The following is a 57,671-nucleotide window of genomic DNA, read 5'->3' on the forward strand; positions in this document are numbered from 1 at the left end:
ATTCGTCGTTACTTGCCATACTTTCCATAATTGCCACCACGACATATCCTTCGTCCTGAACATTCGTCGTTCCTTGCCATACTTTACATAATTGGCATCACGACATCCCCTTCATCCTGAACATAAAAAAGCGACTGATATCAGTCGCTTTTATGTGTTTATTGATTTATATCGCAGCTGCTTTAACGAACAGGCAACTTAATATTTGCAAACATCTCATCTATTTCAGCATTATTTTTCAATAAAACAGCTTTAGTGACTAAATCACGATTTAAATGAGGAGCAAAACGCTCAATAAAATCAAACATGTAACCACGTAAGAAAGTACCGCGTCTAAAGCCTATTTTAGTGGTACTTGAATTAAATAAATGACTGGCATCAATAGCCACTAAATCACTATCAATTCTAGGGTCGATAGCCATAGTAGCAATCACACCAACGCCAACACCTAAACGCACATATGTTTTAATTACATCAGCATCGGTGGCAGTAAAAGCAATTTTAGGCTCTACTCCAAGACTATTAAAAGCAATATCAAGCTCTGAACGTCCAGTAAAACCGAACACATAAGTCACTAATGAATACTTGGCTAAGTCTTCAATAGTAATGCCTTGTTTTTTAGCTAAGGGATGATCGGGTCGCACTATTATACTGCGATTCCAGTGATAACAAGGTAACATCACTAAATCGTTATACAAGTGTAATGATTCCGTCGCAATGGCAAAATCTGCGTCACCTTTGCCTGCGGCATCACTAATTTGCGCTGGCGTTCCCTGAGACATTTGCAAAGAAACTTTTGAATACTTTTTCATAAAGCCTTTGATCACTTCAGGCAATGCATATCGCGCTTGGGTATGCGTGGTTGATATACGTAATTTACCTTCATCGGGTTGAGTATGCTCACGCGCAACCGCTTTAATCGCTTCAACTTTAGAGAGAATTTCTGTGGCAATATTAATAACTTCATTGCCTGGGGCAGTAACATGGGTTAAATGTTTGCCACTGCGGCCGAATATTTGAATACCGAGTTCATCTTCTAGCATGCGAACTTGCTTGCTTATGCCCGGTTGAGAGGTGAATAAACTTTCTGCTGTTGCAGAGACATTTAAATTATTGTTGAGTACTTCAACAATATAGCGCAGTTGTTGCAGTTTCATAATTATACTTCAAAATTTTTGATGCTGATTGCTTATGCAAAAAATATATACTTAAATGAAGACTTATTCCATATTAATTTTCATTATTCTGCTTATATGCGAGATTTAATTTAAAAATGTAGGATTATTACAACAAAAACCACGTAACTAAGTTAAAAATGACTTTTATAGGATAAAATGAAGTTTTTTATTCAAAATAAAAAGTTATATAAATAGCCTTCATTAGTATCAGAGATAAAAGGTTGATATAAGGCTATGCTAATGTGTCCATTTTTTGTAGACTGCATAAAAGATATTTCTATTTTAACAGACGAGTAGTTAACATTATGGGCATTATCATTGCTTTAATTATCGCATTAATCATTATAGTTGTGAGTGTTGGCGCAATTCAACAGCACAAAGAAAAACAAGAAAAAGACAAACGCACAAAAGCGGCTAAGCAAAAAGCAATTATAGATGAAAGTGAAGACCTTATTCTTCATCTTGCTAACCTGCCCAGTAATCCTGGCATCGTCAACATTCTTAATCGACGCAGTTTAACCGCAGCAAAAGCGATGAGATCAATTTTACCTGATTCAAAACAAATTAAAGGTAAAGTGAATGAAATTGAGGCAAGGTTGAAGGCGTCACAAGAACTTGCGGCTTCAACTTCAGGACAAGAGGAACCATTCCTTCTCCCTGATAATGAACAACAACTCGTCAGTATTTTGCAATGTATTAAAAAATTACGAGCTACACTTAAGTCAGAGCAAGTAAAAGGAGCTTTAGACGCACAAACATTTACCCATGAAGATAAAAAGCTTGATGCTATGCAACTACAGATTGGTGTTGAAAGCCTGCTAAAACGTGGCAATATGGCTTACCAAAAAGAAATGTTAGGTTCAGCGCGCCAATATTTTGAGAAAGCTTTGCAAACATTGTCCGCTCATCCTTCGCAAACAGAATATACCGTCAGTAAAAAAGCTGAGGTTGAGATCCAACTTGAAGAAATAACCGATGCACTTAAAAGCACTAATGCTAAAGATGCGGCGAAAAAAGCCAAAGATCAAGAAGATGATTTAGACTTATTATTTCAACCGAAGAAAAAATGGTAATCAACTATTATTAGTAAACTGAAACCAGCATTTTGCTGGTTTTTTTATTCTCTGTTAACGTTACTCGCTCCTTATGAAAACATCGCCGAATCATATACCTGTCATTAATCTGCCCTCATTGCTTAGAAAAGTAATAAAAGCTTATGCGTTAAAAGCAGGAATAAGAGCTAGTGGCTGTGAGCTTTATAGAATTGGCCGTTCACGCAATTGGCAGCTCAAAGCTAGCTTTGAACAACTAGAACACGTTGTCGCTTTTATACAAGACTCAGAAGAGCCGAGTTGGCAGTGGCTAGTTAATTACTTAATGAGTCAAAGGCAGGCACTTAGTCACGATGAACTTATGCGTATTGCTAAATTAAAGTCAGACATTACTGTTAACCAATTGATGGCTCGCACTGATTGCACGATTGCTGAAGCCAGAAAAGTCATTGATGAATTAGAGTGGTTGGTCGAATAAAAGCACTTACCTGCTGTATTCCTTGATGTTATACGAGTATTATAAGCTGAATTAGCATTTCTTACTTTACGGATAATCATGGCACTAAAAGCAACAATAAATAAAGCCAGTATACAACTGTCAGATATGGACAGAAATTACTACGATACCCTCAATTTAACCATCGCCCAACATCCTTCAGAAACAGATATTCGTATGATGGTGCGCTTGTTAGCTTTTATTTTAAATGCAAATGAACATTTGCAGTTTGGTAAGGGTGTAAGTGACGAAGAAGAAGCGGCTCTGTGGCAAATTAATTACTCTGAAGTGATTGAGCTATGGATAGAGCTTGGGCAACTGGATGAAAAACGTCTCAAAAAAGCCTGTAATCGTGCCCAAAAAGTGATTCTTTATGCTTATGGCAGCAGTGCTGAAACCTGGTGGAAACAGTCGCAAAACAAATTACGTCTACTCAATAAACTTTCCATTGAGCTCATTAGCCAAGAAACCTGTGATGCATTAGCAAAACTTGCTGGTCGCTCTATGGACTTTCAGTGCAGTATCCAAGATGGCCAATTATGGTTAACTGCCGGTGATGAAACACTGTTAATTGAGACAACAAAATTACAATAATTAATACCAACATGGATAGGGAAATAATAAGCATGAAAAGTCACCTTACTAAAAGCCGCTTAACTTTAGCTCTTTTTACTGGCATTACACTCCTTTCGGCATGCAGTGAGCCTGAATCACCTAAAGCCAAAATTGCTGAAATGTCATCGGAACAAGTTATTAAAGATATTACTTATCTCGCAAGTGACGATTTAAAAGGCCGAGCCAGCTTCTCTGTTGGTATTGACCAAGCGGGTGATTATATTAGCCAAAGGTTTACCGAAATTGGACTAAGCCCAATGGTAGGCAATAAAGATTTCAAACAAACATTTAATGTAACCAGTATTATGCCAACAGCATTAACGGTGACCTTAAATGGTAAGACTATTGCTGACGCTAACTTAGGCATGGCAAGTACTATGGCCACGCTTTCATGGCAGAGCCTTGAAAATGTTAACACCCATATTATTGCTGAAGCGGATGATATGCGCGCGGCTCTTGGTAAAATGAATAATGACGGTGGCCAGCATCTGGTTATTATCCATAGCGCTCACGCTAAAACCTTTGCCGGTTACCGAGGTTACTTTCAACGAGGCTTAACTAAGCTTAACCTTGAGCACCAAGGGGCTATTGTTATGGTTTTAGCCGATGATAATGAAATTACCACGGTAGACGTTAACGCGAGTACTTCGATAACTGAAAAAACCTTAACCAATATTGTTGCGATACTACCGGGTAAAGATAAAAATCCAGCGACAGCAAAAGAAGTGGTTTTATATTCATCACACTATGATCATTTAGGTGTAACGGCTGATGGTAAAGAGGTTTTTAATGGTGCTGATGACGATGCGTCGGGCACCTCTGCTGTTATTAATCTGGCACAACACTATGCCCATCAAGGTGAGAACAAAAGAACCTTAATGTTTAGTGCTTTTACCGCCGAAGAAATTGGTGGCTTTGGCTCTAAATATTTTTCACAACAATTAGATCCTAACAACGTTGTGGCAATGATAAACATTGAGATGATAGGTAAACCTTCAAAGTTTGGCGCTGGTTCAGTTTGGATGACAGGAATGGAGCGTTCAAATTTAGGTGAATTACTTAACGTCAGCTTAGCGGCTAAAAACAGTGAGATTTACCAAGACCCTTACCCTGAACAGGGTTTGTTTTATCGTTCAGACAATGCAACACTTGCCCGTTTAGGTGTTCCAGCTCACAGTTTTAGTAGTACCCAACTTGATAAAGACCAGCATTATCATAAAACGTCTGATGATATTAGCAGCCTAGACTTAGCGTCGATGTATCAGGTTATTGAGTCGTTATCAGTCGCTACGCAAGGACTAGTTGATGGCAGTATTACCCCAACACGTATTGATGTAAACACCGTTCGAGCGAGTGGTAAAATCTATTAAGTTTGATCGTTCATCCTGAACATCGTCACTCCTTGCCATCCGTGGCATCGTGACATACCGTTCATCCTGAACATCGTCACTCCTTGCCATCCTTGCCATCCGTGGCATCGTGACATACCGTTCATCCTGAACATCGTCACTCCTTGCCATCCATGGCATCGTGACATACCGTTCATCCTGAACATAAGGTCAGTGATTTGTTAATTACTGGCCTTATTTTATTGTAACCAGCACATTTGATACTCAACTTCATTCTGGCCAGTGACAACAAAACCATGGCGTAAATATAAAGAAATAACCGGATTTGCTAACAAAACATTTAATGTTATTGGTAGTTTTAACTCTTTTGCTTTTCTTTTAATTAAGGCTAAAACCTTACCACCAATTCCTTTTCCTTGATGTATAGGTATAATTTGCAGCTGCCTGATGTGTAATTTATCCGCTAAAACTGCTATTTTTATTAAGCCTATCGGGGCATTGTTCATCAAGATAATAGTTGAATCTGCAAAAAATTCATTCACTCGTGCAAGATGTTGCTGATCAGATAAATCCAAACCTGCGGCAATAAGATGTTCGCCCATTGAGGCTTTTCTTAATTGTAATAAATAGCCTATATCACTCTGCTGGGCTTGTCGAAATCCTATGGTTACTTTTTCATCAGTGAGCATATTTATTACGATGGTGTTTAATCACTAAATCGCCCCATTGATAAATAGCTAAACCAGCAATGATAGCTAATGCGCCAACGATTAAATTAATATTAATTGTTTCATTATTTAATAGTAACCCCAGTGAAATGGCAATCACTGGGGTGATCATAGTGATCAATGCCACCGTACTCGCTTTTAGGCGTTGTAATATATAGAAATAAGCAATAAAGCCCACTAAAGAGCCAATAACACCAAGATAAACGACACTTAATATTGATTTGTTACTCCATGTTTGATGCGCAATATTGCCATCGAAAATAAGCCAAACTAAGATAAATAAAGGCAGACTTAATAATAGTGAACCCAGGGTTGTTGCCATAGGGTTTATAGCAACTTCAACACTTTTTACCAATACACCACTTAAACTAAAAAATGAAACAGCAATCAATACCGCGATAATGCCAATATATCCATCATCTTTAAGTGATATTTTATCAAAACATACCGTAGCTAAGCCGCAAATAGCGATCGCCAATGCTATTTTTTTTGCTGGTGATAATGCAGACTCAGCCAAAATGCGCTGACTTAGTACTCCAGATAAAATAGGTGCCAAGCCGAACATTAACGACATCAGCCCAGAAGAAATGTAGCCAGCGGCTAAATACGCAAATAACATCCCACCAAAAATACCTATCGCTGAAAAACTATAAAGTTTAAGCGCACTTTTATGCCAAGGAAGCTCAATACGAAAAGCCTTCAGTATTAACCAGCCAGGTACAACCGCAATCAGCATCCGCAACAAAACCGCTAAGGTTGGATGAATAGTTTCACTGCTCCACACTATCGCTAGTGGTGTTGTTGACCAGATAAGAATAACGGCAAAATAAGCGATGGGGACTGACATTTCATAAATCCTTTATCGGTACTATATTGAAAATTTAACAGGAAGAAAGCTAAAGAAACATAACGAGTATACAAATGAACAATGGCGATATTATCTGACTACGTCAATAACACCAAAAAATAAACTTATCGAATAGTGTGCTTAATAGCCACTAATACCTGCTAAAATAACAGCCAATAAACTTTTTAAGCTTAAGGTAAATCATGGAGTTAAAAGTAATACCCGTTGTGCAGATATTAATAGCCGTGTTATTAATGATGATTTTTTATAAAATATCACCCGATCTCACCTTGAGCTGGCCGGCTCATGTGCCAGTTGCCCTCGCGCTGTTATTTATCGCGATAGTTGTGGGCCTTTGTGCAATAGTCAGTTTTAAAAAACACAAAACAACTGTTAACCCCACTAAACCAGAAACAAGCTCAACCGTGGTAAGTTCTGGTATATATTCATTTTCAAGAAATCCAATGTATTTAGCCATGCTGATTTCACTGATCTCGCTCGCTTATTACTTACAACATTTAGCATCTTTACCTATTATTTTAATATTTATTGGCTACATGACACGTTTTCAAATAATCCCCGAAGAAAAAATGTTAACAAAAATATTTGGTCAACAATACCGTGATTATCAGCTAAAAGTAAGACGTTGGTTATAAACGATATGAGTAAGACAGTAAAACCGCAATGTTGGGGCTTTACTGACTTACTTTGATGCTTTTTTTGACTTTACATAGCTTTTTAAGGCGATTATAAACAGCAAGTTTTGCTTAAGCTTTTTTCAGATACGCCGAGACTAAAACAATACGTGTACCGTTAACTTTTCCTTCAATATGCTCAGGATTATCCGTTAAGGTAATGCCACGCACCATAGTGCCCTGCTTAGCCGTAAAGTTAGCGCCTTTAACTTTTAAATCTTTAATCAAGGTAACATCGTCGCCGTCTTGTAAATCAGTGCCATTACTGTCTCTTGTTGGCCCCTCTCGCTCAGCAGCGGCAATGCCTTGCTCAGCCCAAGTTTTAACATCATCTTCCATGTAAATCATTTCTAAAGCGTCTTGTGCCCAACTCTCTGCTGACAGTTTATGAAGCAAGCGATACGACATAACTTGCACAGCAGGTTCTTGATTCCACATACTGTCGTTCAAACAACGCCAGTGACTTACATCCATTGCAGTGTCACCATTAATTTGTGCTGTGCATGTAGCACATAGATATACACATTGCTGAGCACTTAAGTCGCTAGTTGGTGGCACAGGAAACACCGCTAATTGTTCAGTTGACGTACATAATTCACAGCTAGCATTACTGCGTGCTTTTAAGGCATTTTCGGTAGGCATAATATTAATTCACTAATTTTTGAAGAAGATTTTTCGCTATTATGCTCCTAATTCAGTGATTTAAAAAGTGCTGATTAAAAACGGGGAATAATTGACCTGAGCCATTATTTAAAGGCTGCACTTTACTTTGGCTAAAACGTGACCATATAGCTTAGTTGCTGAATACCAAAGTGGCGGTATAGCTCTGTTGCTGAATATTAAAGTGAAAGTATAGTTTTGTTGAGGGCTATAAAGTGGCAAAAAAGCTATCCCCTGAATTAGCTTCAGGGTCTAAAATCAACCACCTCTATATGAGGTGGTTAACGAAGACTTCATTTATTCTAGATTTTTAGTGATGTGATGCGAAGCGGCTGCGGTGAAAATAACATCGGTAGAGCTATTTAAGGCTGTTTCGGCAGAGTCTTGAATAACACCAATAATAAAACCTATCGCGACTACTTGCATAGCAATATCACTGTCTATACCGAATAAACCACAGGCTAATGGAATAAGTAACAATGAACCACCTGCAACACCAGAGGCACCACAAGCTGATACTGAGGCGATGACACTCAATAAAATAGCGGTTGCAAAGTCAACTTCAATATTTAAAGTATTGGCCGCAGCCAGCGTTAATACCGTAATGGTGATCGCCGCACCAGCCATATTAATGGTGGCACCTAAAGGAATAGAAACCGAATAGGTATCTTCATGTAAATCAAGTTTTTCACACAGTTCCATGTTAACCGGAATATTTGCTGCAGAGCTACGCGTAAAGAAAGCGGTAATGCCGGATTCTTTTAAGCAAGTAAATACTAGCGGATAAGGGTTTTTACGCGTAATAAAATAAACGATCAGCGGATTAACCACCAAGGCAATAATAACCATAGATCCTAAAAGTAATAGTACTAAGTGTCTAAACTCACCTAAGGTATCAAAACCTGTGGTCGCAACCGTATTTGCGACTAAGCCCATAATACCTAAAGGTGCAAAACGAATAACCAATTTAACGACACTTGAAATTGCTTCGGCTAAATCATGAACCATGACCTTCGTTGATTCACTGCCTTTTTTCAACGCGAAACCTAAGCCTAAGCCCCACGCTAAAATGCCAATAAAGTTTCCAGTAACAACCGCATTAAACGGATTATCAACAATTTTAAACGCTAAGGTTGATAAGACTTCACCTAGTCCTTGTGGCGGATTAGCACTTGCGCCAATAATATCTAATGTTAACTGTACCGGGAACGCAAAGCTTAGTGCTACAGCAACCAGCGCAGCACTTATTGTGCCGAGTAAATAAAGCCCAACAATCGGTTTTAAGTTAGCATCGCTATTTTGTTTTTGGTTAGCAATAGATGATGCGACTAAAACTAACACCAAAATAGGAGCAACCGCTTTTAGTGCACTAACAAATAAACTGCCGAGTATTGAAAATGACTGTGCAACTTCAGGTAAAACAAGCGCTAAAACAATACCAACAACAAGTGCAATAATGATTTGATTGACGATGTTAATAGCTTTTAGCTTACCAAAAAGTGATGTTTTTTCTACAGAGGTATTTTGTGTTGTCATAGTTTGTCTTATTTTAGTTATTGTTTTTGTTATTAAGATAACGCATCGATGAAAGATTTTTACCACTTATGCACCGACACTGTCTAGTTTATTCGTTACACGGTACCTTTAAAGAGGCAGTTGACCATGCCATGATAGCGTAAATGCTGAGTCACTGTTCTCGGCTAGATAGCGCTGACAAACAAACTGTCCGACTACCGCAACCAACTCATTATCATAAAAGATAAAAGGTAACCTTTTTCTCTGCCATGTTGGTATAGCAAGCTCTTGTAAGACTTTCTTTAATGGTCTTGAATGCTGTCGATATTGTGGCAAACACCTTGGGTTTTCGTGAGAAAAACTAATCGTCACTTTTTGTTGCTCTGCCGGTTTTTTTATCACCGACTGCCAGTCACTGTTTTCTTGTACTTGTGCTGATAAATTCGAAAAACTTAACCAACCTAATTGATCGGGAAGACAAACATCTAACGGTTTATCATCGGCTAACAGCGCTAATGCTAGATTTTGTTGCCACAGCGACAGGTCCTGATAGATACCCGTTAGATGTAACTCACCTTGATAACGTCTGATGCAACACTCAGCTAATTGCACAACTGGCGACTTATCCGCTTGTGCATTAAGCTGCTGGCATATTTGCATTAATTGCTTTTGGCTTGGCATTAAAAATCCATGGCAAGATAAAAAATAGCGCAATAGATTTTTAAGACGTGCTTCGCTGAGCTTATTTAAATCAACAACACTCAGCTTATTAGCTGAAGACTGGCAAGCAATTAAATCTTGCTGCGCTAATTCATCGAGTAATTGTTGTGCTTCAAAGCAATGTTCAGCACTGCGTGCAATCGTCTTATTGATGCTTGGCCAACGTTGATTTAACTTAGGTAAAATTTGATGGCGGAGAAAGTTTCTGTCGAAACGCTCATCCGTATTCGATTCATCTTCTATCCAAACTAAGCCATACTCTTTCGCATAGGCTTCAATATCGGCTCGTGAAATAGTTAATAACGGTCTGACCAGTAATTGCTGCCCCAACATCATTTCACTTTGCATCGCTGAGAGCCCTTTCAAACCTGCGCCTCTTTTTAGGGCGAGTAGAAAAGTTTCAGCCTGATCGTCACTGTGATGACCAGTAACAATTAAATCACCTGCTTTAGCTACTGATTTTAGTGCTTGATAGCGGGCATCGCGCGCAAGCGCTTCTAAGCTTTTTTGGGCAACAGCTTGCACGTTTACTTCAATAATGTCTAACGGCAGGCCAAATAGTTGGCATTGAGCTTTAGCAAAGGCTTGCCATTTAACGGCATTAACACTCAAGCCATGATTAACATGACAAACACGAATATCGCTATTAATAGCATGTTGTGTTTTTAAAGAACCAAGGCAATGTAACAGCACTTGAGAGTCGATACCGCCACTGTAGGCAATAAGCAGTGATTTTTGAGGGTGGTTGGAAAAAAAATCTATTAAGGTCTGTTTAATCATAAAATACTTGGTTAATTGACACTGAAAACAAAAAAACTGTAGCCTTAACTTAGAGATAGAATCAGTAAGATAAGACTACAACTTCATCAGCAAAGCATTCAATACTACTTTGCTCGTGTCGATTTATAACAACTTAACAATAACCGAAAGACATTAATCTGTCATAACGTTTTTCAATTAATTCTTCTTTTGACAAGCCTTCTAGTTCGGCAAGATTTGATTTTAATTCTTGCTTTAAGTTAGCCGCCATAATATCCATATCACGATGTGCACCACCTAATGGCTCTTCAACGATATTATCGATAAGTTCTAATTCTTTAATACGCGTAGCGGTAATACCCATAGCGGCAGCGGCAGTAGGTGCTTTTTCAGCAGTTTTCCACAAGATTGATGCACAACCTTCAGGAGATATTACCGAGTAAGTAGAATATTTCAGCATGTTGACACGGTCACCAACACCAATCGCTAATGCACCACCAGAACCACCTTCACCAATAACCGTACAAACAATCGGCACGGTTAAACGTGACATAACCTTTAAGTTCATCGCTATCGCTTCACTTTGGCCGCGCTCTTCTGCACCTATACCCGGGTAGGCACCAGGAGTGTCAATAAAGGTAATAATGGGCATATTAAAACGTTCAGCCATTTGCATTAAGCGTAAGGCTTTACGGTAACCTTCTGGACGAGGCATACCAAAGTTACGCTTAACTTTTTCTGCTGTTGAACGCCCTTTTTGATGACCAATAATCATCACAGGTTTACCGTCTAAACGCGCAGTACCACCAACAATGGCTCTATCATCCGCATAGTGTCTATCACCGGCAAGCTCATCGAATTCAGTAAAAATGCGTGGTATGTAATCAAGCGTATAAGGACGCTGTGGATGACGTGCCACACGAGCTGTTTGCCAAGGGTCAAGATTTGCAAAAATCTTTTTGGTTAACTCAGCGTTTTTACCGCGTAATTGAGTAATTTGATCTTCAAGGTCAAGATCTAATTCTTGACCGTTATTGACTAATTGTAGCTCTTCAATTTTGGCATCAAGCTCAGCAATAGGCTGCTCGAAATCTAAAAAATTTAATGACATATGATTATTCTTACCTATGTTCTATGCCGTTTTATAACAACAGCATGATTATTCAAATAGAGTACTTAATAATTTTAATTTGACTATTAAGTTGCTAACAAAGCCGTCATCGACCTTGTTATAAATTTTTTATAATGGTTAACAATAAATAACCCTTTAATGCGCCCTAAATTATTTAAACCTTAAAGTAACGTCGCCATCACCTAATAAGGTTCTTAATTCATGTAATAAAGGGTCTGCAGGCGTAACGCGCCATTGTACGCCTAATTCTAGCATAGCTTTTGCTTCATCTCTTTGATAAAACAACCGAACAGGACACGTACCATCCTTATAAGGTGTTAATACCTCGGTAAATTTATCAATAAAACCTGCGCCTGCCTTGTTTTTATTGACATTAATATCTACTGAAGAGACATAGTTTTCACGAGCATCACCAACCGTCATGATATCTCGAGCGGTCATTGTAATGCCTCCGGAGTATTCATCAAAGCTGACCTGTCCGCTACAGACCAAAATAGCATCACTTACCAGCAATTCAGCAAAATTATCATAGTCATCGGGAAAGAGTCTAATGTCCATGCGAGCGCTTTTATCGTCAAGCGTAACTAAGGCCCATCGTCTGCCGCGCTTATTGACCATGACTCTAACACCTAACACTAAACCAACCGCAACCGTGGTTTTGTCTTTACTGGTCGGTTGCAAGCTTACTAACCGTCCAGTCGCATAATGCTTTATTTCACTTAAGAAACGATTAATGGGATGACCGGTTAAATATAAACCTAACGTTTCTTTCTCTGCATTGAGCCAAACTTCTTCAGCCCACATCGGCACATCTTTAAAGGCTTGTCGCGGCTCTGCTGACGCTTCATTAATTAAGCCAAATAAATCATTCTGTCCAACTGCCTGTGCTTTTGCATATTGGTCTGCAGCCTTTATTGCTTCAGGTAATGTTTCAAATAAAACAGCACGATGTGGTACTTCTTTACCGTTGATAATTTTTTTAGGCCCTAAACTGTCCATGGCCCCAGCTTTAACTAATTTTTCTAAAACACGTTTATTAATTTTTTTAAGATCGAGTCGCGCGCAAAAATCAAAAAGATCGGTAAATTCACCGCCGGCTTCGCGTGCGGCAATAATGGCATCAATAGGACCTTCACCTACACCTTTTACTGCGCCAATACCGTAGACAATTTGATCTTGCTCGTTAACGGTAAATTTATATTGACCGGCATTAACATCAGGAGGCAGTAAATCTATCCCCATATTGCCACATTCATCAACTAGGGTAACAATTTTATCGGTGTTATCTATGTCGGCTGACATTACCGCTGCCATAAATGGCGCAGGGTAATGTGTTTTCATCCATAAGGTTTGATAAGAAACCAAGGCGTAAGCCGCTGAGTGCGATTTATTGAAACCATAACCCGCAAATTTCTCCACCAGATCGAAGATCTTCATCGCAAGTTCGCCGTCAACACCTCGGTTGATCGCGCCTTGCTCAAAGCCATCACGCTGTTTGGCCATTTCTTCAGGTTTTTTCTTACCCATAGCGCGGCGAAGCATATCCGCGCCACCTAACGAGTAACCCGCCAATACTTGCGCAATTTGCATAACCTGTTCTTGATATAAAATAATACCGTAAGTCGGTTCAAGAATAGGCTTTAAGTCAATATGTTGCCAAGTAGCATCCGGATAGCTTACTTCTTCACGACCATGCTTACGTTCAATAAAGTTATCAACCATGCCAGACTGCAATGGCCCCGGTCTAAAGAGCGCAACCAAGGCGATAATATCTTCAAAGCAATCAGGTTTTAATTTGGCAATAAGTGATTTCATACCACTAGATTCGAGCTGAAACACTGCCGTCGTCTCAGATCTTAATAACACTTTAAAACTGGCTGGGTCTTCTAAATTAATCCGGGTAATATCAATAGGCGCTTTGCCTTGTTTTAACAATTTTGCATCAGCCATTTCGATGGCCCACTGCAAAATTGTTAACGTGCGAAGTCCCAAGAAATCAAACTTAACTAAACCGGCATCTTCAACATCATTTTTATCGAACTGAGTAACCGGGTTTTTACCCTCTTCGTCACAGTAAAGTGGCGCAAAGTCGGTAATGGTGGTTGGTGATATAACCACACCACCGGCATGTTTACCGGCATTACGTGTTGTGCCTTCTAAAATACGGCACATATCAATTAAATCTTTGACTTCACTGTCTTGTGCGTAAGCTTCTGGCAACTTAGGCTCTTCTTCAAAGGCCTTGGCTAGTGTCATGCCTGGTGTTGGCGGTATAAGCTTAGAGATGCGGTCAACAAAACCATAAGGGTGACCGAGTACTCGACCAACATCTCGGATAACCGCTTTGGCTGCCATGGTGCCAAAGGTAATAATTTGCGACACGGCATCACGGCCATATAGTTCAGCAACGTGATCAATAACTTCATCACGCCTGTCCATACAGAAATCGATATCAAAATCTGGCATGGAGACACGTTCAGGATTCAAAAAACGTTCAAAGAGCAAATCGTATTCAAGGGGATCTAAGTCGGTAATTTTTTGGGCATAAGCAACCAGAGAGCCTGCACCAGAACCACGACCAGGACCAACAGGAATATTATTATCTTTACTCCACTGAATAAATTCCATCACGATTAAAAAATAACCGGGAAAGCCCATATTGTTAACCACTTTAAGTTCAATGGCTAAACGTTCGTCGTAGGGTTTACGCTTTTCAGCAAAATCTGCTGCGTCTTTATCAAATAAGGTCTCTAAGCGGTCTTGTAAACCTTCTTCAGACACTTTAACCAAGTAATCTTCTATCGATAAACCTTCTGTTGGAAAATCAGGGAGAACATACTCTCCAAGCCTAACCGTAACATTACAGCGTTTGGCGATTTCAACCGTATTCTCAATCGCTTCAGGGATGTCTGAAAATAACTCACACATTTCCTCTTCAGTTCGAAGGTACTGCTCTTTAGAATATTTTTTCGGGCGACGTTTATCGTTGAGGGTAAAACCATCATGTATGGCAACACGTATTTCATGGGCATCAAAGCGCTTAGGAGAAATAAACATCACTTCGTTCGTCGCTACCACAGGGAGTGACGCTTTTTCTGCCAGCTCGACAGCCAAATGGATATAGTTTTCTTCGTTTTCTCTGTTGGTTCTGATCAGTTCAAGATAAAAGCAATCAGGAAAGTAGCTTTGGTAAAAATCGACCATTTTATTGACCAGCTCGAAATTTCCCTTAATCAGCGCTTTACCAATATCACCTTCGCGACCCGCCGACAATAAGATCAAACCCGGAGCATAGTCAATTAACCAATGCTTATCGATAACCGCCTTGCCTTGAACATGACCCCGAAGGTAGGCTTTAGAAATGAGTTCAGTGAGATTTTTGTAGCCGACATTATTAGTGGCTAAAACAACAATGCGGGAAAGTTCATTCTCTAATTCATCACTTTTAACCCAGAGATCGCAACCAATAATTGGTTTTATACCCGCGCCGTGAGCGGCATGATAATATTTAACCAGACCACAAAGGTTTGTTTGGTCGGTTAGCGCGATAGCTGGCATCCCTAAAGCTGAGGCTTTGGCGACAATAGGTTTTACTTTATTTAAACCATCACATAATGAATAGTCACTGTGCACTCGCAAATGAATAAATTTTGGTTGAGCTTTGACTGACACTAATTCGGCTGCATCAACTAATACTTGCTCTGACATTAACACTTCACCTGAGAGTCTTCTTGTTTAGTTTTTGTCGGTAAAACACCCTGCATAGCAATAACTTGTGCTACTGGCTTAAAGCTTGCTCGGTAGCAATCAAGTACACCGTGCTCTACTATTTTTTCTAAATGGGCTTTGGTTGGGTAACCTTTATGTTTTGCAAAACCATACTCGGGATGTAATTCATCTAAAGCGAGCATTTCATCATCTCGAACAACTTTTGCAAGAATTGATGCCGCACTTATTTCACTAACCCGATCATCGCCTTTAACCACAGATTGGCTAGCAATGTTGCCGTTCACCTGCATAAAAATAGGGCAACGATTACCATCAACTAAAACATAATCAGGTGTTACTGATAAATCTTGTACTGCTCGCTGCATCGCTAACATAGTGGCATGAAGAATATTTAAGGTGTCTATTTCTTCCGGGCTTGCTCTTCCAACAGCCCAAGCAATAGCTTTTTCTTTGATTTCCACAGCAAGTAACTGACGCTTTTTATCTGATAGTTTTTTTGAATCCATTAAACCTTCAATAGGGTTTTCGGGATCAAGAATAACCGCCGCGGTAACAACGTCACCCACCAAAGGTCCTCGCCCAACCTCATCGACTCCTGCGATACAGTAAGCAATAGGGTATTCAAAAGGTGGGAAAATCTTTTTAGCTTTTGCCACTTTCTTACGGGGGGTTAAACTGGTATCGCTTACCGCTTCATTACTCATTTTGACATTAGATCCATTACAGCTTTCGCCGCTTCTTGACTGGCATTTTGTTTTAAAGCGAGATGAATTTTCATATATTCATCTTCAAGTGACGATTGGTCTTGGTATAAACGTTCTTTAACTAACGGCACAATGTTATCAACGCTGACTTTACCTTGCAGTAATTCAGGTACCAGTGTTTTTTTCGTCAATAAATTAGGTAGTGAAAACCATTCTAATTTTACTAGGCCTTTAAACATGTGATAAGTAAAAGCATTGAACTTATAGCAAATCACCATGGGGCGTTTAACTAACGCAGCTTCCAGTGTTACCGTACCTGAGGCCATAAGTAAACAATCACTGGCAGCCATCACTTGTTGGGTTTTATTAGTAATAATTGTTACCGCTAAATTTGGCGCTATCTTTTCTTTCAATTGGCTAAATTGTTCGGTTCTCTTATCGCTGATCATCGGCACAACAAAATGTAATTGTGGGTCTTGTGCTAAAAGTTGTACCGCAGAAAGTAAGAAAGGCTCGGTTAATCGAGATAACTCACCACCACGACTACCAGGCATAAGCGCAAGTATTTTTTTATCAAGCGGTAAGTTGAGTGCTTGTCTCGCTTCACGCTTATCCGAATGAAATGGAATGTCGTCTGCTAGCGGATGGCCGACAAAAGTACAGGGCACTTCATATTTATCATAGAAATCTTTTTCAAAAGGCAATAACGACAGCACCATATCGGTAGCCGCTTCAATGGTAAAAATACGCTTTTCACGCCAAGCCCAAACAGATGGGCTAACGTAATGAACTGTTTTAATACCCGCTTTCTTTAGTTGTCTTTCTAGCCTTAAATTAAAATCGGGTGCATCGATGCCAATAAACACATCGGGTCTATTATTAATAAACTGCGCGGCTAAACAGTCTTTGACATGAAATAAGCGTTTGAGGCGGCCCAATACTTCAAAAATGCCCATCACGGAAAGCTCTTCCATTTCAAACAAACTTTCGAAACCCAAAGCTTGCATTTTTGGACCACCAATACCGATAAACTTGGCATTAGGATAGACAGATATTAGAGAGCTCATAAGACCAGCGCCGAGCGTATCGCCAGAATGCTCGCCAACAACAAGCCCAAACACGGGCGATTGTTGAGCAGTTGAACTATTTATAATGGGTGATGTTTGGAGAATAGCCTGTTTTTCTACTGTTTTTGTCATTAACCTTTACTCTATACTTTTAACAATCGTGTTTAGCGGGCAATGCCACGGCTAGAGTTTTTAATAAACTCAGCAAACAAGGTTAACTCTGGCATATCATCGGCTAATGCGGCAACTTTTTCTAAAGCTTCGTTAACGTTTAAACCTTTACGATACACTTCTTTATAGGCTCGTTTGATCGTTAAAATAACCTCTTTGTCAAAACCTCGGCGTTTTAACCCTTCTGAGTTTAAACCAAAAGGAGAAGCCGGTTGACCAGACACCATCAAATAAGGCGGTATATCTTTTAAAATCAGCGAATTTGCCGCAACAAAGCTGTGCGCGCCAATATGACAAAACTGATGAACGCCTGTCATACCACCTAAAATAGCGTAATCACCTACATGAACATGGCCAGCAATAGAGGCATTATTTGCAAGAATACAGTGACTGCCAACGATACAATCATGGGCAACATGGGTATACGCCATAAACAAATTATTACTGCCTATTTGCGTTAGGCTATTATCTTGAATCGTGCCGCGATGGACCGTACAAGATTCACGAAAAACATTATTGTCACCAATAATCAATTCGGTTAACTCGCCGGCATACTTTAGATCCTGACAATCTTCACCAATACTGGCAAATTGAAAGAATTTGTTGCCTTCGCCAATTTTTGTTGGGCCTTTAATGACAACATGAGAATTAATCACACAGTTGTCACCAATAACGACATCTTTAGAAATATAACTCCAAGGGCCAATACTAACATTTTTGCCAATGCTAGCGCCTTCTTCGATAATCGCCTGAGGGTGAATTAAGCTCTGCTTATTGGAAGTCACCATTTATACCACTCTTCTTGCACACATAAGTTCAGCGCAGCAAACAACTTTACCTTCAACCCTAGCTTCGCCATAAAATTTCCACATACCACGACGCTCTTTTAAGAACTCGACATGCAAATGCATAGTATCGCCTGGCACAACAGACTTTTTAAATTTTGCCTTATCAATTGAAGCAAATAAGTACATTTCATTTTTATCTCTGCCATCTGTACTTTTAAAGCCTAAAAGCCCAGTTGCTTGCGCTAAAGCTTCGAGGATCATCACACCAGGAAAAATAGGGAGATCAGGGAAATGACCATTAAACACAGGTTCGTTAATACTAACATTCTTAATAGCATGCAATGTTTTCATTGGCTGATAATCTAAAACGCGATCGACCAAAAGCATGGGGTAACGATGTGGCAGTAATGCTTTGATTTCTGCAATTTCAATGGTGTTTTTTGGTAATTCCAACGGACTATTCCTTTTCAATAATATTGTTTAAGTGCTCGATGTCATGCTCTGCACTCTTAATGCGCTTAAGTATACTTTCTAATTTGCGAATTCTGGCATTATTTTTATTCCATTCTTTATTTGGTTGGCACGGCATGCCCGAAGAATAAACACCGGATTCATTAATATCTTTGGTCACCATGGTCATGCCGGTAAAAACACAACCATCAGCAACTTCAATATGACCATTAATACCAACAAGGCCCGCTATCACACAATTTTTGCCAATAACGGTACTGCCTGCAATAACACTACAAGCTGCCATCGCGGTATTTTCACCAATAACAACATTATGAGCAATTTGAATTTGATTATCTAAAATAACACCATCTTTAATCACTGTATTTTCTAGCGCGCCACGATCGATAGTCGTGCTGGCACCAATTTCGACTTTGTTACCAATAATCACGCTTCCCAGCTGAGGTATTTTCAACCATTTACCTTGGTCATTTGCATAACCAAAGCCATCAGAGCCAATAACCGTATTCGCTTGAATTAGACAATCTTGACCAATTTCAACACGATGATAAATGCTAACATTGGACCATAATTTAGTACTTGCGCCGATTTTTGCTTGAACACCAATAAAACAGCCCGCACCAATAGTAACATTATCACTAATAACTACGCCCTGCTCTATCACAGTATTAGCGCCGATGGCGACATTATCACCTAAAGTAACATCCGCTGAAATTTGAGCCGAGGGATGAATACTGTTAGCCGGTTTTGGAGTGGTATCAAGTAATTGTGCGGTAAGTGCATAACCCAAATAGGGGTTATTCATCACTAGCGCATGGGTATTACAGTCATTAAGGTGTTGAGAAGAAATAATAACCGCACCAGCTTTAGTATCAGCAAGCTGTTGGCTGTATTTTTTATTGGCTAAAAATGCAATTTGTTGTGCATTAGCGGTTGATAATGTGGCAAGTGAATGAATGATATATGTTTCATCACCATGAACCTCAGCACCAATTTTTTCAGCTAGCTGTTTGAGAGTATAAGACATAAACACTTAATATTTTTATGGATGCTCAATGAGCATAACTGGAAAAGACGCTAAAACCAATATGATTTTATTAGGCTAGAAAAAAAACTTGCAACTAATATTATTAATAATAGTTGCAAGTTTTATAACGGTAAGGCTTAAATTAACCTTATATCTACTACTTAGCGGTAGACTTAGTTAAGTTTACTAACCTGTTCAACAACCTTATTAGTGATCATTGCATCTGGCTTAGCAAAAATAACGGCTTGCTGTTCTAAAACAAGGTCATATTTGTCTTTTGCAGCAATGCTGTCGATAGCTTGACGAACCAAGGCTATAATTTTGTTTGTTTCTTCGTTCTTACGCAAGCCAGTTGCTTGTTGGAACGCTTTACCTTTAGCTTGGTAATCTTGATATAATGTTGCGATTTGAGTATCAAGTTCTTCGATATCTTTAGCGCTCATTAATGAACCGTCGCGCTGTTTCTTTTCTTGGTAGTACTTAATGTCTTTTTCTAACTGAGCTAAAATAGCTTTATCATCTTTAAACTCAGCTTCTAGTACCTGCATTACTGCCGTTGTTTGTGGGATTTTACTCATCACTTCTTGGAAATTAACCACGGCGATTTTTTGATCAGCAGCCATTACAGAGCTTGCTAATAACAACGTTGACGCTACTGCAGAGCAAGTAACTGTTTTAATGAATTTTTTCAATTTTATCTCCAAAATATTATTACTTCACAACTTTGATATAAGTTGCATTAATTTTTATAATTGTCATGTAATAGCTATGGGGGCTAACTATAAGAATTAAACCCCCTTAGTAAATTTATACGCACTATGCCTGAAAGTTCTCTTTATTAAAATGTTTTACCTATATTAAAACTAAAGAACTCTTTATCATCGTCTTTTTCTGATTTTAGTGCTTTCGCGAAACTAAAGATCATTGGGCCCATAGGAGATAACCACTGCACTGATAAACCGGCAGAGCTTCTATAACGACCAACATCTGAATAATCATCAATCTTTTCAAATTCAGAGGTTACTAAATCGTTGTAGTCTTCTAAGTTGAACTCTGTATCCCAAACATTACCAACATCGACAAAAAAGCTGGTACGAACACTGTTCGAGAAACCTTCATCAAGTAATGGTGTTGGTACAATAAGTTCGATACCCGCGACAATAATGGCATTACCACCAACAGAACGCTGTGAGACGTTAATAAAATCGTGATCTTGCCCTAAACAACAACTACTTCCACCCTCGACCGGATCAGGAGTACCTGTGATTTGTGTTGGATAGCGAAATACCGCACGTGGGCCAACAATGTTATTTTCAAAGCCACGTAATGTATCAGAACCGCCCGCTCTAAAGTTTTCCCAGAAAGGCAATATCTGGTCATTACCATCTATGGTGCCATAACCATTACCGTAACCGGCGTTTAAACGTGCTAGCACTGTCCAACGTTGATCTTGTGTTAATGGGAAGTACCATTTAGTGTCTAAGTTAATTTTAAAATAATCAACATCTGAATTTGGCGTTGTCATTTTATAAGTCAAACTTTGACTTGAGCCGTCTGTTGGAAAGGTACCACGGTTTAATGTCGTGCGAGATATAGCCATCGATAAATCGAAACTTTCAAATTCTAAACCACCATCAGGATTATTAGGATCAGAATATATCTCGTAAAATTGTTGAATTTGTTCATAAGTTTGTAAACGTGTAATACCGTTACTTTTGTAACCTACGCCAAAGTTTAAACGAACATATTCATTAATAGGAAAGCCTAAGTTAAGCCCAACACCATAAGTTCTATTGTTGTATTCAACTAAGTTCGCATTACCCGCATTAAACTCGCTGTAATATATTTGCCCGCCTAAAGAAACAGCATCTACAGTAAAGTATGGGTCGGTATAAGAAATACTCGCACTTTGCTGATAACTCATAGTATTAACATTAAATGCCAAGCGGTTACCCGTTCCTAAAAAGTTGTTTTGCTGTATACCTGCACTTAAACTTAAATTAGTCGTAGAACCATAACCAATACCGGCAGTAAAAGACCCTGAGGGTTGCTCTTTAACCGTAAAGTCAATATCAACTAAGTCATCATCACCTGGTAACTGTTTAGTTTCGTATTCAACATCTTCCAAATAAGGTAAACGCTGTAGCCATGCTTTTGAACTTTCGGCAGCATTATTCGATAACCAAGCACCTTCCATTTGACGCATTTCACGGCGTAGTACTTTATCGGCAGTAACATTATTACCTTCGAAGTTAATACGGTTAACGTAAACACGTTTGCCAGGGTCAATAGAAATAGTCAGTTTAACCGTTTTTTCTTCTTCATTAATTTCAGGAATAACGGTTACTTTCGGGTAAGCATAACCATAACGGCCTAGATAACGGCTGATAGTTTCTTCGGTATACGTTACCTCTGCACCATTATAAAGTTTACCTGGACGTAATGGGTTAATAGCTCGGATCGTACGTTCAAACCCAACCATATCACCAATAAAATCTATTTCACTGACTTTAAATTGTTCACCTTCAGTGATATTCAAGGCAATATAAACCGCTTTTTTATCAGGGGTCATTGACACCTGAGTCGAGTCTACTTTGTATTGCAGATAACCACGGTCTAAATAGTAACTTTTAATCGTTTCTATATCACCTTGTAAGGTTTGTTTTTGATAGCGGTCTTGCGCCATAAAATCCCACCAAGGAGAATCAAAGGTAAGTTCTATGCGTTCAAGAAGCTCAACATCAGAAAATATCTCGTTACCAACGACGTTAATCTGCTCTATAGCTGCAGCATCGCCTTCGGTGAAAACAAAATTTATGTCAACACGGTTACGAGGCAAGTGAATAATTTCAGCTTTTACATCGGCATTATATTTACCAATACTGTGGTAGAAATCTTCTAAGCCTACCTCAATACCGGAAATTATAGTCATGTCGAGTGTTTCACCGACTCGAATATTACTGCCGTCAAGACTCTCAGTTAGTTGCTCTGCTTTTAAGTCTTTATTGCCATCGAAGGTGATTTCACTGATCGTTGAACGCTCATGAACACGATAGATAACTCTATTACCTTCACGATAAACGACAACATCATTAAAATGTCCTGACTTGTAGAGAGACTTTATCGACTGAGAAATACGGAATTCATTGAGCGTATCTCCCGTATTAAAAGGGATATGAGTCAAAGCAGCGCCGAGTGCGACACGCTGTAACCCTTTTACTTCAATATCTTCTACTTGAAATTCTTCAGAGGCTTGTGCTGTTGTACCTAAGGCACCTAATAATACCGCAAGGGCAATTTTTTTAATTATCATAAATGCTAACTTTTATTACTTCTTTTGTTATAACCGCGAAAAATCGTTAAATAATGCGATACTCATTAAGCCTAAGAGGGCTAGTGTACCAAACTTAAAACCTATTTCTTGTATTTTTTCTGATACGGGTTTACCTGTGACAATTTCCACAAGATAATAAAATAAATGCCCGCCATCAAGCACTGGTAAAGGTAATAAATTTATAATACCTAAGTTAATGCTAATTAAAGCCAGAAAACCTAGGAAATATACCAAACCATATTGTGCACTATTTCCTGCTCCTTGTGCGATAGAAATAGGCCCACTTAAGTTCTTAACAGAAATATCACCCGTCAAGAGCTTGCCTATCATGTCAAAACTCAATACTACTAAGTTCCAACTACGCTGTAAGCTTTGTCCTAAAGCATCAACAACGCCGTAACGTAACTCAAATAAATATTCTTTTGGGTAAGAGTCAGATTTTGGAACCACACCCAAATAACCTATTTTCTTACCCGCACGTTCAATTAAAGCCGGTGTTACCATTATCTCTTTGTTTTCACCAAGTCTTTCGACGACTAAAATAACGTTTTGTTCCGGAAGTTGACTAATATTTTTTGAAAACATCGCCCAACTGCCATTAATACTTTCGTTATTGATGCTAATTAACTTGTCATCAACTTTTAGACCGGCCTTATCTGCAACACTACCTTCTTCAATAAAAGCTAGCTCAGCATAAACAGCGGCTCTATAAGGAGCAATACCTAAACTACTAATGGCTGATTCTTTATCGGGTGAAAAAGACCAGTTAGCCGCATCCAAATTATAAGTTTTCGGTGAAGCACTACCTTGTTCTTTTGTTTTTATAGTAAAAGCGCTCTCACCTATTTGCGAGACTAACGCTAGATTGACATCTTGCCAATCTAAGGTCTTTTGACCGGCAACTTCAATGATTTCACTGTTACTGGTAAGATTCGCCCGCTGCGCTATAGATTCTGGCATTATTTCACCAACAATCGGTTTTACACTCGGCACACCAATTAGAAACATCAGATAAAAAGCAAAAATAGCAAAAGCAAAGTTTGCTAGAGGCCCAGCAGCAATTATCGCTATACGCTGATAAACCGTTTTATTATTAAAAGTTTTATCAATATCTTCGGGTTTGACCTCATCAACGCGGCCATCAAGCATTTTAACGTAACCACCCAATGGAATTAAGGCGATAACAAACTCTGTACCTTCTTTATTAACTTTTCGCCATAATACTTTGCCAAAGCCAATTGAAAAACGCTCTACTTGCACGCCGTTTCTGCGGGCAACCCAATAATGGCCGTATTCATGCACCGTAATCAAAATACCTAAAGCGACAACAAAAGAGGCTAAATTCCAAAAAAAATCAAACAACTATAGATTACCTTTTTCGTTAACTTCATTAATCGCCACATCATTGACTACAAAGCAGCCACTGGCAATTAAATTACGTGAAAATTCTCTAGCACTTGCATCAAGCGCAACGACATCATCAATTGATGCCACCCTTTCTGAGACAAATTTATTCACAGAAGTTTCATTTATTTTTGCAATATCAGTAAATTTTATTTTTTCGTTCAAAAAAGCATCAACGGCAATTTCATTAGCGGCATTTAAGGCTGTACATGCACCTTGGCCACTTTTACAAGCCGCTATGGCTAATTTTAAATTAGGATACTTTTGATAATCGACATCTTCAAATTCAAATGATGGCGTATTGAAAAAATCTAAGGGTGCGACACCTGAATCAATTCTCTGCGGATAAGCCAAGGCATGAGCAATGGGGGTACGCATATCAGGATTACCCATTTGAGCTATCACGCTACCGTCTTTATATTGCACCATTGAATGAATGGTACTTTGCGGATGTAAAACAACGTGGATATCGTCAGGGTCGATATTAAATAACCATTTTGCTTCAATAAATTCTAGACCTTTATTCATCATGGTCGCAGAGTCTACAGAAATTTTACGGCCCATTTCCCAATTAGGGTGGGCACACGCTTGTGCTGGGGTTACTTCTGCTAACTGTTCGACTGAAAAAGTTCTAAACGGACCACCTGAGCCGGTCAGTAATATTTTACTGACGCCATTACTTGCTAAGTCGCATCGACCTGGCTTAGCTTGTACATTAGCGGGTAAACACTGGAAAATAGCATTGTGTTCACTGTCTATCGGCAATAATTCTGCACCATACTTTTCAACCGCATCTATAAACAAAGCGCCTGAAGTCACTAAAGCTTCTTTATTTGCTAACAGTACTCTTTTACCCGACTTAACTGCAGCCATAGTAGACAAAAGACCTGACGCTCCAACAATAGCAGCCATAACAGTATCTGAGGTATCAGCTTGAGCAATATCAATTAAGCCTTGTCCGCCACTGAGTACTTCAATATTTTGTAAACCGTTTTGGTCGAGTTTTACTTTTAAAGCTTGTGCCGCATGCTCGGCCACCATAACGACAGTGCTCGGTTTAAATTCCAGACACTGCGCCAACATTTCATCAACCCGGGTATTCGCCGATAAAGACTCAACAGAAAATAACGTGGGATGAAGTCTAACAACCTCTAAGGTGCTAACACCTATCGATCCTGTTGAACCTAAAATACAAAGTTTACGCATCGTTTATATCAACCTACTGCCAGCCTAATAAGGCATAACATAATGCATAAATCGGCGCAGTAGCCGTTAAACTATCAATTCTGTCCAAGATACCGCCATGACCAGGTAAGATTGCGCCACTGTCTTTTATGCCTGCTTGGCGTTTAAACATACTTTCATTTAAATCACCTAGCACTGACACTGTTGTGATGATAGCGGTGACAATTAACGCTAACGTAAATTGATGTTGCTGCCATCCGAGCGAGTAACCGGCAATACTGATAAAGATACAGGCACAAACAACACCACCAATAAAACCTTCGAGGGTTTTGCCTGGACTGACATTGGGTAGTAGTTTACGTTTACCGATAGATTTACCGACAAAATAAGCACCTACATCAGCACTCCACACCATTAAGAATAAAAACATAATCAGCTGAGCGCCATTATACGGATCTTGGTTGTAATCATTACTGCGCAGCACCATAAAAGCGAGCCAAGTAGGAATAAGCGTTAACCAGCCAAATACACCACGAATCGAGCGATGGCTTGACCAAAACTTACTGTAGCGAGGATAAAGAAAGGTTAGCGTTGCTGATAGCACCCACCAAGCAACAGCAATCCATAATACCAGCGACACACCTGAATGGAGCTGCCCATCATTAGACCAGAGTTGTAACAATGGTAGTGCGTACCAAAGCACAGATATAAGAATAATCGTCGCACAAACAAAAGCAAGACGACGGCGCTTATTGGCAAAGCCCATTAAAGGCCCCCACTCCCATGCACCAATAGCCATAACAGCCATAAACAAAGCCGCAAATTGATCTAGAGGTAAATAGAAAATGGCGAAAATAGTTAAAGGCGCTAAGATAACAGCGGTAATAATACGTTGTTTTAACAAATGGAAACCCTTATAAATGCTATTTAATTTTATCGTTATTATTGTTTTTAATTTATAGTCTTAAATTTTTATTTGTTCACCTGTTTGACCAAAACGTCGTTCTCTTTGGTCAAAGCATCCCATTGCGTTAATGAGCGCTTGTTCATCAAAATCAGGCCATAGTGTTTCTGTAAAATAAAATTCTGCGTAAGCTGCTTGCCATAGCAAAAAATTACTTATGCGAAAATCACCACCGGTACGAATAAGTAAATCAAGTTCAGGTAAGTTAGCTAAACAAGTATATTGATGGAGTGTTTCTTCGGTTATATCATCAACAGACATGGTGTTATTGGATACTTTTTCAGCTAAAATTTTAGCGGCATTAGCTATGTCCCAACGTCCGCCATAGTTAGCTGCAACAGACAATACCATACCTTTATTGTTTGCGGTTAAATCTTCTGAAACTTTTATTTTTTTTTGTAAATTTTCTGAAAAACGTGAAACATCGCCAATCACTTGGAAGCGCACATCATTTTTATGAAGCTTTTTCACTTCTCGTGTTAGCACAAACATGAATAAATCCATCAATACGCTAACTTCTTGTTCTGGACGTTGCCAATTTTCACTACTAAAGGCAAAAAGTGTTAATGCTTTCACCCCGTATTTTATCGCAGTACTCACTGATGTTCGAACTGATTCAACACCTGATTTATGACCTGCAACCCGTGTTTTTCCACGTTGTTGTGCCCAGCGTCCATTACCATCCATTATAATGGCAACGTGTTGCGGCACTTTGATTAAAGTATCTGTTATTGCTTCAGTCATAATCGTTCCGTCATACTAATCAAGCTAGATTCAAATTTTCTGTAAAAAAAACCGTAGTGATCATTTAATAACTACGGTTTATATTATCGGTTAAAGAAGTTATATTTCCATTAACTCTTTTTCTTTAATAGATAAGATATCATCAACCTGTTTTACATAAGTATCGGTTAATTTTTGAATATCATCTTCAGACTGATGCATCTCATCATCATTAATTTCTTTTTCTTTATTCAATGATTTTACATCTGAATTAGCATCGCGGCGAATATTTCGAATAGCGACCTTGCCATTTTCAGCTTCATTTTTAACCACTTTAACAAGATCTTTACGACGCTCTTCTGTTAAAGGTGGTAAAGGAATACGAATAAGTGTTCCTTGAGATGATGGGTTCAAGCCCAAATCAGATTTCAAAATTGCTTTTTCTACCGCGCCGATCATGCCTTTATCAAAGACAGTAATCGCTAAAGTACGCGCATCAGGTGTAGCAATGTTGCCCACTTGACTTAATGGTGTTTCCATACCGTAATAATCAACAACAATATTATCAAGTAAAGAACGATGTGCTCGCCCCGTTCTTACTTTGTTTAAATTGCTTTTTAATGATTCGATACTTTTACTCATACGGTCTTGAGCATCTTGTTTTATTTCATTTATCACGTTGAATTTCCTTTAAATCAAAAATTAAACTAAATTTTCTGAATGGTCGATAGTTGTACCTTCATTACCGCCCATTACCACTGCTTTTAGTGCACCTGGCTTATTCATATTAAAAACACGAATAGTCATATTGTGATCACGCGCGAGCGTAAATGCGGCTAAATCCATTACTTTGAGTTCTTTTTCTAATACTTCGTTATAACTTAATTGGCTATATAAGGTAGCATCAGGGTTTTTAACAGGGTCATCTGAGTAGATGCCATCTACCTTAGTCGCTTTTAAAACCACATCAGCTTCAATCTCAATGCCGCGTAAACAGGCTGCTGAATCTGTGGTAAAGAAAGGATTACCGGTACCGGCACTGAAAATAACAACACGGCCAGATTTTAATAAACTGATGCCTTCAGCCCAGTTATAACGGTCACAAACACCTGCCAAGTCAATAGCAGACATTAATTTAGCATTAACAAAAGCGCGATGTAAGGCATCACGCATCGCAAGACCGTTCATTACGGTTGCTAACATACCCATTTGGTCACCAACAACGCGGTTCATTCCTGCTTCTGCAAGACCAGCGCCACGGAACAAATTACCGCCGCCAATAACTAAACCCACTTGGATGCCCATTTCAATCAGTTCTTTAATTTCTTGAGCCATACGATCCAAAACTTTAGGGTCGATACCGAAACCCTCTTCACCCATTAAGGCTTCACCACTAAGTTTTAATAAAATTCGACGATATATTGGTTTTGGACTGATGCTCATAAAAAACATTCCTGTATTTTGTCTATAAATAGGCGAAAAAAATAGCCGTGATCAATTTGACCGCGGCTATTTTAATACGTTTAGCTGACTATCGAAAGTCTAAACTGAAAAAAGAACTGTTTTACTGAATTAAATGCTTAAAAATTAAGCTTTTGATGCAGCAATTTGTGCTTCAACTTCAGCAGCAAAGTCTTCTTCTTTCTTAGCAATGCCTTCACCAACTTCTAAACGAACAAAGTTAGAAACCGTAATGCCTTTCTCTTTAAGAACAACACCAACAGTTTTCTTAGGTTCCATGATGAATGCTTGACCTGTCAAAGAAATTTCACCGGTAAATTTCTTCATACGACCTATGATGATCTTTTCAAGTAATTCAACAGGTTTTTTCTTTTTATCATCAAGAGCATCGTTTTCAGCTTTTAAGATATCTAGTTGAATACGCTGTTCATTTTCTACAACACTATCAGCAACATCTTCAGGTGTTAAAAATTCAGGCTTACTTGCAGCAACGTGCATAGCAATGTGCTTTAATGATTCAGCATCGCCTTCACCAGCAACAACAACACCAATACTAGCGCCATGGCTGTATGAAGCTAATGCAGCACCTTCAACGTATGAAACGCGACGGATATTGATGTTTTCACCAATTTTAGTCACAAGCGTAATACGCTTTTCTTCGAATTGAGCTTGTAACTCTTCGATTGTCGCTTTTGATGCTAAAGCAGCGTCTGCAACTTCGTTAGCAAAACCTAAGAAGTTAGAATCTTTTGCAACAAAATCAGTCTGACAGTTAACTTCAAGAAGTGCAGCAACGCCATCAGCGCTTTTAATTAAAATAGCACCTTCAGCAGCGATGTTACCGGCTTTTTTAGCCGCTTTTGCTTGACCGTTCTTACGCATATTTTCAATCGCAAGTTCCATGTCGCCTTCAGCTTCTTGTAAAGCTTTTTTACAATCCATCATGCCCGCAGCTGTGCGTTCACGAAGTTCTTTTACCATTGCAGCAGTAATTACCATGAGAGAATTCCTCAAATTTTGTTATCCCCTAAACTATTTAAAGCCGGGCATAAATATTAATATGTTGCCACAAGCGCTAACACGCTTGTGGCAATAGCAAAAAAGATTATGAAAAACTGAAATTATTCAGCTTCTACAAAACCGTCTTTTTCAGCTTGAACAACAATGTTCTTTTCACGACCAGCTAAAACTGCGTTAGCAGCAGAATCAGTGTATAAAGTCACAGCGCGAATTGCATCGTCGTTACCCGGGATAATGAAATCAATGTTATCTGGGTTTGAGTTTGTATCAACTACAGATATTACTGGAATACCTAAGTTTTTAGCTTCTTTAATAGAAATGTGTTCGTGATCAGCATCAATGATGAATAAAACGTCAGGTAAACCACCCATGTTTTTGATTCCACCAAGACTTTTGTCAAGTTTTTCCATTTCACGTGTACGCATCAAAGCTTCTTTTTTAGTAAGAGCTTCAAAAGTACCGTCAGAGCTTTGTGCTTCAAGATCTTTTAAACGCTTGATTGATTGACGAACTGTTTTCCAGTTAGTCAACATACCACCTAACCAACGGTGATTAACGTAAAACTGATCACATTTGATAGCAGCATCTTTAATTGCATCGCTTGCAGCGCGCTTAGTACCAACAAATAAAACTTTACCTTTTTTCGCAGAAACACCTGATAAGAAAGCAAGGGCTTCATTGAACATAGGAACAGTTTGTTCAAGGTTGATGATATGAACTTTATCGCGTGAACCAAAAATGTAAGTTTTCATTTTTGGGTTCCAGTAACGGGTTTTGTGACCGAAATGAACACCTGCTTTAAGCATATCGCGCATAGAAACGTTTGGCATGATTTTTCCTTTATTTGGTTTAGGGGGTTAAGCGTTCATACATTCAAATATACCTGACTCTTTATTGTTCGATTATTTGCTTATAATTAAGACAAATTCAAACTGAGCACCCCGACATATTCTTAATAAATGTATGTGAATTTATAATAAGTATTATTATTTTTAATAATACAAGTTTAAAAGCTAAACACTATCGATAACAACAAGTTAGTAATCGGATAACCGAAAACACTGAGTAATACTTAGATAAAATCTAAATAACTATGCTATTCAATCGACAAATTTAACGGCGCACTTTATACCATATTAATTTACCAAAGGCTAGAAATTAACAATTAAAGGTCAATATTTCTTAATTAATATAGTAATAATATTACTGGGATAATTTTACTGTACGCGCTAAAATTAGCGGTTCTATATTTTATTAAATTTTTGACTTAACACTACGGCGATATATGACCATGTCTACTGAACTCTTTTTTATTTATGACACACACTGCCCTTGGAGCTTTGCGACAACTTCTTTAGTTAAAGAAATTGCTGATGCTTATCCAAATATCACTTTAAATTTATGGCACAGTGCTCACTATGAAGGAGATGAGAAAGTCAGCCGAAAAACTATTGATGCCGTTGAAGATGACGCTAACATTGAATTTAGTCACGAATATGTGAAGACACTTAACGTAGAGAAAGACTCAACATTAAGTGCTAATTTAATAGGATGGGTCAGTCAAAAAGTGCCTCACTTAACTTTAGAGCTTATTACCGCTATCCAAAAACAGCATTTTGAACAAGGCACAGCGTTTACGCACGAAAGTGATTTTCAGCCTATCATTGATGAACTTAAGCTATCACCGCCTGCAAAAGTATTTAAAGAAGGTAAAATAGCTAAGGAAGCCGAATTTGTTTTACAAGAAATTTATGACTTTCAAGAGTATATTGGTACAAAAGCGATCCCCGCATTACTAATTGCTCATAATGAAAACCTAACCTTACTCAATCATAACTTATATTTACAAAACCCTAGTGCAATAATAGAAGCTGTTGAGCTTGAACTTGCAAAAAACTAGACCAATAGACAATAACGACACTTTTAGGCAAAATAACAACCGTAGCCTTTACACTAAACAGACAATAGAGGAATAAATGGGTATTACAATTAAAACTCAGCAAGAAATAGAAAAAATGCGTATAGCAGGAAAACTTGCCGCCGACGTATTAGAGATGATCACACCTTATGTAAAAGCGGGTGTGACAACCAATGAGTTAAATACCCTATGCGCTGACTATACAGACAAAGTGCAAGATGCCATTTCAGCGCCATTAAATTATCATGGCTTTCCTAAATCAATTTGTACCTCAGTTAATCACGTGGTGTGTCATGGTATTCCTAACGACGTGCCATTAGTTGATGGCGACATCGTTAATATGGACATCACTGTTATTAAAGATGGCTATCACGGTGATACCAGTAAAATGTTTCTTATTGGCGAAGTAAGTCTTGAAGACAATCGTTTATGTCGTATCACCAGAGAAGCTTTGTACGTCGGATTGAAAAAAGTAAAACCTGGCAACACCTTTGGTGAGATTGGCACTGCTATTCAAAAGTTTTTAAAAAAATCAGGTCGTTACTCTATTGTAAAAGAATATTGTGGCCATGGTATTGGCAGCGTTTTTCATGAAGAACCACAGATCGTTCATTATAAAAATACCGACAAAGAAAAAATGCTTGAAGGTATGTGTTTTACTATCGAACCTATGGTTAACCTTGGTCGTGCTAATACACTACTAGATAAAGAAGATAATTGGACCGTTTACACCTTAGACGGCAAAAAGTCGGCACAATGGGAACATACACTTGTGGTTACTCGCACAGGCTGTGAAATTTTAACATTGCATAGCGATGATACGATTCCAAGACATCTACATAACTAGTTTTATTACTGGTTTTGTTAACAAAGTATAAGTTAGCGATAGTCGTTATTTGCTTTTTAATGGCTAAATAAAGCATGATGTCTATCGCCTTAACTTATTGAGTAAAATATTCAGCTATGCAAACTCTTTTTCCGATAGAATATAGTACCCCATTAGCCGTTAGCTCCCCTTTTATTTCTACTCAAGATATTTGTCAACTTAGCCGCGATTTTCAGCAATGGCAAAAAGATAAATTTCCTTATGTAGAGGTATCCATATTAGTATCAACGCGTTCAGAGTTTGTCGACAAAATTCTCCATAAACTTTGGTGCCAGCACAATTTAGATGAAGATCAAATTAGCTTACTTGCTGTTGGTGGTTATGGTCGAGGTGAATTACATCCTTATTCTGATGTCGATATATTATTACTGACTAAAGAAAAGATCAGTGATGCCTTATCCGAAAAAATATCTGCTTTTATTACTCAGCTATGGGATGTAAAGCTCGATATTGGTCACAGTGTCCGCAGTGTTAAAGAATGTGTAAAACAAGCAAAAAGCGACGTTACCATAGCGACAAACCTGATGGAAATGCGCCAAATTTGTGGCAATGAAGCCCTCACTCAGAATTTATACCCGTTATTGGCAAAAGATGGCTTTTGGACCTCAAAAAAATTCTTCTTGGCCAAACGCGAAGAACAATACGAACGCCACCAACAATACCATGGTGCTTCTTATACGCTAGAGCCCAATTTAAAAGCTAATCCGGGTGGCCTGCGAGACATTCAAACCATAGCTTGGGTTGCCAAACGACATTTTGTTGCCGACTCACTTGAAGAACTTGTTGCCCATCACTATTTAACACAAAACGAATTTTTTGAATTATTAGAGTGTCAAGACTACCTATGGCGGATGCGTGCCGCTTTGCACATTATTGCGGGTCGTAATGAAAACCGTTTACTCTTTGATTACCAAGGTGAAGTTGCCAGTTTAATGGGCTTTGGTGATGAAGGTAAATTTGCTATTGAACGCATGATGAAGCGATTTTTTCGTATTATTGGCCGTGTTGCTGAACTTAATAAAATGCTATTACAGCATTTTGAATATGCCATTATCAAAAAGAATCATCCGGTTGAAAAGATCCCCCTGACTAAAGATTTTATTATTATTGATGGCCAAATAAATGCAGTAAATGACAGAGTTTTTATGAGTTCAGTAAAAATTATGGAACTGTTTTTACTGGTTGCTCAAAATGAAAATATTACCGATTTACACCCTCAGACACTAAGATTATTAAGAAATGCCCGTAGACGTTTAATTTCAGGGCTGATGGATTACGCCGAATGTCGACGAATCTTCATCGAAATTATGAAGCATCCTAATGGCTTAGGATTAACCTTTAGCTTAATGCATCGCCATTCGATTATTGCCGCTTATTTACCACAATGGCGAAGTATTGTTGGGCAGATGCAGTTTGATTTATTTCATGCATATTCAGTTGATGAACATAGCTACCGCTTAATTAAAAATATTTACCGTTTTAGCCAACCTCAACACGACAATGATTATCCGCTTTGTAGCAAGATAATGCAGCGTATTCGTAAGCCAGAAGTATTATATATTGCAGGCATTTTTCACGATATTGCGAAAGGTCGTGGTGGTGACCATGCAAAGTTAGGTGCAGTTGATGCCTTAGAATTTAGCAAGGTTCACCCGATAAGTGATCACGATGGGCGCATGATAGCCTGGTTAGTCAAAAACCATTTAGTGATGTCGGTAACCGCACAACGTCGAGATATTGCTGATGAAGAAGTGATCAGAAATTTTGCTGCTATTGTCAGGGATGAAGCTCACTTAGATTATCTCTATTGTTTAACCGTTGCTGATATGCGTGCAACCAATGAAAGTTTATGGAATAGCTGGAAAGCAAATTTACTGCAAGAGCTTTATTTTAATACCAAAAGAGCCTTTCGCCGCGGACTCGAAAAACAAGTTGATTTACGTGCAAAAACACGAGAAAACCAAGAAAAAGCACTTGAACTGCTCAAAGATTACGAGTGCGATGCTAATCAAATTAGAACCTTTTGGAAAAAGCTTAAAGCCGAATATTTTTTACGTTATTCACCGGTACAAATTGCTTGGCATAGCCGTCATATAATAAAACATAGTATCGTAAAACCTTTAGTGTTGATCAGTCCTAAACCTTATCGAGGCGGTACTGAAATATTTATTTATACCAAAGCCTCAGCAAATATTTTTGCAAAAATGGTGACCTTACTCGACGCGCAGCGTTTATCGATTCATGATGCTAAAATAATTAGCAGTAAGAAAGGCTATACCTTAAATACGTTTGTGGTATTAGATCAAAAAAACAGAGCGATTACGGACAGCAGTCGGGCATTAGATATAGCAAACAAACTCACTAAATCATTAATGAAGCCACTGCCAAAAGTAAAAAACAAACCTGCTCCCGCTTATATTGATAACTTTAAAGTTCCTACTAAAGTGAGCTTTATCGAAACGGCAACCGATAAAACTACGGTATTAGAAATAATTGCGCTTGATCATCCCGGCCTATTAGCTAAATTTGCCAAAATTTTTCAAGAAAACAAACTAAATATTCACTCAGCAAAAATCACAACTTTTGGTGAAAAGATAGATGATGTTTTTACGGTTTCAAACACTGATAATTTAGCGTTAACACAAGAACAACAGCAAAAACTTTCAGCGATGCTATGTGAAAAACAATTTAGCATTTAACACTTTAGACCATAAATTTAAAAGAATAGGAATTACCATGTCAAACTTACAAAGCACCATAGAACAAGCTTTTGAAGATCGAATGAACATCACGCCAAAAACGGTTTCAACTGAAGTAAAGCAGGCGGTGTTAAACGCATTAGCCGCCTTAAATGATGGTTCAGCACGTGTTGCAGAAAAAGTAGCCGGTGAATGGGTTGTTCATCAGTGGCTAAAAAAAGCAGTTTTACTCTCTTTTAGAATTTGGGACAACGCAGTCATCGACGGCGCCGAAAGTACCTTTTTTGATAAAGTTCCGATGAAATATACTGATTACACACAAGCAGACTTTGAAGCTGACGGTGTTCGTGTCGTTCCTGGCGCATCTGTGCGCACGGGTAGTTTTATTGGTAAGAATGTAGTGGTTATGCCAAGCTTTGTTAATATCGGCGCTTATGTTGATGAAGGCTGTATGGTTGATGCATGGGCAACTGTCGGTTCATGTGCTCAAATTGGTAAGAATGTACACTTATCTGGTGGTGTTGGTATCGGTGGAGTTTTAGAGCCTTTACAAGCGGGACCAACCATTATTGAAGATAATTGCTTTATTGGTGCACGATCGGAAATTGTTGAAGGTGTAGTTGTTGAAGAAGGCGCTGTAATCTCTATGGGCGTTTACATTGGTCAAAGTACTCGCATTTTTGACCGTGAAACGGGTGAAATACATTATGGACGTGTGCCAGCAGGCTCAGTAGTCGTACCGGGCAACTTACCTTCTAAGTGTGGTACCTACAGTTTATACGCAGCGATAATCGTTAAAAAAGTTGATGCTAAAACACGCGCAAAAGTTGGTATTAATGCTTTACTTCGTTCGGTATCAGAAGAATAAAGCGATAAATTCTTTGTAAAAATAGCGGTGAATTTATCACCGCTATTTTTTTGACAGCTGAACAGTCTTTGCTATAGCTTGGCTGTCAAAGTTAATGTTCTTTACAAAAACACTTGCTTTCATTAAATAAAAAATTTAAAAATTCTTTATAAATAACAGTTAATTAATTATTCTCACTTCATTTAGCTCAACTGATTTAACAATCAATAAAACACTTGGCATACCATTTGCCATCTAGAGGTATCACTTGTTTTATTATTGACTGATCATGAAAAATATTTTAACTTTGCTTGTTGTTCTTAGTGCTTTATTTCTGACGGCTTGTCGCTCGACCCCTCAAGTAGCAATAGAAAAAAAACCATTGCTCTCTGACCATCATTTGATGATGTCATTGCTTCATCGTCCAGTAACGGAAGATCAGCAAATGATGTTAGCATTTGCTCAGCAACGCGAACGTTATAGTAATGATATTTTTGTTAATACTGTCAATATTAAAGGGCCAAAAATTAGCGACGATAATAGCCAACGAACCACACATGTTTATGCTGCTTTAATTGCTAGAGATGTAAATTCTATTCGTATTATTACCGCTGAATAAGCTAATGTAATGATTACGTTAAGGTCTTTATTATTTTAGTCTCCCAAGATAGTTCATCAAAAACCTCTAGCCATTGCTGATCAAATTCAGCTTCAATTGTCAGCTGTACCTTGGTAATAGGGTGAATAAATACAACTTTTTTAGCGATTAACATCAGCCGCTTAAAGCCAAAATGTTCAATGAAAAATGGATTTTGTTTATTATCCCCATAATTAATATCACCTAAAATAGGATGGCGTAAATGCGCTAAATGACGGCGAATTTGATGTCTTCTTCCCGTGGTAGGCAGTAATTTAATTAATGAATAACGCACACTATCAAATTTACCGACCTTAATAGGTAAACTTGCAGTTAATAAAGACTCGTAGTGAGTAACAGCATCTTGCGGCGCTTTATCAAGGCTAACATTTTTATCACCTAATTTATCGAGCTTCTCTTTAAGGGGATAATCTATTTCGCCTGCACCCAGTAAATGACCACGCGTCAAAGCAAAGTATGTTTTTTGAATTTTTTTATCAATAAACACTTGCCCCATTAATCGGGCTACTTCTTCGTTTAAACCAAATAATAGAACACCTGATGTCGGGCGATCTAATCGGTGAAGGGGATAAACATATTTACCCACTTGGTCACGCACCAATTGTAAGGCAAAATATATTTCATCTTTATCCATATAACTTCTATGAACAAAAAGTCCTGCTGGTTTGTCAACGGCAACAATGTAATCATCTTGATATAATATCGTTAAGATGGGTTTTTCATCAAAAGGCATGATTATCTCTAGGTTTCTTATCTGCTATGCAAAAAGCAAATAGTATTGATCTATTATTATCTCTATAATGCCAACATTATTCGATTATTATTTTATTTATTATTTAAGCTATGAATACTATTTCTTCTATTTCTGAATTATTAAAGCTTTCTGGCTCTCAATATCGGGTATTTGATATTGGCCGAAAAATAGATAAATTATCAAAAGATAGTTTTACTAAAATTGAAGCAAACCAGATCCCTTATCCATTCCCTTCTCAAGGCCATGCCTTTATAGCAATAGCTTTTTGGCAAAAGCAAAACGCTTCACCATATTTATGGTTTGTAAAGATACCTCTTGATGAGCGTGGTTTACTTAACTTAGCCGCAAGGGATCATTTTATAGCTATTATTATTGAAGCATTAGGTGCTGAACTTAGTACGGCGCCAAGCGAGCAACAAGAAGCCTTACTTAAAAGTAATCCTTATCATTTTACTCCGCCACAATACAAACTAGCCTATATGAACAGTTTAATTTCGCTAGAAACAAAAAATAATAGTAGCCAATATTTTTCAGGCGCATTAAGTTATTTATCGGGCGAAAATTCTTGGCAGGATTACCACAACGTAGGCGTGCAAGGCTTAAATGATTTTGCCGTACGTTTATCAGCTAAAGAAATACAAAAAATAATAGTCAACGCTCTTCCTCAATTACCTTCGCAGGTTCTTAAGCCATTATGTTCAGCATTAGAAAATGTTAAGTTATCAGTAGATATTATTGATAGACTCATTGCAGAATTTAAGCTGCGTGAGAGTGCAAAAGATGAAGACAGTAACGCTGAGCTGAGTTTTATATTACGAAGTTTATCATCAAGTTGTGAACACCCTCATGTGGTAATATTTATTAATACCCTGATTAAGCAAGCGTCGCCTGCACAAGGAATGTCTGAAGAAATAGCGATAGTGATTGCTGGAAGATGTTGGCAAGTTTTCACCAGTGAACCGCAAATCATGACTTTTTTGGAGTTATTAGTAACTCAGCATGATATTGCCGTTTTCCAAGCTATTTTTAAAGATTTAGTGGCTATTCCTACTTTACGGCCATTAATATTTCAATGTATGAGAGCGCCAAACCGTAGCAATGAGTTAAGTAAAGCTATTGGTATGTTATTTCAACGCTAATGATAGAGAGCTAGAATGGAAAATATTTATTTATTACTGATTGTCTGTTTATTTTTGTGGTATTTCATTTACCTTAGAAAAGTTTCAGAATTCGCATTACGCCACATAACAGCATATTGTGAAAAAGATGGTTTGCAGTTCATTTCGCTTTCGCGGCGATCAAGTCGCTTAACCTTTAGCAAAGCTTTGGGACCCCATTGGATCAGTATTTTTGATTTTGAGTTCAGCGGTGACGGTGAGTCAAGTTATCAAGGTCAAGCAACATTAAAGGGTTACAAATTAGAAAACACCCATGTGCCCATGTACAAAATATAAGTACTTACCAACGAGTGACCTAGCGACTAAAAGCTAAATAATAAACACAGACCGTCATTGGCCGCTCGGTAACTGCTGCTGCATTACCCTACTCTGTACTCCCTGCATCTATGCAGTTCTGAACATATACGTTCCTTGGCGTCCATGCCACCACGTTATACCGTTCATCCTGAACATATACGTTCCTTGGCAGCGAAGGTATCGATACCTAAGAGCTGTCATGACCGTTGACGTGCAAGGATGCACTAATGTATCAAAAGACAGGATGTCTGAGAGAGGCCATCCTGAACAATAAAAGCTAAAGTGCTACTTTTTAGTTGCTGAATTAATATTTTGAGCAACTTGTTGAGAAAGCCCCGTTAATGCATCAACCACTTTAAAACTCGCATTTTCCATAACAGTAAGGGCTTTTAATGCACGAGCCGAGTCTCCAGCCTTATGAGCCTTTAACGCCTCAAGCCCATGACTATGAACATCGATATGTGGGCCTTCTATTTGTTTAAAAGCGCTTTGTGTTGCATATTTTTCAGCGCCCTCCCCTTGATAAAACCATTTCCCTAATCGACACATAGTATGATCAGCAAAATCTTCAAGGCATTTATCAGACATACCTAACATCACCTTATAGACGTCAAGTTTCCAAACAACGTGATCCATTTTAACCGTCTGTAAGAATGCATCGGCTGTTGAATGAGTAATAACCGAATACATATTTTTTGATAATGACACAATACGATTCGCGGTATCTTCAATAGAAGAAGTACTGGCGCTTATTGCTTGGCTCTTCTCGCCTACTTGACCAATACCATTAATAACATCGCCCATTTGTGTATTAACTTGCTCTATTAAGTTAGATATTTCATTGGAAGCCTCCGCTGAGCGTTGGGCTAATGTTCTAACTTCGTCAGCAACGACAGCAAAGCCTCGGCCTTGTTCTCCAGCCCTTGCTGCTTCTATGGCGGCATTTAACGCTAATAAGTTAGTTTGATCAGAAATACCTTTAATGATATTAACAAAGTCATTAATGCCAGAAGTCACTGTTTTCAATTGGTCAACTGATGTTGATGCCGATTGCGTCTCATTAGAAATCTCTGACGTGGAAATAATATTTGTTGCTAACATATCCATGATTTGATCAAAGAGTTGCTGCGACGACTGAAAGGTATCACGATGCTCAATCATACCGGTAGATGAAGATGCTAACTCTTGACGAATTTGGTCAATTAAACTTGAAGACTGCATCCAAAGCTTATTCAGATCTTCATGTGTACGAGCACGACTATCGTTAGTAGACATATCTTCAGCTAACTGAGAATTATCATTTTCGGCTAATAATAATTTTTCTTCTAGTGATTCAATACGATTTTTTAATTGGTTATTCTCAATTTTCAAACGAGAGATTTCTTCTTTGTTTTTTGCACCAAAAATCATTTTATTTTGCTACCTTTAATATCAAGTTTTATACAATTAATATATATTAAAAAACTGCTATGACTAGCGTTTTTTACATCTTTGCATAAAGTATGTTCAAAACAAAAATCATATAAAGTTAATTCGCCAATTGGAAGTACACTAATGAATAAACAAGCAAGCGTAGTTTTTATCTTTTTAATTTTAATGTTCACTTTATCTGGTTTTAGCCAAGCTAATGACGTTAGTGATAAGCTCTCAGCCAAAAATGCTACACAATATAGCCAGCAATTTATTATTGGTGGGCAACCCAGCGAAAATGATCTCATTATGCTGTCAAAAAGTGGTATTAAAACGGTAATAAATTTACGGGGTAATGGTGAATTTGACGATTTTGACGAACAAGTTAAAGTAGAAGCCTTGGGCATGAATTATATTGCGATACCTATTAGTGGTGCCAGTGATATCAATAAAGAAAATCTCGCATTATTTACTGCTGCCATCACAAATAAAGAACAAGCTTTTGTTCATTGCGCCAGCGGTAACCGTGTTGGTGCTATGTTCGCATTAGATGCGCACTTCAATCACAATAAAAGCATTGATGAGGCGATTGTTACAGGAAAAAAAGCGGGGTTAACTAGCTTAGAAGCTACCGTTAAAAAAGTGTTAAAGACTCAATAAGGTTAACAATCCAGCTGTCTTTATGTCGTAAAGGCTCAAGAAATACTTGAGCCTTTACTCTTTGTCAGTTACAGCTAACTAAGATGTTCTATTATAAAAAATTTTTAATAGAACATCTTAGTTATGAGTAGAAACTTACAAAATATCAGTTTTTACTCATTTAACTTATAGCTTTCACTAACTGATATTAACAACCACTCGACCACGCACTTTTCCTGCCATTAAATCACTGGCCACATCGACAGCTTCTACCAAGGTGATGTCGGTAGAAATATCTTCAAAAATATCGGGGTCTAAAATATCAGCAAGTCGTTGCCATGCTTCAATCCTGTCTGCGAGTGGGCGCATCACACTATCAATACCCGCTAAAGTTATGCCACGTAAAATAAAAGGTGCAACAGAGGCAGGAAAATCCATGCCTTGCGCTAAACCACAGGCTGCAACAGTGCCACCATATTTCATACTCGCACAAACATTCGCTAACGTATGACTACCTACTGAGTCAATTGCGCCAGCCCAACGTTCTTTTGTCATTGGGCGACCAGGTTGCGATAACGTTTCACGGTCGATAACGGCTGATGCACCTAGTTTTTCTAGATATTTTACTTGATCAACGCGACCTGTTGAAGCAACAACTGTATAGCCTAATTTCGCTAGGATTGCGATTGAAAAACTGCCGACACCACCGTTTGCTCCGGTCACTAAAATTTCACCTTTATCTGGAGTGACGCCATTTTTTTCAAGTGCAATTACACAAAGCATCGCGGTATAACCTGCCGTACCAATAGCCATGGCTTGGCGTGGTGTAAATGCTTTTGGCAATGGGATCAACCATTCACTTTTTAATCGAGCTTTTTCAGCTAAACCGCCACAGTGCACTTCACCGACACCAAAACCATTGAGTAGTACACTATCGCCAACCTCAAACTTATCACTCTCAGTGTGTTCAACTGTTCCGACTAAATCGATACCGGGAACCATAGGGAATTGTCTAACTACCGGACCTTTACCTGTGATGGCCAAAGCATCTTTGTAATTAAGCGTGCTATGAGAAACTTTAACGGTAACATCACCTTCTGGCAGTAAGTTGTCGTCAATATCTTTAACTGTCGCGCGGTAACCTTGGTCGTCTTTTTCAATTAAAATGCCTTTAAACATCTGCTACTCCTTATTTAGACCGATCGTCTATAAATGATGAAAAAATTATCGGGGTAAACCGACTATGTAAAAATTCAGGTAATTATCTAAGGGTGAAGTATTTTGAACTAGCTTTGCTCTACTAACCGCGCCTTCCCAACCCATCCAAAAGTATTCAGCCAGTCGATCGCAATCTGCGTTTGGTGAGATTTGACCTTGCTTTTGTGCTGCTCTGAGACATGTAGCCAAGCGATGCTGCCAACAAAGGAATATATCAATCAATTGCTGTCTAAAACTTTCAGGAAGTAAATCAATTTCTTGGCCTAGATTGCCGATTAAACAACCACGCTTAAATTGATAGCGGACCATGCCTACTTTGGCGCTTTCAACGAAATGACTAATACGTGTTAAAGGAGGAAATGCTTCATCCAACAAACATGCATCTAACTTGTTAGCAAAATAATTAGCGTAGTTTTCAATGACCGCCTGACCAAAAGCTTCTTTGCTGGCAAAATAATGATAAAAAGATCCTTTGGGTACAGCCACTTTCTTTAAGATCTGATCAATTCCTGAAGAGGCAAAGCCATTTTCAGTGAGTTGTTCTAGACCACTGCGAATTAACTCCGCTTTGGTATCTTGATTTTCACGCGCTACTTTGGGCGGTCTACCGCGGCGTGCTTTAATTGCTGGAATATTCATTTATTAATAATAGACCGATCGTCTAGTTAATGCGAGTATTATTATTTTAACTGGTGGTTTATTTACATTTTGTTATGTTTTTATCGCTAAATCATTGACTACTAGGTCGAGTAATTCCATAAGTTGGCTGGCTTGTGTGCTGTTAATATGGGTAAATTTGCAACTGATTGTATTAGGAATACTTGCAGCCTTTATTTTTAATTCTTGCCCTTGTTGTGTTAATTGCACTAGGCGCTTGCGCTTGTCGTTGTCGTCTTTAATTATTTCTAGAAGGCGCTTATCAACCATTTTCTTTAAAATTTGTGTCATCGCCCCACCATCAATCATGGTTTTATCTAAAAGCTCAGCAATAGTTATTTTGTCATGCTCCCACAATGCCATCATGACCACATATTGTGGGTAAGTAATATTGAGTTCGCTTAATGGCTCACGGTAAGCGCGAACAATACTGTTTGATGCCATATATAATCGATGGCAAAGCTGGTTTTTAAGTTTTAATTGATCAAATGACATAATACTCTCCTGAAGGTTACATTTTAATTTGCACACAAAGTATTTGCAATCAGTATTTGTTTCCTATATATTTTGCATACAAAGTAAATATTAATAACTTGGAGTTTATTATGAACGTATTAGAAAACATTGCTTACACAGCAAAAGCAACAGCAACGGGTGGCCGCGCAGGTACAGCAAAATCTGATGATGGTCGCTTAGACATAACCTTATCTACGCCAAAAGGTTTAGGTGGAGATGATGGACAAGGTACAAACCCTGAGCAATTATTCGCTGCTGGTTATGCTGCTTGTTTTATTGGTGCACTTAAATTTGTTGCTGGTGAAGAAAAAATCAGTTTGCCGAGCGAAACTTATATTAATTCAGAAGTCTCTATTGGTGCTATTGAAGGTGGTTTTGGTATTGCGGTAAAATTAGCGATATCATTAGGTGATATGGATAAAGCACAAGCTCAAACAATGATAGATAAAGCGCATCTTGTGTGCCCTTACTCAAATGCGACACGTGGTAACATTGAAGTCGTACTTTCAGTAATTTAATATCCGACATAGTTTGACAATAAAGCACGCCTTTATAAAATAAAGCGCGTGTTTTTTTTTGCTATAAAATATCACTGAGTGAGATGCCAATACCAAACCTAGTTTGACTATAGTTATAATCGATAAGGCTTTCACCATAACCAGTAAACACCATTGCGTAGCCCCTTAATTTACCCCATAGCGGAAAAGTAAAACCAAGCTCAGCAGCGCCGTAATGACTACTGAAATTTTGTCGACCTTTGAAATTGAATTCATAGTCACGCCATTTATAGGCCATGCTTAACTCAAAGTTACCCATGTAATCTTCGATATCAGGGTTATCGTCTCCGTCGGGATCTAAAGCAAAAGTTTTTTCCTTCTCAGATAACCTTATCCAAGGTTTAATCGATAGCGCAAATTTTTCTTTCTCAAAAAGGATATGTGTGTAAATACGATTCCAACTACGTGATAAGTCTTGTGCTCGCCCGTTAGACTCGTGCTCTACCCCGACAATAAAGCCTGTATTACCTCCAAACGGATGCCAGTTAAGCGGTGCAAGATAGAATATTTCTGGCTGATAATTTGTTTCTCGAAAGGGTTTAGAAATGCCACTCGCATAAATTTGCCACCAGGCACTTAAGGTAAAAGCTGCGTAAAGCCCATCGCCTTCTATAAATATTTTGTCATAATTTAAGGGGACTTTAAGGCTTAGTTGAAATTTTGCTTCAACATTTTCTAAGTTGTCTTCATACCCTTCAAAGGATCTATATGCTTGCTTGTTCACTTTATTTGTTGTCATTGCTGGCAATACAAAATTCATTCTATGAGGAGTAAGCACATAAGGTTCAAACTCAGTCATTTTCTCACGTTTTATTCTATCGGTAATACCGCCTGTTCTACTCTGTAATTCTGTTTGCTCGGTCTTTTTTTGTTGTCTAGTGATATCATTTTCTTGGCTAGCACAAACAGATCTAATTTCACCAAGTGTCATCGATTCAGCGCCAAGGGTAAACAACTTCATGACGCATGACGCTTTATCTTGCTTAGCACTTACGTATGTCGAAACAAAAATTAATATAAATGCCAATGGCAGCGGATTTTTCATTAGAGTATTCCTTTAAGTAGACGAACAAAGCGAACATTTACAGCCGTTTTAAAAGCCAATAAGTCGCTAACGCTAAACTTTCTCGATGTAGGCAAAGTCAATGCGCTTTAAAAATTTAGGGCTATCCTGATGATAAAGGCATTAGTAATATCAACAAAAAATGCACCGACCAAAGGTAATATAATGAAAGCCATTGGTGCAGCGCCATGCGCTTTAGTCACCGCCGTCATATTCGCAATAGCGGTTGGTGTTGCCCCCAGCGCAAAACCACCAAAGCCGGCACTTAAAACAGCGGCTTGATAGTTTCGCCCCATTAATGGAAATAAAATATAAATAATAAATAACACCGCAACACAGGTCTGTACACCTAAAATTATAAATAATGGCCCGGCTAAATCAGCTAGGGTCCAAAGTTGCATACTCATCAGTGACATAGTTAAAAATAGGCTCAATGAAAAGTCAGAAACGATGGCCAATGAGCGAGTTCTAGCGGGCCAATGTAATTTAGGTAAGAGATGAGGAACCGTGTTGGACAGTAAAATTCCTGCTAACAGGCAAGTCACAAAAAGCGGTAATTTTAAACCCATCTCCATAAACATCTTATTGGCAAAAAAACCAATAATGATACAAATATGAATAACCAGTAATACCGCCATAAAACTCAGGTGGCTAAAGGACTCTGTATCCGTTTTATGATAAGCAATACCGATAGAAGGCTTTGCTGTTGATTCACTTGAAAGCTGGTACTTAGCCAATAAATATTTAGCAATAGGTCCACCAACTAAACTCGCTACAACAAGTCCAAGCGTAGCAGCTGCAACACCTATTTCAAGAGCATTAGGTACTCCAAGTTCAACAGCATCGGGAGCCCAAGCTATTGCTGTGCCATGACCGCCAATTAAAGAAACCGAGCCAGCCAACACGCCAATGGTTGATGGTAAATCAAGAAGTATTGCGCTGGTTATGCCAACAACATTCTGGATCACAATAAAAGAAAGGGTTAATACTAATAATATCAGCAGAGGTTTTCCCCCTTTAACTAAATCAGAAAACCTAGCGTTGAGCCCAATAGCGGTAAAAAAATAGACTAACAGTCGATCTCGGGTTGATAAGTCAAACGCTATTTCGCTACCCGTGAAAATATAGACTGCATAGATAAATAAAGCAGCAAGCAAGCCCCCCGTTACTGGCTCTGGAATATTAAAATCTCGGAGAAACTTAATATTTTTTGTTAAATACACACCCATAAAAAATACCACTATACCTATAGTGTAAGACATATAATTATCAAAGGGCATTTCAATCATAAGGTATATCCAATTTTACTTTTCCTCTCCATGGCAAGACTAAAAATAAGCGCGTCAATAAGGCTAATACTCATCTAACAAAATATCTCAGCTATATTGACTGATATTCTTTACGTGTTCAATAAGCAGTCACCTTAAAAGTTATTAGATTTGCTCTACCGACGACAAAGCACTTTTACACACGTCAATGTAAAGCGACTTGGCCATTGAGGAACACTTATAATTCAAATAAAACATCACTGCGAATGATATATTTAATCCCCTCAGTAATAGGTAGAGAGCTATGAATACATTGTAAAGGATGCATACCATGAGGAAAACATAATATACCGCCTACTGGGGTTCGAACATCGACATTTTTAACCCTGTCATTTCTTGATGCTGGCTGGTTGGGATCATCAGCATTGACTAAAAAACGTGTCTCTCCACCTTGAAAGTCTTCACTTAATAAGATTAAAAAAGTCATTTCACTATATCGGTCAGAATAAGCATTAGTGACTAGCTCGTCACCAATAATGCGACTACCCGGCCAAGAGCCATCAGAATGAGGCTTAAAGTAGTCAGCAGGGTTATAACGATAGAATCTAAAACGAGCATTGATCCCCAACGCTTTACGACCACCAAAAATAGCCTGTCGGTCGTCCATTAAATGCGCAATTCGTTGCCAAATAGTGCCATCAGTTTGTTCATCAACTATCCAGGTTAAACTGTCATTGTGTCGAACACTGCGCGGTAAAGAAACGGCAGCATCTGGCAAGAAACCTAATTGTTCACTAATATCGATAAGCTGCGCGCACTCATCTTTGCTCAAGACATTCAATAATTGAAATGCTCCAGGCACCTCTATCAGTTCTCGACGTTCAATATGACTGATATCAAAATCTTTGCTCAAATTAGCAGGATTAACCTGACGGTTCCCCCATGCAGGTAAAGCCGGGTGCTCTGCGCCGGCTTCTAATGCGGCGACAAAAAAGTCAGTGTTTGTGTCTATTGTTTGTTTCATATTTTACTCTTTCAATAATGGGTATACTGGCCTTAACGCATTTGCTTAGTTAAAGGGTTGTGCTGACCATAGTGTATTGCTATTGGTTGATAATGCGTAACTGGGTAAACTGGCGATGACCAGCTGCCGTGCCATGAAAACCAAAACCACTTTGTTTCGCCCCAACCCAAGGTCCAAGGCCTCCAGCGCCTTGATTAATAGCGACCATCCCCGCTTCCATTTGCTCTGCAACCTTATTAGCACCATCATGACCAAAAACCACAGCACCTAAACCATATGAGCTGGCATTGGCTCGTTCAACCGCTTCAGACAACTCATTAAAGCGACTAATAGCCACCACAGGGCCGAAGGTTTCATCTTGCTCTAAAAGCATATTAGCGGTAATACCAGTGACAACAGTAGGCTGTATATAAGGCAACTCGTAGTGATGTGTCCCTAATAAAAATTTTGCACCTTTAGCGTGTGCATCTTTAAGTTGCGATAAAACATGAGCATGCTGCTTAGGATTAACAATCGGGCCAAAGTTGACATGTTTTTGATCCCAAGCGCCCACTTGATAACGATTAGCTAAAGCCGTAACTTTCTGCTCGAATTCATCGGCGATCTGCTCATCAACATAAATGCGCTCGGTAGACGTACACATTTGCCCGGCATTTTCAAAAGAACTTGCAACAGCAAATTGTACCGCTTTGTTAATATCTGCGTTTGCCATCACAATAAGCGGATCGTTACCACCCAACTCCATAACTAAGCGTTTAAGCCCTGCTGCTGCACTTGCCATAATATGCTTACCAGCCGCGAGTGAACCGGTAAAGGCGACCATATTAATATCGGCTTCAACTAAAGCTTTGCCGGTATCTGCATTACCGTGCACTATTTGTAATACGTTTTCAGGTAATAATTTATTGAGTGTATTAACAAAAAGTTCAGCAACCAAAGGTGTTTCTTCTGATGGTTTTAACACCACACTATTACCTGCAATTAATGCAGGTAACAGCAAGTTATTCGCCATGGCCAGTGGATAATTCCAAGGCGATATAACCGCAACCACACCTAAGGGGCGATATTGCATTTGCGCATTGTTTCCTATCGCCTCACTTTTGAGCGCTTGCACTATTTCTTCAGTAAAATAAGAGGCGTTCTGAACGGTACCCGCCACTTCATAACTTGCTCTTCGGTGATCTTTGCCCATTTCTTGGCTAATTAATAAAGCCAGTTCGTCTTCAACCATAGCCAGCCCTTTATAGGCCTTGTCTACACTTTGTTGACGTTGTTCAAGAGACAGTGCCGACCAAGCTTTTTGCGCTTGTTGTGCACGTAACACAACCTCTGTCATTTGTGGGGCTTGAGTAACAGGGACTTCGCCTAAAGGCGATCTATTAATGGGATCGTATGAGATAAGTGTTGGCATAAAATAGTTTCCTAAAACTGCATTAACAATAATGCATCGAGAGAGTAAATTGGCTATATAGCCACATTATGCTAGAGTGGTTAATTAAAGCAACCAGTATACTTTTAGTAACCACTAAGATAAAAATAGAATAATGATTACAAAAACAATAAAAACAACAAGTAACGCAAAAAAAATAAATTCACAAAGCTGTGAAGAACCCTGTCTAATTGAACGAGGTATGCGCGTTTTAGGGGGAAAGTGGAAAGCCTCTATCCTTTGGCATTTAAAAGATGGGCCCGTGCGCTTTAACGAATTATCTCGCATGTTAGGGGGCGCAAGTAAAAAGATGGTTGATCAACGCCTTAAAGAATTAGAAGTTCAAGGCTTAGTAACGCGTGAAGTTATTAGCGATCGTCCTATTGCCGTCGCGTATGAAATCACCGACTTTGGCCGAACCGCATTAGATATTTTAGAAAAGCTCAAAGATTGGACACAAGCAAACAATATTTAATTATAAAGCGGCGCAGTTGCCACGGCATTACAGTAAATTATAGCCCTTTATATAGAAAACTAGCCGGCGCTATACTTTAACCTGGGCTTAGGCCTGGGACTAACAAACAGAATGATCCAAAACGTTAAAGAATCTATTTGAGTGTTATCTTAAAAGGTGCCATTTTTATTAAGAGTAAAGCTTAAATTTAAGCAAACCAAATTAATCCTAATTAAGTATCCATATGATTACTCTATTAAGCTTTAAGCACTAAAATAGCCTTGCTCTTCAAAACTAGTTTTATTGTTTGTTTTTATTAAAGCAATTAATCTAAATCCGGGGAACTTCACCAGATAATGAACCCTTACAAATTACTTCTCATAAACGTTAAAAATCAAGCCGTAAAATTAATCGAAATCACCGACAGCAGAGATTATAATTTACAGGCTCGGATAAAAGTCAGAATCGAATATAAATTAATAAAAGGATTACGTTTTATCTTCGTTAAATAACTGAACTCATAAATACAAAACTTATATGAGGGTATTCAAGTTAAATTCGTATATCCCATAAGAGATTCCCTGCCATTAATATTAATCCTAATTAGAAGTAATTAGGATTTACCTTTACCAATGCAAGACGAACTCATAATCCAACCCTCGAATGGGTGGTTGGCAACATTCGCAGACCTAATGTCCTTATTGATGTGCTTCTTTGTTTTACTTTTATCTTTTAGTGAAATGGATGTACTTAAAATGAAAGAAATTGCGGGGTCTATGCGATTTGCTTTTGGCGTTCAAAATAAAATACCAGTAACAGATATTCCAAAAGGTACAAGTATTATTGCTCAGGAGTTTTCACCCGGAAAACCTCAAGATACACCAATAAATACGGTGCGTCAGTTTACGATGAACACCTCAGAAAATAGTATTGAATTCCAATCTGGTGAAAAACGCACCGTGGGTGGAAAAACCGATAAAATAAAAAAATCTCCCGATGAAAACATAAAAGAAAATAAAGCACTTAAGCTTTTAGCAGAAAAAATTAAACAAAAATTAAGTGCTCAAATAGCAAATAAGCAAGTCGAATTAGAGAATTTAGGTGATGTGTTAGTTATTAGAATAAATGAACGAGGATCATTTGCAGCTGGCTCAGCTTTCTTACAGCCAAAAATAAAACCTTATATCGCTAGTATTATTTCGGAGTTAAATAAAACAGCGGGAGAAATTCGAATTTCAGGCCATACCGACTCTCTTTCAATTAATAATGAACTGTTTTCAAATAATTGGGAACTTGCAGCTGCTAGAGCAATAAGTGTAGTTAAAATTTTTGCTGCAAACACGCACTTTGATACATCACGTTTAGTTGTTGAATCTTTAGCTGCAAACAAACCTTTATTAGATAATAACTCAGCTATTGCTAGATCAAAAAATAGGAGAGTAGAAATCACTATTTACCAAGGAAAACCAAAGTTCTCCCCTAATTATTCACTAAATAAAGGAAAAAGTAATAATGGATAAGAATTCATTCCTAGGCTTTGCACTCGTAATCATAGCCATTGTTTTTGGGATCATGTTTACTGATATTTCTTTCATAGCTTATTTGAATGTACCTTCAATGTTCGTTGTTTTCGTAGGAACTTTTGGTGCGGTGATGATGAGCTACCGATACGATGTTTTTATTAATTCAATTAAAAATATCAAACATGCATTTTCACAAAAGGAAGTTAAGTTATCTTCAACTATTGAGGAATGTTCAGAACTCGCTCAGGCAGTAAGAAGTGAAGGGGTATTAGCGGCTGAATCATACACAACCGCAGATCCATTCTTTCAAAAGTCGCTAGCTATGTTGGTTGATGGTCTTGACGATACCAAATTAGAGGAAAGCCTTTCTAAAGAAATATTTCTAACTAGAGAACGAAATAATTCCTCGATTAAAGTGCTCAATTCCTTTTCTGAACTTGCACCTGCACTGGGTATGATAGGTACGCTTATTGGACTTGTCGCTATGCTAATGAATATGGATGACCCTAAGTCTATTGGCTCTGCGATGGCGGTGGCTCTACTGACAACATTATATGGTGCCTTAATGGCTAATTGTTTTTCATCCCCTCTAGCTAAAAAGTTATCAGAAAGAAGTCTTGAAATATATCAACATCAATCGCTTGTCAAAGACGCTGTGGTCTGTATATCAAAAGGTGAAAATCCAAGGTATACAGTCGAATATATTCAAACCTACTTGGATCACAAGTATCGAAAATAAGTTCATTTCGTACCTATCGTCAATACGCTTCTCTAGAAAGAATTTACATACACGGAGCGTGTTTATTTAAAGGATTTAAAGGATTAAAATGAGTAAAACCAATGATTTTCTTACACTAATAACTAGCTCAAGTAATATTATAAGACGGCTTGTGATCGGCGTTTTATTAACAATACTTGTTGGCTGTTATTGTATTATCGCTATTGAATTCAAACACGATGTATTTATTCTGGTGCTTGGTGCTGCCACCATGTTTGCATCACTATGGTTAGTTATAAAAATAAACAAGTTGTTGCTTAAAGTAATGGACAATAATTAATTCATCGCAAACAAATCTGGCCGAATTGTCTTTAGAACATCCAACTTATTTTTAGCTTTTTCTAACCAATAATTATCTTCGCTACTGATTTTAGAGAAAAAATCTATAATTTTAATATTGAGCGATTTAGCTTCTTCGAATTTATTATTATCCAATAAGCTCTGCTGATACGCCCAAACATCGTCACTATAGAAACTTACTGCAGTTAAAAAATAATCTGTAGCATCTGGTAAAATTTTATCCCAATACTTTAAAGCTTCTTTATTCTGGTTATTGTAACTAAGCAAGGAAGAATAAAACCAAATTTTTCCTATTTGTAAGTTGTTAATTTCTTCCTGATAAGTGTTTTCCCAATAAGTAATTGCTTTACTCCAACTCTGACTTAATCCTATATCAAGAGCCTGCATTTCGTTCACTAAAAAATTCATATCACCGGCACTAACAACTTGTAATTGGACATCATGTTTAGCGAGATAAAGGGCTTCCTTTACATACAACTTAGCTTCCTCTTGTCTATCCATTGCAAACAACATAAAAACGAATTGTCTTAGCTCATTGTAATATCCAACTTTTAGCGGGATAGTGATTCTTTCAGGATCTATTTGGTCGTATGTTTGTTTAACTTTACGATAAATTTTTTCAAACGGTTCAAGCTGTCCATAAGTATATTTTATTCGAGCAGCAAGTAGCATTCCTTTAAAGTAATTAAAGCTTTGTCTCCCTCCTAGGCGAAGGTATAACTCAAGCGCCTTATTATTGAACATTTCAGATTCAATAAAATTTTTATCGTCAAAGCTTTTAGTTGCAAGTTTATAATACCAATTGGCTGAAATTACATTATTTTCTCCCAAGGTAGATATAATTTTATCTAACTGACCCGAGATTAAATTTTTAGCCGATGAACTATTCGCACCTTCAGTTTCAAAGTACAAAGAAGATAATTCACTGATGATCTGTAATTTTAATTCGTAATCGCTACCTGTAAGGGGTAATGCTTGTCTTAATTGTAGAATAAGTGTTTTAATACCTTGTTGGTATTTTTCTAAGTTTATTGCTCTAGAGCCATCCCCTGTGTATTCGACCCAGAGTTTTCTGCTTTCATCTTCAACGTCGTAAAGTACCAGACGAGCTTTGTCATTACCTGTCAGCTGTCCAGTTAAAGCTTTCGCTTTATTTCTGTATTTTTCATACAACTCGCTGCCTGAGTAATTTCTAGAAACTAAATCGGCCAACTTTAAATATGTCGATAATCTATTTCGTATAGAAATAGGATACTTTTCATCGTGAGCAAGCAACTGATTAAAAACGATCTCTGCCCTTTTATTTTTACTTTGCCCTCTCAAGCTTCTAGCTAAAGTTAATAGTACTTGCCCATACTGTTTTGGAGTTAACTTATCCTTATTCCTTAGTACCTCTTCTAAAAGACTTTCTGCCTGTTGGTTATAACCAATACCGCTATAGCTTTTAGCTAATACTGTTAACAAATGATACTTAACCTCATCACTAATACTTTGTGATGACTTAATCGTTTGCTCACCTTTGGTTAAAATATCAATAGCCTTTAAATCAGAATTCCCACCATGGCTGGGATCTGTTGCTTCAAACATTGCAGACAGTTGATTAGCAACTTCTAAGGCATTGTTTTTTTCTTTTTCTATTTGAATATTTTGTTGCCAAAATAATACTGAGGCTGAGAGAGATATCAACAATACAAACGCTTGTGCGGGAGAGCGTGCCAACCATTTTTTAGCGTTATAAATACGACTGTTGCTTTTAATACTAATAGGCCGCTTTTTTAAATAACGGTAAAGATCACTACTGAAATCAGTTAATGTTTTATAACGTTGCTCTGGCGATGGAGACAACGCCTTTTTAACAATATCATTGATGTCACCCGTTAATTGCCACTTTGCTTTAAATGAGCTGACTTGACTGATTAATGATGGGACTTGCCCTTTAACCACTTGCTCAATAATTTCATTTATTGCGTGTTTATCTCGAGAAAAAGGTGTTCGTTCAGTGAGTAATTGGTGAAGAAGAATAGCCAAAGAATACTGGTCTGTTTGCAATGTTAATTTATCATTCTTGAGTTGCTCAGGTGAGGCATAATTAATACTGAGTGCACGCAGGTAACGCTGAACCATTTTCTGATGTGGGCTTGTGCTGTCACCGTGAATTAGCTTGGCGATACCAAAATCTAAGACTTTTACCACACCCTCATTATTGACCAGAATGTTTCCCGGTTTTATATCGGTATGGGCAATATTTAACAGGTGTGCTTTGCTAATGGCATCACACACGTTTAAAAATAATTTTAGACGTTGCTTAATCGTTAGCTTGTTTTGTTGGCAATAAACATCAATAGCGATGCCATCAACATATTCCATGGCAAAATAATGATGACCATCTGCTGATGTTCCGGCATCAAGTACATGGGTAATATTTTGATGGTTTAGTTTTGAAAGAATATAAGCTTCGTTGTGTACAAGGTTTTCACCGATTAAATGCATGATGGATGGATATAGAAACTTAATAGCGACTTGTTGTGCTAATTTTCCGTCGGTTCGGGTGCCGGCATAAACAACTCCCATGCCACCTCGACCAATAACCTCTTTTAAAGTAAATTGACCGACCACAGTTCCCGATAAGTGTTCAACACCATCGTCACCGGTCATATCTTTAGCATGACCCGCTATAAGCGTACGCCACTGGGTATTCTCATCGGAAGATTGATAACAGTCAAGTAACGCAATGAGTTCAGCTTTATCGGCTGAGTCATCATTAAAATGTTGATTAAGGTAGGACGTTCTTTCTTTTTCGGTTAGCTCAATTAGACAATTAAAATGCTCGTAAACATTAGTCGTTTCTTTCATTTATTTATTTTCATACAAACCATTTAAAATCTGTATAGATAATAGAAATAACAAACGGTTAAGTCAACTTGCCCTTTCGTTAAAAGACTAATAATTGCAGTAATTATTACACTTTTACATTATCAATTATATTTTAGTAAATAGGCGACTTTAGAATTGATTTGCTCTCCTATAATACTCGCTCTTCGAATGAGCCTCATATAAAAGCACACGACGATTTGGATCATAATAAAATTTGTAACCATTATACTGCCAAGATCAACGTGGCCATAACGACCAAATATCCAAGGATAAGAAACCAGTAAAGCTAATATCAAACAACTTACCCCTGACAGAAGGATCTCTTTGAAAACAGGACTCATATCGATCAGTTTATATGCGTTAAAAATAATGATTGATCCACCTATAAATATTATAGGGCCAAAAATAACGCCCAATAGTGAAGTAATAAATGCGGCAAAAATTGCAACACCATGATAAAAAAAACTCAATAGAGTTATATGCTCATTTTCTACAAAGGCACCTGATTGGTCCCACTCCCCAGTATTAATATTAATTAGCCTTACTATTTCTCCCGTTTTTATATTACTTATCACTTTCATTCGATGTCCGGGTTTGAAGCTAACATCTAAGTCATTAAATTTTAAACAACACTTTTGTTTTGTTAGTAAATTAGTCCCCCATATATCTTGAGAGCTATGAAAACTTATATAATTATTAATACGCTCTGTTTGGATATTTACTTCACCATAAAATGACGAATAATACATATCTATCCCTGAGTATTTTACAATATACTCTTAACTTCGAATATTCACTCAGTTCAAGTATTTGAAAGTTATATAATTGAGGGTTTGTATTTAATTCTCGTATCTAGAACAAATATCAACACTTCCACATATTACAACCCAATATAATAATCTTAGTAGCGAATGAATTTACTAAAAATCACCTCTAGCTTAAGGTCAGTATAATGAAAATTTTAGGTATCGCGTTATTGGCTCTAGTTTCTATTTCCATTTATGCTAGCGAAATTCGACTTATTAATACTAATGATGGAACCATTATTTATGTAACTAAGGATAGGTTGAATGAGTATGTTGGTGATAATGGTGAATACGAGGTTGATATGCCTATTTCACTTCCAACTCCTTCAGTAGAGCGCATTAACTTAAAAAACAATCAATCACTTGAACAGCAACAAAGAAAAAACTTTAGTGTGATATCCCCCTCTTTAGATTATATTGTCGGCGAAAAACCCATAACTTTACCAACAGATCCGAGTTTCTATTTACAATATTTCTGGGAAAAACCAACAACTTATTATTATGCTCAAAGTGACATAAGTAGCACCCATGGAACAATAATACCTCTAGCAAAGCCAAGAGTGGGTATAGTTGATTCTGGATTTTGGGAAAATTCTGATTTAGCTTTTAGTGAAGGATATAATTTTGTAGATATATCTTCAAAGGGACTTTCACCTAATGCGAGCTGGCAAATGCTTGGAAATACACTAGCTGAACGTGAGGCATGTGGTTTTGCACATGGTACTGGTGTAGCAAGTGTCATAGGTGCCATAACCGATAATAGCAGCGGTATCGCTGGTATAGCAGATGTTGATTTAATTGCAGGTAAAGCAATGGAGTGTGGAACAGGTTATTTCTCTAATGCAATTGATGCAATGAACTGGATGTCAGGTGAAATAGTGGGCTCGGCTCCAGACATTAGTGAGCCTGTCCAAGTTATAAATATGAGTTTAGGTGGTGTAGGTGAATGTAAGGCTTACATGCAAGCAGGTATTGACAACATCCTTTCAAAAGGTATATTAATTACTGTTTCTTCGGGTAATGATGGGATTGATGCTTCCAATCATTATCCTTCTAATTGCAAGGGTGTAATAACAACATCGGCATTGACTCGCACAGGTGAATTATCTTCTTTCTCTAACTTTGGCACTACAAATGACGTAGGAGCTTTAGGTGTAAGTGTATATGCTTTAGGTCCCGCAGATGGTGCAGTCTACGGATGGGATGGTACAAGCTTCTCTTCACCTATTACCGCAGGTATTTTAGCACGTACAATTGCTAGATATCCTAATATTCCAACCACAACTATTAAATCATTACTCTTTCAAAGTAGTGGTGAATTCAACCCTACCCTTAACTGTTCAATAAAGGGCTGTGGTATTGGCGTTTCTAATGCTACAAATCTAGACAACATGGCTAAGAGTTACAATTCAGGTGATATTTTCACCTTTAAATCAGCCTTAGCTGAAATGCCTTTTTGTGATAAAACAAAGTATTTTACTTTTTCAGGTGATAAAGCAAGATTGTGCGCTTTAACAATGATTGTATTTACCGATGATGTTCACTACAGCGCCAATGACTCCTATGCGTTATATAAAGTAGCAAAAGGCGATGATCTCACGGTCACTAATGGAACACTTGTCCTATCTACTAACGATAAGACCTCTATTGCTGGAAGTAGTGATATTGACCTTGCTGTTTATAATTATGGATTTCGTGTTTGTACAGCAGACACATGTAAATTAGAGGAACTAATCCCTGCAAACTTATCACATTATAATTCCCCGACAGCATGTAATTAACCCCTCTACTTTCATTAATGAAACAACATCAGCCAACATGGAATATCTCATGAATAAAACTTTATCTATATTATTACTCAGTTCCATATTATATGCCTGTGGCGGTAGTGAGAGCACTTCAAAGACTGAGATTATTGAACAGCCACAGATAGCTACAATCGATCTTTCTTTAGGCGCTATTGTAGACTATTTCGATGATAATTCTATCTTGTACATTCCTGTTGTTGTTACATACTCTGGCACTAAGAGTATTTCTCATGATGTTTCATCAAGCAATAGAGGCCTTGTCAAAACAAATTACTATAATAACCAACTAACTATTGACGCAAGAGACTTGGTGGGT

54 protein-coding genes and 1 pseudogene (1 of these 55 only partly in view) are annotated in these 57,671 nt (G+C 38.1%); 20 read left to right on the forward strand and 35 right to left on the reverse strand.

Annotated features, from left to right (window positions below; genetic code table 11):
- Window positions 1-182 precede the first annotated feature (182 nt).
- A complete protein-coding gene (cysB, locus tag H4J70_RS03325) occupies window positions 183-1,157 on the reverse strand; it encodes an HTH-type transcriptional regulator CysB (protein WP_182215670.1) in 975 nt (324 codons plus the stop codon).
- A gap of 326 nt (window positions 1,158-1,483) precedes the next feature.
- Between cysB and H4J70_RS03330 the strand changes: the two genes are divergently transcribed.
- The 4 genes from H4J70_RS03330 (at window position 1,484) to H4J70_RS03345 (ending at window position 4,711) form a co-directional block, all read left to right on the forward strand.
- Complete coding sequence (locus H4J70_RS03330) at window positions 1,484-2,251, forward strand: hypothetical protein (RefSeq protein ID WP_220465241.1); 768 nt, start codon at window positions 1,484-1,486, stop codon at window positions 2,249-2,251.
- A gap of 73 nt (window positions 2,252-2,324) precedes the next feature.
- Window positions 2,325-2,708: a ribosome recycling factor family protein gene (locus H4J70_RS03335; protein ID WP_182215669.1), complete on the forward strand. Its 384-nt coding sequence runs from the start codon at window positions 2,325-2,327 to the stop codon at window positions 2,706-2,708.
- A gap of 78 nt (window positions 2,709-2,786) precedes the next feature.
- Entirely contained in the window at window positions 2,787-3,320 is a 534-nt protein-coding gene (locus H4J70_RS03340) for a YaeQ family protein (protein WP_070374034.1), read from the forward strand.
- 32 nt (window positions 3,321-3,352) lie between these two features.
- On the forward strand, window positions 3,353-4,711 hold the full coding sequence (locus H4J70_RS03345) for a M20/M25/M40 family metallo-hydrolase (protein ID WP_182215667.1): 1,359 nt from the start codon (window positions 3,353-3,355) through the stop codon (window positions 4,709-4,711).
- A gap of 218 nt (window positions 4,712-4,929) precedes the next feature.
- On the opposite strand, the gene H4J70_RS03350 is transcribed toward H4J70_RS03345, so the two are convergent.
- Window positions 4,930-5,379, reverse strand: a complete 450-nt coding sequence (locus tag H4J70_RS03350; protein ID WP_259366328.1) for a GNAT family N-acetyltransferase — start codon at window positions 5,377-5,379, stop codon at window positions 4,930-4,932.
- The gene (locus H4J70_RS03355; protein ID WP_182221568.1) at window positions 5,369-6,265 is read right to left on the reverse strand and encodes a DMT family transporter; all 897 of its coding nucleotides are present in this window, start codon (window positions 6,263-6,265) and stop codon (window positions 5,369-5,371) included. Before H4J70_RS03355 ends, H4J70_RS03350 begins: the two co-directional genes overlap by 11 nt.
- A 203-nt stretch (window positions 6,266-6,468) precedes the next feature.
- Between H4J70_RS03355 and H4J70_RS03360 the strand changes: the two genes are divergently transcribed.
- Window positions 6,469-6,921, forward strand: coding sequence for an isoprenylcysteine carboxylmethyltransferase family protein (locus H4J70_RS03360; protein WP_182215663.1), 453 nt, complete (start codon window positions 6,469-6,471; stop codon window positions 6,919-6,921).
- A 111-nt stretch (window positions 6,922-7,032) separates the two neighbouring features.
- On the opposite strand, the gene H4J70_RS03365 is transcribed toward H4J70_RS03360, so the two are convergent.
- The 20 genes from H4J70_RS03365 to rpsB form a co-directional block, all read right to left on the reverse strand.
- Window positions 7,033-7,602, reverse strand: coding sequence for an alkylphosphonate utilization protein (locus tag H4J70_RS03365; protein ID WP_070374039.1), 570 nt, complete (start codon window positions 7,600-7,602; stop codon window positions 7,033-7,035).
- Window positions 7,603-7,917: 315 nt separating this feature from the next.
- On the reverse strand, window positions 7,918-9,156 hold the full coding sequence (gene sstT / locus H4J70_RS03370) for a serine/threonine transporter SstT (protein ID WP_182215661.1): 1,239 nt from the start codon (window positions 9,154-9,156) through the stop codon (window positions 7,918-7,920).
- A 108-nt stretch (window positions 9,157-9,264) separates the two neighbouring features.
- Window positions 9,265-10,635 (reverse strand): tRNA lysidine(34) synthetase TilS, encoded by a 1,371-nt coding sequence (gene tilS, locus H4J70_RS03375; RefSeq protein WP_182250619.1) that lies wholly within the window; start codon window positions 10,633-10,635, stop codon window positions 9,265-9,267.
- A gap of 133 nt (window positions 10,636-10,768) precedes the next feature.
- Window positions 10,769-11,725: an acetyl-CoA carboxylase carboxyl transferase subunit alpha gene (accA, locus tag H4J70_RS03380; protein WP_070374042.1), complete on the reverse strand. Its 957-nt coding sequence runs from the start codon at window positions 11,723-11,725 to the stop codon at window positions 10,769-10,771.
- A 171-nt stretch (window positions 11,726-11,896) separates the two neighbouring features.
- Window positions 11,897-15,454 (reverse strand): DNA polymerase III subunit alpha, encoded by a 3,558-nt coding sequence (dnaE, locus tag H4J70_RS03385; RefSeq protein ID WP_182215657.1) that lies wholly within the window; start codon window positions 15,452-15,454, stop codon window positions 11,897-11,899.
- Entirely contained in the window at window positions 15,454-16,179 is a 726-nt protein-coding gene (gene rnhB, locus H4J70_RS03390; RefSeq protein WP_182215656.1) for a ribonuclease HII, read from the reverse strand. The genes dnaE and rnhB overlap by 1 nt, the downstream gene beginning before the upstream one ends.
- Window positions 16,176-17,378: a lipid-A-disaccharide synthase gene (gene lpxB, locus H4J70_RS03395; protein WP_182215654.1), complete on the reverse strand. Its 1,203-nt coding sequence runs from the start codon at window positions 17,376-17,378 to the stop codon at window positions 16,176-16,178. Before lpxB ends, rnhB begins: the two co-directional genes overlap by 4 nt.
- 32 nt (window positions 17,379-17,410) lie before the next feature.
- On the reverse strand, window positions 17,411-18,205 hold the full coding sequence (lpxA, locus tag H4J70_RS03400) for an acyl-ACP--UDP-N-acetylglucosamine O-acyltransferase (RefSeq protein ID WP_182215653.1): 795 nt from the start codon (window positions 18,203-18,205) through the stop codon (window positions 17,411-17,413).
- Window positions 18,206-18,658, reverse strand: coding sequence for a 3-hydroxyacyl-ACP dehydratase FabZ (fabZ, locus tag H4J70_RS03405; RefSeq protein ID WP_070374046.1), 453 nt, complete (start codon window positions 18,656-18,658; stop codon window positions 18,206-18,208).
- Window positions 18,659-18,662: 4 nt separating this feature from the next.
- Window positions 18,663-19,703, reverse strand: coding sequence for a UDP-3-O-(3-hydroxymyristoyl)glucosamine N-acyltransferase (lpxD, locus tag H4J70_RS03410; RefSeq protein WP_220465242.1), 1,041 nt, complete (start codon window positions 19,701-19,703; stop codon window positions 18,663-18,665).
- 173 nt (window positions 19,704-19,876) lie between these two features.
- Complete coding sequence (locus tag H4J70_RS03415; protein WP_259364978.1) at window positions 19,877-20,395, reverse strand: OmpH family outer membrane protein; 519 nt, start codon at window positions 20,393-20,395, stop codon at window positions 19,877-19,879.
- A 146-nt stretch (window positions 20,396-20,541) separates the two neighbouring features.
- Window positions 20,542-23,016, reverse strand: coding sequence for an outer membrane protein assembly factor BamA (bamA, locus tag H4J70_RS03420; RefSeq protein ID WP_182243469.1), 2,475 nt, complete (start codon window positions 23,014-23,016; stop codon window positions 20,542-20,544).
- A gap of 27 nt (window positions 23,017-23,043) precedes the next feature.
- Window positions 23,044-24,399, reverse strand: a complete 1,356-nt coding sequence (gene rseP / locus H4J70_RS03425; protein ID WP_182250620.1) for a sigma E protease regulator RseP — start codon at window positions 24,397-24,399, stop codon at window positions 23,044-23,046.
- Window positions 24,400-25,647, reverse strand: coding sequence for a 1-deoxy-D-xylulose-5-phosphate reductoisomerase (gene ispC, locus H4J70_RS03430; RefSeq protein ID WP_182215646.1), 1,248 nt, complete (start codon window positions 25,645-25,647; stop codon window positions 24,400-24,402).
- Between the two features lie 13 nt (window positions 25,648-25,660).
- Window positions 25,661-26,530 (reverse strand): phosphatidate cytidylyltransferase, encoded by an 870-nt coding sequence (locus H4J70_RS03435; RefSeq protein ID WP_182221573.1) that lies wholly within the window; start codon window positions 26,528-26,530, stop codon window positions 25,661-25,663.
- Between the two features lie 60 nt (window positions 26,531-26,590).
- Window positions 26,591-27,334, reverse strand: coding sequence for a polyprenyl diphosphate synthase (uppS, locus tag H4J70_RS03440; RefSeq protein WP_182243466.1), 744 nt, complete (start codon window positions 27,332-27,334; stop codon window positions 26,591-26,593).
- A gap of 99 nt (window positions 27,335-27,433) precedes the next feature.
- Entirely contained in the window at window positions 27,434-27,991 is a 558-nt protein-coding gene (gene frr / locus H4J70_RS03445) for a ribosome recycling factor (RefSeq protein ID WP_070374054.1), read from the reverse strand.
- Between the two features lie 24 nt (window positions 27,992-28,015).
- Complete coding sequence (gene pyrH / locus H4J70_RS03450) at window positions 28,016-28,756, reverse strand: UMP kinase (RefSeq protein ID WP_070374055.1); 741 nt, start codon at window positions 28,754-28,756, stop codon at window positions 28,016-28,018.
- Window positions 28,757-28,900: 144 nt separating this feature from the next.
- A complete protein-coding gene (tsf, locus tag H4J70_RS03455) occupies window positions 28,901-29,773 on the reverse strand; it encodes a translation elongation factor Ts (protein ID WP_070374056.1) in 873 nt (290 codons plus the stop codon).
- 122 nt (window positions 29,774-29,895) lie between these two features.
- Window positions 29,896-30,624 carry a 30S ribosomal protein S2 gene (gene rpsB / locus H4J70_RS03460; protein WP_070374057.1) on the reverse strand — a complete coding sequence of 243 codons (729 nt, stop codon included), beginning with the start codon at window positions 30,622-30,624 and terminating at the stop codon, window positions 29,896-29,898.
- 461 nt (window positions 30,625-31,085) lie between these two features.
- Between rpsB and H4J70_RS03465 the strand changes: the two genes are divergently transcribed.
- From H4J70_RS03465 to H4J70_RS03485, 5 genes are all read left to right on the forward strand, one after another.
- On the forward strand, window positions 31,086-31,694 hold the full coding sequence (locus tag H4J70_RS03465) for a hypothetical protein (protein WP_182215641.1): 609 nt from the start codon (window positions 31,086-31,088) through the stop codon (window positions 31,692-31,694).
- A 76-nt stretch (window positions 31,695-31,770) separates the two neighbouring features.
- Entirely contained in the window at window positions 31,771-32,559 is a 789-nt protein-coding gene (gene map, locus H4J70_RS03470) for a type I methionyl aminopeptidase (RefSeq protein ID WP_182230101.1), read from the forward strand.
- Window positions 32,560-32,675: 116 nt separating this feature from the next.
- The gene (gene glnD, locus H4J70_RS03475) at window positions 32,676-35,297 is read left to right on the forward strand and encodes a [protein-PII] uridylyltransferase (RefSeq protein WP_182215637.1); all 2,622 of its coding nucleotides are present in this window, start codon (window positions 32,676-32,678) and stop codon (window positions 35,295-35,297) included.
- 37 nt (window positions 35,298-35,334) lie between these two features.
- A complete protein-coding gene (gene dapD, locus H4J70_RS03480; protein ID WP_182215635.1) occupies window positions 35,335-36,165 on the forward strand; it encodes a 2,3,4,5-tetrahydropyridine-2,6-dicarboxylate N-succinyltransferase in 831 nt (276 codons plus the stop codon).
- 268 nt (window positions 36,166-36,433) lie between these two features.
- Window positions 36,434-36,763 carry a hypothetical protein gene (locus H4J70_RS03485; RefSeq protein WP_182215633.1) on the forward strand — a complete coding sequence of 110 codons (330 nt, stop codon included), beginning with the start codon at window positions 36,434-36,436 and terminating at the stop codon, window positions 36,761-36,763.
- 13 nt (window positions 36,764-36,776) lie between these two features.
- On the opposite strand, the gene truC is transcribed toward H4J70_RS03485, so the two are convergent.
- Window positions 36,777-37,535: a tRNA pseudouridine(65) synthase TruC gene (truC, locus tag H4J70_RS03490; protein WP_220465983.1), complete on the reverse strand. Its 759-nt coding sequence runs from the start codon at window positions 37,533-37,535 to the stop codon at window positions 36,777-36,779.
- A gap of 110 nt (window positions 37,536-37,645) precedes the next feature.
- Here truC and H4J70_RS03495 point away from each other — a divergent pair, with 110 nt between their 5' ends.
- Both H4J70_RS03495 and H4J70_RS03500 read left to right on the forward strand, forming a co-directional pair.
- The gene (locus H4J70_RS03495) at window positions 37,646-38,695 is read left to right on the forward strand and encodes a DUF3549 family protein (protein WP_182230102.1); all 1,050 of its coding nucleotides are present in this window, start codon (window positions 37,646-37,648) and stop codon (window positions 38,693-38,695) included.
- A 15-nt stretch (window positions 38,696-38,710) separates the two neighbouring features.
- A complete protein-coding gene (locus tag H4J70_RS03500) occupies window positions 38,711-39,010 on the forward strand; it encodes a DUF3301 domain-containing protein (protein ID WP_070374063.1) in 300 nt (99 codons plus the stop codon).
- A 306-nt stretch (window positions 39,011-39,316) separates the two neighbouring features.
- Here H4J70_RS03500 and H4J70_RS20975 read toward each other — a convergent pair whose 3' ends face one another.
- The gene (locus tag H4J70_RS20975; protein WP_404842481.1) at window positions 39,317-39,721 is read right to left on the reverse strand and encodes a CZB domain-containing protein; all 405 of its coding nucleotides are present in this window, start codon (window positions 39,719-39,721) and stop codon (window positions 39,317-39,319) included.
- 48 nt (window positions 39,722-39,769) lie between these two features.
- Window positions 39,770-40,441 (reverse strand): annotated as a pseudogene (locus H4J70_RS20980) (methyl-accepting chemotaxis protein); the annotation flags it as partial.
- A 144-nt stretch (window positions 40,442-40,585) separates the two neighbouring features.
- Between H4J70_RS20980 and H4J70_RS03510 the strand changes: the two are divergent.
- Complete coding sequence (locus tag H4J70_RS03510) at window positions 40,586-41,101, forward strand: fused DSP-PTPase phosphatase/NAD kinase-like protein (RefSeq protein ID WP_182250621.1); 516 nt, start codon at window positions 40,586-40,588, stop codon at window positions 41,099-41,101.
- Window positions 41,102-41,278: 177 nt separating this feature from the next.
- Here the strand turns inward: H4J70_RS03510 and H4J70_RS03515 are convergent, their stop codons facing one another.
- The 3 genes from H4J70_RS03515 to H4J70_RS03525 all read right to left on the reverse strand — a co-directional run bounded on the left by H4J70_RS03515 (window position 41,279) and on the right by H4J70_RS03525 (window position 43,450).
- Window positions 41,279-42,259, reverse strand: coding sequence for an MDR family oxidoreductase (locus H4J70_RS03515; protein ID WP_182217968.1), 981 nt, complete (start codon window positions 42,257-42,259; stop codon window positions 41,279-41,281).
- 45 nt (window positions 42,260-42,304) lie between these two features.
- Entirely contained in the window at window positions 42,305-42,937 is a 633-nt protein-coding gene (locus H4J70_RS03520; protein WP_182217969.1) for a TetR/AcrR family transcriptional regulator, read from the reverse strand.
- A 72-nt stretch (window positions 42,938-43,009) separates the two neighbouring features.
- Window positions 43,010-43,450, reverse strand: coding sequence for a MarR family winged helix-turn-helix transcriptional regulator (locus H4J70_RS03525; RefSeq protein WP_182217971.1), 441 nt, complete (start codon window positions 43,448-43,450; stop codon window positions 43,010-43,012).
- 110 nt (window positions 43,451-43,560) lie between these two features.
- Between H4J70_RS03525 and H4J70_RS03530 the strand changes: the two genes are divergently transcribed.
- Window positions 43,561-43,989 (forward strand): organic hydroperoxide resistance protein, encoded by a 429-nt coding sequence (locus H4J70_RS03530; protein ID WP_182244090.1) that lies wholly within the window; start codon window positions 43,561-43,563, stop codon window positions 43,987-43,989.
- Between the two features lie 61 nt (window positions 43,990-44,050).
- On the opposite strand, the gene H4J70_RS03535 is transcribed toward H4J70_RS03530, so the two are convergent.
- The 4 genes from H4J70_RS03535 to H4J70_RS03550 all read right to left on the reverse strand — a co-directional run bounded on the left by H4J70_RS03535 (window position 44,051) and on the right by H4J70_RS03550 (window position 48,794).
- Complete coding sequence (locus H4J70_RS03535; protein ID WP_259364953.1) at window positions 44,051-45,073, reverse strand: phospholipase A; 1,023 nt, start codon at window positions 45,071-45,073, stop codon at window positions 44,051-44,053.
- A 107-nt stretch (window positions 45,074-45,180) separates the two neighbouring features.
- Window positions 45,181-46,380, reverse strand: coding sequence for a sodium/glutamate symporter (gene gltS, locus H4J70_RS03540; RefSeq protein WP_182217975.1), 1,200 nt, complete (start codon window positions 46,378-46,380; stop codon window positions 45,181-45,183).
- A gap of 217 nt (window positions 46,381-46,597) precedes the next feature.
- Entirely contained in the window at window positions 46,598-47,383 is a 786-nt protein-coding gene (locus tag H4J70_RS03545; protein ID WP_182243458.1) for a 2OG-Fe(II) oxygenase, read from the reverse strand.
- A gap of 79 nt (window positions 47,384-47,462) precedes the next feature.
- Window positions 47,463-48,794 carry an aldehyde dehydrogenase gene (locus H4J70_RS03550; RefSeq protein WP_182250622.1) on the reverse strand — a complete coding sequence of 444 codons (1,332 nt, stop codon included), beginning with the start codon at window positions 48,792-48,794 and terminating at the stop codon, window positions 47,463-47,465.
- Window positions 48,795-48,930: 136 nt separating this feature from the next.
- On the opposite strand from H4J70_RS03550, the gene H4J70_RS03555 reads away from it, so the two are divergent.
- From H4J70_RS03555 to H4J70_RS03570, 4 genes are all read left to right on the forward strand, one after another.
- Window positions 48,931-49,287 (forward strand): winged helix-turn-helix transcriptional regulator, encoded by a 357-nt coding sequence (locus tag H4J70_RS03555; protein WP_404842482.1) that lies wholly within the window; start codon window positions 48,931-48,933, stop codon window positions 49,285-49,287.
- A gap of 611 nt (window positions 49,288-49,898) precedes the next feature.
- Window positions 49,899-50,786, forward strand: a complete 888-nt coding sequence (locus tag H4J70_RS03560) for a flagellar motor protein MotB (RefSeq protein WP_182250624.1) — start codon at window positions 49,899-49,901, stop codon at window positions 50,784-50,786.
- Window positions 50,787-50,883: 97 nt separating this feature from the next.
- Complete coding sequence (locus H4J70_RS03565) at window positions 50,884-51,528, forward strand: motility protein A (protein ID WP_182250625.1); 645 nt, start codon at window positions 50,884-50,886, stop codon at window positions 51,526-51,528.
- Between the two features lie 88 nt (window positions 51,529-51,616).
- The gene (locus tag H4J70_RS03570) at window positions 51,617-51,847 is read left to right on the forward strand and encodes a hypothetical protein (protein ID WP_182250626.1); all 231 of its coding nucleotides are present in this window, start codon (window positions 51,617-51,619) and stop codon (window positions 51,845-51,847) included.
- Here H4J70_RS03570 and H4J70_RS03575 read toward each other — a convergent pair.
- A complete protein-coding gene (locus H4J70_RS03575) occupies window positions 51,844-54,720 on the reverse strand; it encodes a serine/threonine-protein kinase (RefSeq protein ID WP_182250627.1) in 2,877 nt (958 codons plus the stop codon). The genes H4J70_RS03570 and H4J70_RS03575 overlap by 4 nt on opposite strands.
- Before the next feature lie 122 nt (window positions 54,721-54,842).
- Entirely contained in the window at window positions 54,843-55,490 is a 648-nt protein-coding gene (locus tag H4J70_RS03580; RefSeq protein ID WP_182250628.1) for a hypothetical protein, read from the reverse strand.
- Window positions 55,491-55,693: 203 nt separating this feature from the next.
- Between H4J70_RS03580 and H4J70_RS03585 the strand changes: the two genes are divergently transcribed.
- Window positions 55,694-57,328: a S8 family serine peptidase gene (locus H4J70_RS03585; protein WP_182250629.1), complete on the forward strand. Its 1,635-nt coding sequence runs from the start codon at window positions 55,694-55,696 to the stop codon at window positions 57,326-57,328.
- 49 nt (window positions 57,329-57,377) lie between these two features.
- On the forward strand, window positions 57,378-57,671 hold the 5' portion of the coding sequence (locus H4J70_RS03590) for a hypothetical protein (protein WP_182250630.1). 4,914 nt of this gene lie beyond the right edge of the window; 294 of the gene's 5,208 nt are visible here — the first part of the coding sequence; it begins with the start codon at window positions 57,378-57,380; its stop codon lies beyond the right edge, outside the window.

Origin of the sequence: Colwellia sp. BRX8-9 (assembly GCF_014077245.1) — a bacterium.
In the GTDB taxonomy this organism is placed as follows: domain Bacteria; phylum Pseudomonadota; class Gammaproteobacteria; order Enterobacterales; family Alteromonadaceae; genus Colwellia_A.

Bases quoted from the DNA above. Each gene is read 5' to 3' on its own strand.
- cysB (WP_182215670.1), bottom strand. From the start codon at position 1,157: ATGAAACTGCAACAACTGCGCTATATTGTTGAAGTACTCAACAATAAT.
- H4J70_RS03330 (WP_220465241.1), top strand. From the start codon at position 1,484: ATGGGCATTATCATTGCTTTAATTATCGCATTAATCATTATAGTTGTG.
- H4J70_RS03335 (WP_182215669.1), top strand. From the start codon at position 2,325: ATGAAAACATCGCCGAATCATATACCTGTCATTAATCTGCCCTCATTG.
- H4J70_RS03340 (WP_070374034.1), top strand. From the start codon at position 2,787: ATGGCACTAAAAGCAACAATAAATAAAGCCAGTATACAACTGTCAGAT.
- H4J70_RS03345 (WP_182215667.1), top strand. From the start codon at position 3,353: ATGAAAAGTCACCTTACTAAAAGCCGCTTAACTTTAGCTCTTTTTACT.
- H4J70_RS03350 (WP_259366328.1), bottom strand. From the start codon at position 5,379: ATGCTCACTGATGAAAAAGTAACCATAGGATTTCGACAAGCCCAGCAG.
- H4J70_RS03355 (WP_182221568.1), bottom strand. From the start codon at position 6,265: ATGTCAGTCCCCATCGCTTATTTTGCCGTTATTCTTATCTGGTCAACA.
- H4J70_RS03360 (WP_182215663.1), top strand. From the start codon at position 6,469: ATGGAGTTAAAAGTAATACCCGTTGTGCAGATATTAATAGCCGTGTTA.
- H4J70_RS03365 (WP_070374039.1), bottom strand. From the start codon at position 7,602: ATGCCTACCGAAAATGCCTTAAAAGCACGCAGTAATGCTAGCTGTGAA.
- sstT (WP_182215661.1), bottom strand. From the start codon at position 9,156: ATGACAACACAAAATACCTCTGTAGAAAAAACATCACTTTTTGGTAAG.
- tilS (WP_182250619.1), bottom strand. From the start codon at position 10,635: ATGATTAAACAGACCTTAATAGATTTTTTTTCCAACCACCCTCAAAAA.
- accA (WP_070374042.1), bottom strand. From the start codon at position 11,725: ATGTCATTAAATTTTTTAGATTTCGAGCAGCCTATTGCTGAGCTTGAT.
- dnaE (WP_182215657.1), bottom strand. From the start codon at position 15,454: ATGTCAGAGCAAGTATTAGTTGATGCAGCCGAATTAGTGTCAGTCAAA.
- rnhB (WP_182215656.1), bottom strand. From the start codon at position 16,179: ATGAGTAATGAAGCGGTAAGCGATACCAGTTTAACCCCCCGTAAGAAA.
- lpxB (WP_182215654.1), bottom strand. From the start codon at position 17,378: ATGACAAAAACAGTAGAAAAACAGGCTATTCTCCAAACATCACCCATT.
- lpxA (WP_182215653.1), bottom strand. From the start codon at position 18,205: ATGGTGACTTCCAATAAGCAGAGCTTAATTCACCCTCAGGCGATTATC.
- lpxD (WP_220465242.1), bottom strand. From the start codon at position 19,703: ATGTCTTATACTCTCAAACAGCTAGCTGAAAAAATTGGTGCTGAGGTT.
- bamA (WP_182243469.1), bottom strand. From the start codon at position 23,016: ATGATAATTAAAAAAATTGCCCTTGCGGTATTATTAGGTGCCTTAGGT.
- ispC (WP_182215646.1), bottom strand. From the start codon at position 25,647: ATGCGTAAACTTTGTATTTTAGGTTCAACAGGATCGATAGGTGTTAGC.
- uppS (WP_182243466.1), bottom strand. From the start codon at position 27,334: ATGACTGAAGCAATAACAGATACTTTAATCAAAGTGCCGCAACACGTT.
- pyrH (WP_070374055.1), bottom strand. From the start codon at position 28,756: ATGAGCATCAGTCCAAAACCAATATATCGTCGAATTTTATTAAAACTT.
- tsf (WP_070374056.1), bottom strand. From the start codon at position 29,773: ATGGTAATTACTGCTGCAATGGTAAAAGAACTTCGTGAACGCACAGCT.
- rpsB (WP_070374057.1), bottom strand. From the start codon at position 30,624: ATGCCAAACGTTTCTATGCGCGATATGCTTAAAGCAGGTGTTCATTTC.
- H4J70_RS03465 (WP_182215641.1), top strand. From the start codon at position 31,086: ATGTCTACTGAACTCTTTTTTATTTATGACACACACTGCCCTTGGAGC.
- map (WP_182230101.1), top strand. From the start codon at position 31,771: ATGGGTATTACAATTAAAACTCAGCAAGAAATAGAAAAAATGCGTATA.
- glnD (WP_182215637.1), top strand. From the start codon at position 32,676: ATGCAAACTCTTTTTCCGATAGAATATAGTACCCCATTAGCCGTTAGC.
- dapD (WP_182215635.1), top strand. From the start codon at position 35,335: ATGTCAAACTTACAAAGCACCATAGAACAAGCTTTTGAAGATCGAATG.
- H4J70_RS03485 (WP_182215633.1), top strand. From the start codon at position 36,434: ATGAAAAATATTTTAACTTTGCTTGTTGTTCTTAGTGCTTTATTTCTG.
- truC (WP_220465983.1), bottom strand. From the start codon at position 37,535: ATGCCTTTTGATGAAAAACCCATCTTAACGATATTATATCAAGATGAT.
- H4J70_RS03495 (WP_182230102.1), top strand. From the start codon at position 37,646: ATGAATACTATTTCTTCTATTTCTGAATTATTAAAGCTTTCTGGCTCT.
- H4J70_RS03500 (WP_070374063.1), top strand. From the start codon at position 38,711: ATGGAAAATATTTATTTATTACTGATTGTCTGTTTATTTTTGTGGTAT.
- H4J70_RS20975 (WP_404842481.1), bottom strand. From the start codon at position 39,721: ATGTATTCGGTTATTACTCATTCAACAGCCGATGCATTCTTACAGACG.
- H4J70_RS03510 (WP_182250621.1), top strand. From the start codon at position 40,586: ATGAATAAACAAGCAAGCGTAGTTTTTATCTTTTTAATTTTAATGTTC.
- H4J70_RS03515 (WP_182217968.1), bottom strand. From the start codon at position 42,259: ATGTTTAAAGGCATTTTAATTGAAAAAGACGACCAAGGTTACCGCGCG.
- H4J70_RS03520 (WP_182217969.1), bottom strand. From the start codon at position 42,937: ATGAATATTCCAGCAATTAAAGCACGCCGCGGTAGACCGCCCAAAGTA.
- H4J70_RS03525 (WP_182217971.1), bottom strand. From the start codon at position 43,450: ATGTCATTTGATCAATTAAAACTTAAAAACCAGCTTTGCCATCGATTA.
- H4J70_RS03530 (WP_182244090.1), top strand. From the start codon at position 43,561: ATGAACGTATTAGAAAACATTGCTTACACAGCAAAAGCAACAGCAACG.
- H4J70_RS03535 (WP_259364953.1), bottom strand. From the start codon at position 45,073: ATGAAAAATCCGCTGCCATTGGCATTTATATTAATTTTTGTTTCGACA.
- gltS (WP_182217975.1), bottom strand. From the start codon at position 46,380: ATGATTGAAATGCCCTTTGATAATTATATGTCTTACACTATAGGTATA.
- H4J70_RS03545 (WP_182243458.1), bottom strand. From the start codon at position 47,383: ATGAAACAAACAATAGACACAAACACTGACTTTTTTGTCGCCGCATTA.
- H4J70_RS03550 (WP_182250622.1), bottom strand. From the start codon at position 48,794: ATGCCAACACTTATCTCATACGATCCCATTAATAGATCGCCTTTAGGC.
- H4J70_RS03560 (WP_182250624.1), top strand. From the start codon at position 49,899: ATGCAAGACGAACTCATAATCCAACCCTCGAATGGGTGGTTGGCAACA.
- H4J70_RS03565 (WP_182250625.1), top strand. From the start codon at position 50,884: ATGTTCGTTGTTTTCGTAGGAACTTTTGGTGCGGTGATGATGAGCTAC.
- H4J70_RS03570 (WP_182250626.1), top strand. From the start codon at position 51,617: ATGAGTAAAACCAATGATTTTCTTACACTAATAACTAGCTCAAGTAAT.
- H4J70_RS03575 (WP_182250627.1), bottom strand. From the start codon at position 54,720: ATGAAAGAAACGACTAATGTTTACGAGCATTTTAATTGTCTAATTGAG.
- H4J70_RS03580 (WP_182250628.1), bottom strand. From the start codon at position 55,490: ATGTATTATTCGTCATTTTATGGTGAAGTAAATATCCAAACAGAGCGT.
- H4J70_RS03585 (WP_182250629.1), top strand. From the start codon at position 55,694: ATGAAAATTTTAGGTATCGCGTTATTGGCTCTAGTTTCTATTTCCATT.